The sequence below is a fragment of the Candidatus Phyllobacterium onerii genome, assembly GCF_028331445.1.
GTDB lineage: Bacteria > Pseudomonadota > Alphaproteobacteria > Rhizobiales > Rhizobiaceae > Phyllobacterium > Phyllobacterium onerii.
Window position 1 is genome coordinate 1 of record NZ_JAQMHX010000007.1, and the last position, 57,097, is coordinate 57,097.

General features: G+C 55.5%; 56 protein-coding genes and 1 pseudogene (1 of these 57 cut by a window edge). 29 read left to right on the forward strand and 28 right to left on the reverse strand.

The genetic code is table 11. The features are described from left to right. From PHA01_RS16640 to PHA01_RS16665, 6 genes are all read left to right on the forward strand, one after another. A partial coding sequence (locus PHA01_RS16640; RefSeq protein ID WP_271897418.1) for a type I secretion system permease/ATPase occupies positions 1-1,150 on the forward strand: 1,150 nt, incomplete at its 5' end. Then, positions 1,147-3,819 carry a cadherin-like domain-containing protein gene (locus PHA01_RS16645; protein ID WP_271897420.1) on the forward strand — a complete coding sequence of 891 codons (2,673 nt, stop codon included), beginning with the start codon at positions 1,147-1,149 and terminating at the stop codon, positions 3,817-3,819. The genes PHA01_RS16640 and PHA01_RS16645, both read left to right, overlap by 4 nt. A gap of 36 nt (positions 3,820-3,855) precedes the next feature. Beyond that, the gene (locus PHA01_RS16650; RefSeq protein ID WP_271897422.1) at positions 3,856-5,193 is read left to right on the forward strand and encodes an HlyD family type I secretion periplasmic adaptor subunit; all 1,338 of its coding nucleotides are present in this window, start codon (positions 3,856-3,858) and stop codon (positions 5,191-5,193) included. 105 nt (positions 5,194-5,298) lie between these two features. Next, the gene (locus tag PHA01_RS16655) at positions 5,299-6,225 is read left to right on the forward strand and encodes a Gfo/Idh/MocA family protein (protein ID WP_271897424.1); all 927 of its coding nucleotides are present in this window, start codon (positions 5,299-5,301) and stop codon (positions 6,223-6,225) included. Between the two features lie 224 nt (positions 6,226-6,449). Then, entirely contained in the window at positions 6,450-7,418 is a 969-nt protein-coding gene (locus PHA01_RS16660; RefSeq protein ID WP_271897426.1) for a hypothetical protein, read from the forward strand. Positions 7,419-7,555: 137 nt separating this feature from the next. Then, positions 7,556-7,873 carry a PepSY domain-containing protein gene (locus tag PHA01_RS16665; RefSeq protein ID WP_271897428.1) on the forward strand — a complete coding sequence of 106 codons (318 nt, stop codon included), beginning with the start codon at positions 7,556-7,558 and terminating at the stop codon, positions 7,871-7,873. Between the two features lie 65 nt (positions 7,874-7,938). Here the strand turns inward: PHA01_RS16665 and PHA01_RS16670 are convergent, their stop codons facing one another. Further along, the gene (locus tag PHA01_RS16670) at positions 7,939-8,235 is read right to left on the reverse strand and encodes a DUF6074 family protein (RefSeq protein ID WP_334312032.1); all 297 of its coding nucleotides are present in this window, start codon (positions 8,233-8,235) and stop codon (positions 7,939-7,941) included. Positions 8,236-8,480: 245 nt separating this feature from the next. Between PHA01_RS16670 and PHA01_RS16675 the strand changes: the two genes are divergently transcribed. The 3 genes from PHA01_RS16675 (at position 8,481) to PHA01_RS16685 (ending at position 11,221) form a co-directional block, all read left to right on the forward strand. Next, entirely contained in the window at positions 8,481-8,903 is a 423-nt protein-coding gene (locus PHA01_RS16675; RefSeq protein WP_271897431.1) for a hypothetical protein, read from the forward strand. A gap of 78 nt (positions 8,904-8,981) precedes the next feature. After that, the gene (locus PHA01_RS16680; protein WP_271897433.1) at positions 8,982-9,830 is read left to right on the forward strand and encodes an SDR family NAD(P)-dependent oxidoreductase; all 849 of its coding nucleotides are present in this window, start codon (positions 8,982-8,984) and stop codon (positions 9,828-9,830) included. A gap of 140 nt (positions 9,831-9,970) precedes the next feature. Further along, positions 9,971-11,221, forward strand: coding sequence for an aminopeptidase (locus PHA01_RS16685; RefSeq protein ID WP_271897435.1), 1,251 nt, complete (start codon positions 9,971-9,973; stop codon positions 11,219-11,221). Between the two features lie 87 nt (positions 11,222-11,308). Here the strand turns inward: PHA01_RS16685 and PHA01_RS16690 are convergent. Beyond that, a pseudogene (locus PHA01_RS16690) lies at positions 11,309-12,174 on the reverse strand (LysR family transcriptional regulator). 98 nt (positions 12,175-12,272) lie between these two features. Here PHA01_RS16690 and PHA01_RS16695 point away from each other — a divergent pair. Beyond that, complete coding sequence (locus tag PHA01_RS16695) at positions 12,273-13,262, forward strand: zinc-dependent alcohol dehydrogenase family protein (protein WP_271897437.1); 990 nt, start codon at positions 12,273-12,275, stop codon at positions 13,260-13,262. 154 nt (positions 13,263-13,416) lie between these two features. On the opposite strand, the gene PHA01_RS16700 is transcribed toward PHA01_RS16695, so the two are convergent. Further along, on the reverse strand, positions 13,417-14,520 hold the full coding sequence (locus tag PHA01_RS16700) for a saccharopine dehydrogenase family protein (protein ID WP_271897439.1): 1,104 nt from the start codon (positions 14,518-14,520) through the stop codon (positions 13,417-13,419). Positions 14,521-14,640: 120 nt separating this feature from the next. Between PHA01_RS16700 and PHA01_RS16705 the strand changes: the two genes are divergently transcribed. From PHA01_RS16705 to PHA01_RS16720, 4 genes are all read left to right on the forward strand, one after another. After that, the gene (locus tag PHA01_RS16705; protein WP_271897442.1) at positions 14,641-15,069 is read left to right on the forward strand and encodes an Lrp/AsnC family transcriptional regulator; all 429 of its coding nucleotides are present in this window, start codon (positions 14,641-14,643) and stop codon (positions 15,067-15,069) included. Positions 15,070-15,162: 93 nt separating this feature from the next. Next, positions 15,163-15,948: an ImuA family protein gene (locus tag PHA01_RS16710; RefSeq protein WP_271897444.1), complete on the forward strand. Its 786-nt coding sequence runs from the start codon at positions 15,163-15,165 to the stop codon at positions 15,946-15,948. Between the two features lie 13 nt (positions 15,949-15,961). Continuing rightward, positions 15,962-17,407, forward strand: a complete 1,446-nt coding sequence (locus PHA01_RS16715) for a Y-family DNA polymerase (protein ID WP_271897814.1) — start codon at positions 15,962-15,964, stop codon at positions 17,405-17,407. Beyond that, on the forward strand, positions 17,407-20,652 hold the full coding sequence (locus PHA01_RS16720; protein ID WP_271897446.1) for an error-prone DNA polymerase: 3,246 nt from the start codon (positions 17,407-17,409) through the stop codon (positions 20,650-20,652). The genes PHA01_RS16715 and PHA01_RS16720 overlap by 1 nt, the downstream gene beginning before the upstream one ends. A 4-nt stretch (positions 20,653-20,656) precedes the next feature. Here the strand turns inward: PHA01_RS16720 and PHA01_RS16725 are convergent, their stop codons facing one another. The 4 genes from PHA01_RS16725 to PHA01_RS16740 all read right to left on the reverse strand — a co-directional run bounded on the left by PHA01_RS16725 (position 20,657) and on the right by PHA01_RS16740 (position 24,314). Beyond that, on the reverse strand, positions 20,657-20,899 hold the full coding sequence (locus PHA01_RS16725) for a DUF768 domain-containing protein (RefSeq protein ID WP_271897448.1): 243 nt from the start codon (positions 20,897-20,899) through the stop codon (positions 20,657-20,659). Positions 20,900-20,974: 75 nt separating this feature from the next. Beyond that, positions 20,975-21,781, reverse strand: coding sequence for a transglutaminase-like domain-containing protein (locus tag PHA01_RS16730; RefSeq protein ID WP_271897450.1), 807 nt, complete (start codon positions 21,779-21,781; stop codon positions 20,975-20,977). Positions 21,782-21,900: 119 nt separating this feature from the next. Beyond that, entirely contained in the window at positions 21,901-22,092 is a 192-nt protein-coding gene (locus PHA01_RS16735; protein WP_271897452.1) for a CsbD family protein, read from the reverse strand. Positions 22,093-22,346: 254 nt separating this feature from the next. Continuing rightward, on the reverse strand, positions 22,347-24,314 hold the full coding sequence (locus PHA01_RS16740; RefSeq protein WP_271897454.1) for an AI-2E family transporter: 1,968 nt from the start codon (positions 24,312-24,314) through the stop codon (positions 22,347-22,349). Between the two features lie 182 nt (positions 24,315-24,496). Here PHA01_RS16740 and PHA01_RS16745 point away from each other — a divergent pair, with 182 nt between their 5' ends. The 3 genes from PHA01_RS16745 to PHA01_RS16755 all read left to right on the forward strand — a co-directional run bounded on the left by PHA01_RS16745 (position 24,497) and on the right by PHA01_RS16755 (position 25,729). Next, positions 24,497-24,655 carry a DUF3309 family protein gene (locus PHA01_RS16745; protein WP_112532203.1) on the forward strand — a complete coding sequence of 53 codons (159 nt, stop codon included), beginning with the start codon at positions 24,497-24,499 and terminating at the stop codon, positions 24,653-24,655. 257 nt (positions 24,656-24,912) lie between these two features. Continuing rightward, on the forward strand, positions 24,913-25,251 hold the full coding sequence (locus PHA01_RS16750) for an ElaB/YgaM/YqjD family protein (protein ID WP_271897457.1): 339 nt from the start codon (positions 24,913-24,915) through the stop codon (positions 25,249-25,251). A 58-nt stretch (positions 25,252-25,309) separates the two neighbouring features. After that, positions 25,310-25,729, forward strand: coding sequence for a YwiC-like family protein (locus PHA01_RS16755; protein WP_271897459.1), 420 nt, complete (start codon positions 25,310-25,312; stop codon positions 25,727-25,729). Here the strand turns inward: PHA01_RS16755 and PHA01_RS16760 are convergent. Then, positions 25,706-27,091 carry an HWE histidine kinase domain-containing protein gene (locus PHA01_RS16760; RefSeq protein ID WP_271897461.1) on the reverse strand — a complete coding sequence of 462 codons (1,386 nt, stop codon included), beginning with the start codon at positions 27,089-27,091 and terminating at the stop codon, positions 25,706-25,708. The two genes, PHA01_RS16755 and PHA01_RS16760, sit on opposite strands and share 24 nt — an antisense overlap. Before the next feature lie 283 nt (positions 27,092-27,374). On the opposite strand from PHA01_RS16760, the gene PHA01_RS16765 reads away from it, so the two are divergent. Further along, positions 27,375-27,596, forward strand: coding sequence for a hypothetical protein (locus PHA01_RS16765; protein ID WP_271897464.1), 222 nt, complete (start codon positions 27,375-27,377; stop codon positions 27,594-27,596). Positions 27,597-27,605: 9 nt separating this feature from the next. Here the strand turns inward: PHA01_RS16765 and PHA01_RS16770 are convergent, their stop codons facing one another. Next, on the reverse strand, positions 27,606-28,994 hold the full coding sequence (locus PHA01_RS16770) for a sensor histidine kinase (protein ID WP_271897466.1): 1,389 nt from the start codon (positions 28,992-28,994) through the stop codon (positions 27,606-27,608). A gap of 46 nt (positions 28,995-29,040) precedes the next feature. Next, positions 29,041-29,796 (reverse strand): Crp/Fnr family transcriptional regulator, encoded by a 756-nt coding sequence (locus PHA01_RS16775; RefSeq protein ID WP_271897468.1) that lies wholly within the window; start codon positions 29,794-29,796, stop codon positions 29,041-29,043. Positions 29,797-29,938: 142 nt separating this feature from the next. Here PHA01_RS16775 and PHA01_RS16780 point away from each other — a divergent pair, with 142 nt between their 5' ends. Beyond that, a complete protein-coding gene (locus tag PHA01_RS16780) occupies positions 29,939-30,346 on the forward strand; it encodes a response regulator (RefSeq protein ID WP_271897470.1) in 408 nt (135 codons plus the stop codon). Here the strand turns inward: PHA01_RS16780 and PHA01_RS16785 are convergent. Together PHA01_RS16785 and PHA01_RS16790 are read right to left on the reverse strand one after the other, a co-directional pair. Beyond that, positions 30,329-30,880, reverse strand: coding sequence for an RNA polymerase sigma factor (locus tag PHA01_RS16785; RefSeq protein ID WP_112532195.1), 552 nt, complete (start codon positions 30,878-30,880; stop codon positions 30,329-30,331). The genes PHA01_RS16780 and PHA01_RS16785 overlap by 18 nt on opposite strands. An 11-nt stretch (positions 30,881-30,891) precedes the next feature. Beyond that, positions 30,892-31,095 carry a NepR family anti-sigma factor gene (locus tag PHA01_RS16790; protein WP_271897472.1) on the reverse strand — a complete coding sequence of 68 codons (204 nt, stop codon included), beginning with the start codon at positions 31,093-31,095 and terminating at the stop codon, positions 30,892-30,894. Positions 31,096-31,280: 185 nt separating this feature from the next. Between PHA01_RS16790 and PHA01_RS16795 the strand changes: the two genes are divergently transcribed. The 3 genes from PHA01_RS16795 to PHA01_RS16805 all read left to right on the forward strand — a co-directional run bounded on the left by PHA01_RS16795 (position 31,281) and on the right by PHA01_RS16805 (position 33,933). Then, positions 31,281-32,075, forward strand: a complete 795-nt coding sequence (locus PHA01_RS16795) for a response regulator (protein WP_271897475.1) — start codon at positions 31,281-31,283, stop codon at positions 32,073-32,075. A 76-nt stretch (positions 32,076-32,151) separates the two neighbouring features. Next, the gene (locus tag PHA01_RS16800; RefSeq protein WP_027231091.1) at positions 32,152-32,316 is read left to right on the forward strand and encodes a DUF1328 domain-containing protein; all 165 of its coding nucleotides are present in this window, start codon (positions 32,152-32,154) and stop codon (positions 32,314-32,316) included. Between the two features lie 150 nt (positions 32,317-32,466). After that, on the forward strand, positions 32,467-33,933 hold the full coding sequence (locus PHA01_RS16805) for an ArnT family glycosyltransferase (RefSeq protein WP_271897480.1): 1,467 nt from the start codon (positions 32,467-32,469) through the stop codon (positions 33,931-33,933). Here PHA01_RS16805 and PHA01_RS16810 read toward each other — a convergent pair. Next, positions 33,875-34,594: a glycosyltransferase family 2 protein gene (locus PHA01_RS16810; RefSeq protein WP_271897482.1), complete on the reverse strand. Its 720-nt coding sequence runs from the start codon at positions 34,592-34,594 to the stop codon at positions 33,875-33,877. The two genes, PHA01_RS16805 and PHA01_RS16810, sit on opposite strands and share 59 nt — an antisense overlap. A 299-nt stretch (positions 34,595-34,893) precedes the next feature. Here PHA01_RS16810 and PHA01_RS16815 point away from each other — a divergent pair, with 299 nt between their 5' ends. The 4 genes from PHA01_RS16815 (at position 34,894) to PHA01_RS16830 (ending at position 39,366) form a co-directional block, all read left to right on the forward strand. Further along, complete coding sequence (locus PHA01_RS16815; RefSeq protein WP_271897484.1) at positions 34,894-36,264, forward strand: murein hydrolase activator EnvC family protein; 1,371 nt, start codon at positions 34,894-34,896, stop codon at positions 36,262-36,264. Further along, positions 36,254-37,579: a S41 family peptidase gene (locus PHA01_RS16820; RefSeq protein ID WP_112532191.1), complete on the forward strand. Its 1,326-nt coding sequence runs from the start codon at positions 36,254-36,256 to the stop codon at positions 37,577-37,579. Before PHA01_RS16815 ends, PHA01_RS16820 begins: the two co-directional genes overlap by 11 nt. Before the next feature lie 99 nt (positions 37,580-37,678). Continuing rightward, entirely contained in the window at positions 37,679-38,815 is a 1,137-nt protein-coding gene (locus PHA01_RS16825; protein WP_271897487.1) for a divergent polysaccharide deacetylase family protein, read from the forward strand. Between the two features lie 26 nt (positions 38,816-38,841). Beyond that, the gene (locus PHA01_RS16830) at positions 38,842-39,366 is read left to right on the forward strand and encodes an RNA pyrophosphohydrolase (protein WP_271897489.1); all 525 of its coding nucleotides are present in this window, start codon (positions 38,842-38,844) and stop codon (positions 39,364-39,366) included. Positions 39,367-39,397: 31 nt separating this feature from the next. Here the strand turns inward: PHA01_RS16830 and PHA01_RS16835 are convergent, their stop codons facing one another. From PHA01_RS16835 to PHA01_RS16860, 6 genes are all read right to left on the reverse strand, one after another. After that, positions 39,398-40,258, reverse strand: a complete 861-nt coding sequence (locus PHA01_RS16835; RefSeq protein WP_271897492.1) for an alpha/beta fold hydrolase — start codon at positions 40,256-40,258, stop codon at positions 39,398-39,400. A 37-nt stretch (positions 40,259-40,295) separates the two neighbouring features. Then, a complete protein-coding gene (locus PHA01_RS16840) occupies positions 40,296-41,798 on the reverse strand; it encodes a xylulokinase (protein ID WP_271897493.1) in 1,503 nt (500 codons plus the stop codon). Then, positions 41,788-42,879, reverse strand: a complete 1,092-nt coding sequence (locus PHA01_RS16845; RefSeq protein WP_271897815.1) for an ABC transporter ATP-binding protein — start codon at positions 42,877-42,879, stop codon at positions 41,788-41,790. The genes PHA01_RS16840 and PHA01_RS16845 overlap by 11 nt, the downstream gene beginning before the upstream one ends. A gap of 113 nt (positions 42,880-42,992) precedes the next feature. Next, positions 42,993-44,447 carry an extracellular solute-binding protein gene (locus tag PHA01_RS16850; RefSeq protein WP_271897495.1) on the reverse strand — a complete coding sequence of 485 codons (1,455 nt, stop codon included), beginning with the start codon at positions 44,445-44,447 and terminating at the stop codon, positions 42,993-42,995. 43 nt (positions 44,448-44,490) lie between these two features. Next, the gene (locus PHA01_RS16855; RefSeq protein WP_271897498.1) at positions 44,491-45,519 is read right to left on the reverse strand and encodes a carbohydrate ABC transporter permease; all 1,029 of its coding nucleotides are present in this window, start codon (positions 45,517-45,519) and stop codon (positions 44,491-44,493) included. Further along, positions 45,516-46,391 (reverse strand): carbohydrate ABC transporter permease, encoded by an 876-nt coding sequence (locus PHA01_RS16860; protein WP_271897500.1) that lies wholly within the window; start codon positions 46,389-46,391, stop codon positions 45,516-45,518. The genes PHA01_RS16855 and PHA01_RS16860 overlap by 4 nt, the downstream gene beginning before the upstream one ends. Before the next feature lie 303 nt (positions 46,392-46,694). Here PHA01_RS16860 and PHA01_RS16865 point away from each other — a divergent pair, with 303 nt between their 5' ends. From PHA01_RS16865 to PHA01_RS16875, 3 genes are read left to right on the forward strand one after another with little or no spacing between them, the layout of a single operon-like run. Then, positions 46,695-47,267: a glucose-6-phosphate isomerase family protein gene (locus PHA01_RS16865; protein WP_334312035.1), complete on the forward strand. Its 573-nt coding sequence runs from the start codon at positions 46,695-46,697 to the stop codon at positions 47,265-47,267. A 29-nt stretch (positions 47,268-47,296) separates the two neighbouring features. Next, positions 47,297-48,250 carry a shikimate dehydrogenase family protein gene (locus PHA01_RS16870; protein WP_271897504.1) on the forward strand — a complete coding sequence of 318 codons (954 nt, stop codon included), beginning with the start codon at positions 47,297-47,299 and terminating at the stop codon, positions 48,248-48,250. A gap of 53 nt (positions 48,251-48,303) precedes the next feature. Further along, a complete protein-coding gene (locus PHA01_RS16875) occupies positions 48,304-49,146 on the forward strand; it encodes an SIS domain-containing protein (protein WP_271897506.1) in 843 nt (280 codons plus the stop codon). A gap of 1 nt (position 49,147) precedes the next feature. On the opposite strand, the gene PHA01_RS16880 is transcribed toward PHA01_RS16875, so the two are convergent. From PHA01_RS16880 to PHA01_RS16920, 9 genes are all read right to left on the reverse strand, one after another. Then, positions 49,148-49,900 (reverse strand): GGDEF domain-containing protein, encoded by a 753-nt coding sequence (locus PHA01_RS16880; RefSeq protein WP_271897508.1) that lies wholly within the window; start codon positions 49,898-49,900, stop codon positions 49,148-49,150. A 101-nt stretch (positions 49,901-50,001) separates the two neighbouring features. Then, positions 50,002-50,787 (reverse strand): LssY C-terminal domain-containing protein, encoded by a 786-nt coding sequence (locus PHA01_RS16885; protein WP_271897510.1) that lies wholly within the window; start codon positions 50,785-50,787, stop codon positions 50,002-50,004. Positions 50,788-50,959: 172 nt separating this feature from the next. Next, positions 50,960-51,367, reverse strand: a complete 408-nt coding sequence (locus tag PHA01_RS16890) for a F0F1 ATP synthase subunit epsilon (RefSeq protein WP_112532179.1) — start codon at positions 51,365-51,367, stop codon at positions 50,960-50,962. A 59-nt stretch (positions 51,368-51,426) separates the two neighbouring features. Then, positions 51,427-53,058, reverse strand: coding sequence for a F0F1 ATP synthase subunit beta (atpD, locus tag PHA01_RS16895; RefSeq protein WP_271897513.1), 1,632 nt, complete (start codon positions 53,056-53,058; stop codon positions 51,427-51,429). Between the two features lie 18 nt (positions 53,059-53,076). Further along, complete coding sequence (locus tag PHA01_RS16900; protein ID WP_112532178.1) at positions 53,077-53,955, reverse strand: F0F1 ATP synthase subunit gamma; 879 nt, start codon at positions 53,953-53,955, stop codon at positions 53,077-53,079. Positions 53,956-53,976: 21 nt separating this feature from the next. Further along, positions 53,977-55,506 carry a F0F1 ATP synthase subunit alpha gene (atpA, locus tag PHA01_RS16905; protein WP_271897516.1) on the reverse strand — a complete coding sequence of 510 codons (1,530 nt, stop codon included), beginning with the start codon at positions 55,504-55,506 and terminating at the stop codon, positions 53,977-53,979. Beyond that, positions 55,506-56,066: a F0F1 ATP synthase subunit delta gene (locus tag PHA01_RS16910; RefSeq protein ID WP_114431780.1), complete on the reverse strand. Its 561-nt coding sequence runs from the start codon at positions 56,064-56,066 to the stop codon at positions 55,506-55,508. The genes atpA and PHA01_RS16910 overlap by 1 nt, the downstream gene beginning before the upstream one ends. 245 nt (positions 56,067-56,311) lie before the next feature. Then, entirely contained in the window at positions 56,312-56,701 is a 390-nt protein-coding gene (locus tag PHA01_RS16915; protein ID WP_224507248.1) for an AGROH133_08824 family phage infection protein, read from the reverse strand. A gap of 169 nt (positions 56,702-56,870) precedes the next feature. Beyond that, positions 56,871-57,097 carry the 3' portion of a primosomal protein N' gene (locus tag PHA01_RS16920; protein WP_271897519.1) on the reverse strand. It continues 1,957 nt past the right edge of the window, so 227 of the gene's 2,184 nt are visible here — the last part of the coding sequence; the start codon falls outside the window, past its right edge; the stop codon is at positions 56,871-56,873.

The following is a 57,097-nucleotide window of genomic DNA, read 5'->3' on the forward strand; positions in this document are numbered from 1 at the left end:
CCGCAATGCCGATATTCTGAAGGCGATGGGTTTTGCCGGAAGAGCGGTCGATCGCTTCAATCAAGCCAATCAGGATCACCTCGAACTTCAAACACGCACAAACGACATCAGCGGAACATTTGGAGCGATCTCTCGCGTACTTCGCATGATCCTGCAATCTGCAGTGCTTGGTCTGGGTGCGTGGCTCACGATCCAGGGTGAGTTGTCCGCCGGCGCAATTATCGCCGCATCGGTTGCTTCAGCCCGTGCTCTCGCGCCCGTCGATCTCGCAATTGGTAACTGGAAGAGCGTCGTCGCTGCGCGCACGGCATTTGGTAGACTCAAGGAAACCGTCGTAGCGTTGTCTTCTATTGAGGCACCGATGGATCTGCCAGCTCCTGTTGGATCGTTGAAGGTAGAAAAAATCACGGTAGCCGCGCCAGGGTCCGGCCGAGTGCTTCTGAGCGATGTCAGCTTTGAGATCAATGCGGGTCAGGCGCTCGGCATTATCGGGCCGAGCGGCGGTGGCAAGACGACACTTGCGCGTGCCCTGACCGGCATCTGGCCGACGTTACGCGGTAGCGTGCGACTGGATGATGCAGAACTGACGCAGTGGTCGGACAGCAAGCTCGGCCAATACATGGGCTATCTTCCGCAGGATGTGGCATTGCTGGATGCAACGGTCGAAGAGAATATCTCGCGGCTTGAGCCCAAGGTGGACGCACGGGCGATCGTCGAGGCGGCCCAGATCACCGGGATTCATGAGATGATCGTGCGCATGCCGGATGGCTATCGCACGGCGCTCGGTCCGCAGGGCGCCTCACTTTCCGCTGGCCAACGCCAGCGCATCGGCTTGGCACGTGCCCTTTACCGTAACCCTTTCATCGTCGTGATGGACGAGCCGAATTCCAATCTCGATGGTGAAGGCGAGATGGCACTAACCCAGACGATAAAGGCGATCCGCGAACGCGGCGGTATTGCCATCGTCATCGCTCACCGGCCAAGCGCTTTAGCCGCAGTGGACATGGTCGCCGTCATCCAGAATGGCAAGATGGTGGCTTTCGGACCAAAAGACGAAATTCTCAAATCGTCCGCACCCGCAGAAACAGTCAACCGACCCGCGCCTGCCGCACAAAATGCGCCGCGCGTCACATCGAGGGTTTCAGCATGATGATCGATGTCAAAGGGACCAAAACCACGAAGCCGGAAACGGACGAGTCACATGAACATTATGCCCTGAAGAACCAGGACAAACGCTCCAATGCACCGCTGTTCTTTACGGTGTTTCTCACCGGGCTTGCGCTTTACTTGAAAAGCGCATTCCCGCGGCTGGGCAGTGATGAGCGGCAGGAAGAAGCCAAGTCTCAGGCGCCAGAGCAATCCGGATCGCCGGAAGTCGCTGCAGCTGGCGCTCCCGAAGTGATGACAGAGCTCGGAGAAGCAACAAGGGAGAAGTCCGGCTCGGGTGGCCGCTTGTTCGGTAGCGGAGACTGGCGCTATGAGCTTTCCGATTCCCCGATGATCGAGTTCCAAAAGCTCAACCTTCCAAACTCGGCCCTTTTGAAGAATTTCGGTGGGGTTTCGTTCTCCTTCCATGCGGCAAACGACAATGCCTGGCGCGGTGGAAGGGTATCAAATATTGGCCACGGCGGTGGGGGTGGTATAAACGTTCAGGTTGCGCCCGTGCATGACGTCGATCCTCGCGAGGATACCGATGAAGAGGAGGATGACGATACGGATGAGGAGAAAGCCGTTAATCGTGCGCCACGAGTCAACGGCCCTGTTTATCTGGCCGATGTCTTTGGCTGTGCGGTCGCCCTGATCGGGCTTTCCGATCTCCTGCGCGGTGCATCTGATCCGGACGGCGATGCGCTCCGCATCGAGAACGTTAGCGTATCGTCGGGGACACTGACGCAGACCGCAAGCGGCTGGTATTTCGATGCGGCGATGCTTGGTCCAGTCACCGTTACCTATCAGATCAGCGATGGCAAGGTGTCGATCCTGCAGACGGCCCAGTTCTCCGTGCTGAAGGCACCGCCGATCATTGGCACGCAAGGCGATGATATCCTCGTCGGAACAAGCTGCGCTGACGACATTGACGGTCGCGATGGCAATGACAACATCGACAGCCGGGGCGGCAACGACACGGTCAATGGCGGCAATGGCAATGACCATATCATCACCGGCAGTGGCGATGATCTCATCTTTGCGGGAGCTGGCGACGACATCGTTCTCGCCGGCCTCGGCGACGATCAGGTCTTTGGCGGCAGCGGCAATGACCGTCTGTTCGGCGAGGAAGGTCGCGATACCATCTTCGGCGAAAGCGGCGATGATACAATCAGCGGCGGAGAGGATGACGACCTGCTGTTTGGTGGTGAGGGCAATGATAGCATTGCCGGTGATCTCGGCCGCGATACCATCCATGGCGACGCCGGCAATGACCGCCTGGATGGCGGCGGCGGCAGTGATGTCATTTTCGGCCAGGCCGGTGCCGATGTTCTCGATGGTGGCCTCGGCGATGACTTTCTTAGTGGGGGCAGTGGCAAGGACGATGTGGACGGCGGCGCTGGCAAGGATACCATTGCCGCCGATACTGATCAGGCGGACGATGTTTATGACGGCGGCGCTGACGTCGATACGCTCGATTATACCGCAGTCCTCTATGGCAGCACGATCGATCTCGATCAAGGCACTGCAACCAGTGACGAGATCGGTCACGACGCGATCTCGAACTTCGAGATCCTGCTGGCCGGGGCGGGGCAGGATGACATTCAAGGCAGCGATGCGGCCGAGGAGATCCATGGCAATGGCGGCGATGATGTGATCGATGGCGGGGGTGGCGCTGACATCGTGTCGGGCGGTGAGGGCAACGATCGTCTGGCTGATGGTTCGGGGCAAGACTCTTTAAGCGGCGGAGCCGGTAATGACACGGTCACAGCCGCCCTGGATATAGTCGATGATGCCTATGATGGCGGGGAAGGCATCGACACGCTCGATTATTCGTCCGCCTTGATGACCGTAGTCATCGATGTGGTTGCGGCCAACGCTAGCGGCGTGGAAATCGGTACGGACAGCATTACCAATTTTGAGGTGATCAATGCAGGTGCTGGGGCCGACGAAATCAGCGGCGGTACCGCCGGCGAAAGTATCTTCGGGAACGCAGGCGACGATGTCATTTCCGGAGGAAGCGGCAATGACACTTTATCGGGCGGCGACGGCAATGACGTGATTTCAGATGGCGCAGGAGCAGATTGCGTTTTGGCTGGTACCGGCGACGATATCGTGCTGGCGGCGGCTGATGGCAGCGACGACATTTACTCCGGTCAGGCTGGATCCGACACCCTCGACTATTCGCAGTCGGCGCAAGGCGTGCTTGTCGATTTGAACACGGGCGCAGCGACAGGTTTCGATATCGGGCACGACGTGATTTCCGGCTTCGAACAGGTGGTTGGGAGCACCGGCAACGATCACATGAACATCGGTACGACTGCCATGGTGCTTGAGGGAGGCGGCGGTGCGGACACTTTCGAATTCCATATTCCGGAGGGGAGTTCCAGTGCCGAGGTCATCCACCAGATCCTCGACTTCATGGTTGGTGACCGCATTGAGATGTCGAGGTACGAGATCTTCGAAGATGTCATCGACAGTCTGGAAGATCGGTTCGAGGAGACCTACGGCGACGATGCCGACGCGCAACCGCTGCCGATCCGCGTTCGTCACGAAGGAACGGACGAACTGCAACAGACGCTGATCGAGGTCGATATGGACCGCGATGAACACTACGAAATGACTATCAATCTGACGGGTCATCACATGTTGATGATCGTCGAAAACCCTTGAGTAAAGACGTCGTTGTGACGCGAGTAGGAGTGAAATATGTTCGGGCGACAAAAACAAAAAGACCTGGGCCTAGGACCTCAGATCGATCCGGGAAACAGTTTCCCCGTGGGGCCCCGGGTCATCGCGGGTGTTACGCTTGGACTAATGCTTTTCGTCGGTGCGGGCGGCTGGGCGGCAACCGCACAGCTGACAGGGGCGATCATCGCACCGGGCATGGTCAAGGTCGATCAGAACCTGAAGTCGATCCAGCACCGCGACGGCGGCATCATCAGCGAGATTGCGGTCAGGGAAGGTGACTTTGTCACGAAGGGTCAGGTCATGCTGCGGCTGGATGACGCCGAAACGCGCGCGGAACTTTCGATTGTTCGCACTCAGCTGGTCGAACTGATGGCGAAACAGGCCCGTCTGATGGCCGAGCGCGATAATCTCGATTCCATCATGATGTCGTCGGAGCTCACTTCGCGGATCGAGGATTTCCCGCATGTCTTCTTTGGCGAAAATCGCATGTTCGAGGGCAATCGCCAGAACCGCAAAAGCCAGAAGGAACAGCTGGTCCTTGGGATCGATCAGCTTGGCGAGGAAATCAAGGGGCTTGAGTCGCAGCGCGATGCCAAGATCGACGAGATTGCGCTGGTCAAGACCGAACACGGCAAGATCAAGGGCTTGACGGACAAGCGCCTGATCGAAACCTCTCGCAAATATGTCATAGACCGCGAAATGGCCAAGCTGATGGGAGAGCGCGGAGAGGTCGAAGCCAATATCGCACGGGCCAAGGCCCGCATGGGTGAAATTCGCCTGCAAATCATTGCCATAGACGAGACTGCCCGTACCGAAGCACAGCGGGAACTCTCCTCCATCGAACCCAAACTCTCCGAACTTCGGGAACGGCGAGTAGCCATGGAGGATCGGCTGGCGCGAGCCGATATTCGTGCGCCGCTGTCAGGTACCGTCAACGAACTCGCGGTCCACACCATCGGCGGCGTCATCACGCCAGCCGAGAAGCTGGTGACACTTGTCCCCGCAGATGCCGCGTTGAAGATAGAAGCGAAACTGTCACCGACCGACATCGACCAGGTTTTCGTTGGACAACCGGCAAAATTGCGCTTTTCGGCCTTCAACCAGCGTACCACGCCGGAACTGCATGGCCGTATCGCCTATGTTTCTGCGGCGACCAGCAGCGACCCCTCGACGGGCCAGGTCTATTATCTGGCCGACGTCATCGTGCCATCGGACGAGCTCGAAAAGCTCGGCGACAGCAAGCTTTTGCCGGGTATGCCCGTGGAAGTCTTTGTTTCGACGGAAGAGCGCACAGCGATGTCCTTCCTGTCCAAGCCGCTCGCCGATCAGTTCAGCCGAGCCTTCCGTGAGCAGTAGCGATACTGGGAATATAAGCGGCATTCGCGAGATTCGCTTCACGTCGCGAGTGCCTCTTGTTAAGGGCATATTCGATTGCTAAACCCCTTCAAAAGGGGATTCGCTATGCCACCAATCAACCTAGCAATTGTCGGCGTTGGTAAAATTGCCCGCGACCAGCACCTGCCTTCAATTGCGGGCAATCCAGACTTGCAGCTTGTCGCTGCGGCAAGCCGTAACGGCGCGGTCGAGGGCATTCCGAATTTTTTGACGATAGAGGCGATGCTCGACGCCGTCCCGTTCATTGACGCGGTATCCCTCTGCATGCCTCCTCAGTTCCGCTATGATGCTGCGTACAAAGCGATATGCGCGGGCAAGCATGTCTTTCTTGAGAAGCCACCTGGAGCAACGCTGAGCGAGGTCGCCGACCTTGAAGCTCTTGCTATTGAGAATGGTGTCTCACTTTTCGCCAGCTGGCATTCCCGATATGCTGCTGCGGTTGAAGCTGCAAAGTCGTTTTTGGCATCAACAAATATCCAAAGCGTTCACGTCGTCTGGAAAGAAGATGTTCGCCACTGGCATCCCAATCAGGATTGGATATGGCAAGCCGGCGGTCTCGGTGTCTTCGACCCCGGCATAAATGCGCTATCGATTATAACGCACATCTTGCCGACCAGCATTTTTCTCAGGAATGCGACGCTGGAATTTCCGGAAAATAGACATGCTCCGATTGCAGCCGACCTTAATTTCACGAACAGTGACAATATTTCTGTTCACGCGGAATTCGATTGGCGGCAGATCGGGGAGCAAACGTGGGACATTATCGCCGAAACGTCTGCCGGAAAGATGGTTCTGGCTGAAGGCGGTTCAAAGCTCACCATTGACCACACGGTTGTTCCGGTTTCATCGGAGACGGAATACGCAGCTCTTTACCGTCAATTTGCCAGGCTGATCAAAAATGGGGAATCCGACGTCGATCTAGCGCCGCTACGGCATGTCGCCGACTCTTTCATGCTCGGCAAACGCGTCTTCGTTGCAGCCTTCCACGATTAGTATTAGACGCAATCTGTCCGATACCGCTGGAGCTGATCCTGCAGAAACCGATTTGCGTGTAGGAAATGCGGACGGCTTGGTGTGCCCGGTTAGGTCGCTCATATAGCGCGAACAAAATCAAACCATATTTCAGCGGGATTTTATCATTCAACCCATGAACATTTTCATGGTTAGCGCATTTCAATTCGTACCTGCCGAACAGGCGTCGAGCAAGGATTGCAACCATGAAGAAGTTCGTTACCGCAGCCATCATCTGTGCCGCCTTTTCCAGCGCAGCATATGCCGTTGATGACAAAACGCGGGATGCCATTCAGGCGCTTAAATTTACGAAGGCGAGCGCCTATGCAAAAGCCATCGATCAGTATTGCTTTGCCGATCATCCATTTGCCACTCAATCCCTTGCCGATGCCGCCACGCAAGAAGCGACATTCCGCCAGGAGATGGACGGGAACGAAGAAGCAACGGACATTATCGCAGACGCCGATCGTTCCGCAGCGGAACATTTGAAAGTCGATCAATCGGCCTGCGCGCCGGCCGCTACTTTCGTCGATGGTGTCGCAGCGACGATTGAGGACTCAAAGCAGCACATGGCGGCCATCAAGCGGACGTTCGCCGATGCGAAGGCGGCCGAGGAAAAGGATGCTCAGGCCGAAAAGCGATCCGCTACCTGCCGCGACCTGCAATCGGGCGTCGACTCTGCCGGCCTTGAGGACCTGGTTTCCAAACGCATGGCGCTCCTTGACTGTGCCGACGTGCTTGGTGTCGATAATATTGCCAAGGTTGACGCTCGAATCGAAAAGCTGCGCGCAGACCAAAAAACCGCTGACGATGTAAAGCAAAAGCAAGCCGCCGATGCAAAAGCATCGGCCGCGGCTGCCGATGCAAAGAGAGCCGCCGAAGTTGCAGCGAACATGGAAAAGCCCACCGTCAAGCCGGCGGTCAAACCTGCAGCCGAGATGACTTTCGTCGGCAGGTGGGATCAGATCGACGGTAGCTGCAGAGGCAGACTCTGGGATTTCAACACAAGGACCTATGACGGGACACCGATCAGGAATGTCGAACGAAATGGCAATAGCTACCGGGTAGAATTGAGCGATGGCTATGCTTTCGAGCTCCGGGATGTAACAAAAAGAAACCTGACCTGGTATTCGCTCGAGAGCGGCGACAGCTTCCGCTTGAAACGCTGCAGATAAGTCTGGCTAGCAATCACGCTTCGTATTTTGACTTAGGCGCAATCCAGCATTTTCCCAAAAGTTGGAACCCCGCCCCTTGATGAACGTTAACCTTGTCAAATGGGCGGGATATTTGATTTGAAAGAAGGAAAATTGTTATGTTGAAAAAAATCCTTATCGTCGGAGCAACGGCGTTAATCGCCATAACATCGGCTCCCCAAGCCTTTGCTCAGTCCATTCAGATTGGCCCTGACGGTGTTCGGCTCCAAGAGCCGCGGCCGGAACGGGATTATCGCCGTGTATCGGACATCAGTGAGCGCGAAGCGGTGCGTATCGCCAGAAGCGAGGGCCTTCGCGATGTCGACGACGTAAGGCGCACGAGGTCGAGGTTCGTCGTCGAGGGTATGGATCGCCGCGGCAATGATATGCGCGTCAGTGTGGATCGCCGTACTGGTGACGTCCTTTCCGTGCAATAAGCTCTGAAACTGACGAAAGCCCGTCGCCGCAAGTGGCGGGCTTTTCAACGCCGACAGTCCATAGCTTAGTAGGCTGATGTATCGCCATAGTCTTCGGTGAGATCATATAGACGCGACAGTTCGAGTTCGACGGCAGTGAAGAATGCGCCGACCTGCTCATCCTGCTCGTCCTCTGGAACGCCAATCCGCTCAAGGTGCCGAAATAGCGTATCGGCAATTTGGTTACGATAGGCTTCCGCCTGCCGATCCGTAGCCTTTTCCATGAGTTTCACCGCCACGTCGCGAATCTTCGCCACACGCCTCGTCAGTGGGAACGCAATGATTTGGCATGGGATCGGGGATTCAGCTTCGAACATACTCATACTCTTCCCAGTTCGGCAACGCCGCGCTTACAATTGATTCGCCCAACGATAAGGCGAAGGTTCCTAACAATGTGTTCAGCCATGCCCCGTCATGTCGCGTGGAACGCTATGATTGGTTACGTAACAAGTTATGTAACAAGCCAGCGAACAGATTGTGTGTAACGAAATCACAATGTTGCCCGCTACGGCACGCATGCTTATTCAAGTTCGTGTAAAGTGATTCGCATTCGTTACGGCATTAACCCATGGCACTCAGTAATGCAGAGAGGCAGAGACGGCACCGCGAGCGGCAGAAGCAAAAGCTTGCCGTGGCTGCACCGGATCTCTCTATGCAGTACGAGAATGTCGGTGCTGATCTGCGCGACAAACTATATGCGCTTATCGACGCTGAAAATTCGCGGCGCGAACGTGCAGTAACACTTGTTGGACCGACGGATTTCCGCAGGGTTATTCTCGACATTGCTCTCAACGAAAATCGCTCGGGCATCGCCGATAGCGCGCGAATGGTCCTGCTCAAAGCTCTCAGCATGGGCGAAAGCTCGGAAAAGGAGATTCTCGACGCGCGCCGGCAGAAGGATGCCTTCGCCGAACGAAAGTCTGACTTACACGACTTGAAGGAACAAGTGACACCGCTTGCGCATTATTTGCGTGTTCCGAATTTCGGCTGATCACACTGTTACACTTCTGTTCTCATCTTCCGTTAGCCCGCTGCGACAGCGCTACGTAACGGCATAAGGAGTAGTCCCATGGCACATCCTGCCTTTTCACCTTCCCGTGTGGCCGTAGTCACAGGAGGCGCATCCGGTATCGGTCTTGCAGCTGCAAAACGCCTCACCTCCATGGGTTTAAAGGTCGCTATTGCTGATCTTGCAGGTGAAAAACTCGACCGGGCTTATGCGGCGGTTTCTGAACTCGCCGGCACCGGTGATGATGTCATCGCTGTCGCCACAGACGTGACCAACATCGAAGATCTGCGCAAACTGCAGCAGACGGTCAATGACAGATTTGGCGGCGTTGCCGTTCTCATGAACAATGCAGGCATCCAGCCTGGCAGCAGCGTTTTCGATCCAGATCACTGGGACAGGATCATCGCTGTAAACATGTTCGGCATAATCCGCGGCTGCCAGGTTTTTGGCCCAGACATGATCCGGCGAGGCAAGCCAGGCGTCATCATCAATACCGGCTCCAAGCAGGGCATAACCACTCCGCCTGGCGATCCTGCTTACAATGTCTCGAAATCGGGCGTGAAGACCTTCACTGAAGCCTTGCAGCATGAGTTACGTAACACGAAGGACTGTCACGTAACGGCTCATCTGTTCATTCCTGGTTTTGTCTATACGCCCTTGACTGCAGGAGATCGCACGGAAAAGCCAGCAGGCGCGTGGACGCCGGAACAAACGGTCGATTTTATGCTGGAGCGTGTATCAGCCGGTGATTTTTATATCCTTTGCCCGGACAACGATGTAACCCGCAGCCTCGATGAGCGCCGCATCCTCTGGGCAGCCAACGACATTATCAGGAATCGTCCGCCTTTGTCGCGCTGGCATCCGGAATATCAGAGCGAATTCGCTGATTTCGTTAATCAGGACATCTGACCTGCAAAATTCCGAGACACAATCTCGGACATTGTGAACCAATCAAATTGCGAGAGCGATTTCCGGATCAGTCGCTTGATACCGGGACTGATCCGGTTCTATGCTGAAGAAAGCCCTTCATTGACCAGGTTGGATTCATAATGACCTCATCTCCCCAAATCCCCGCTGTGGATCCCGTCAAGCTTGATCGTCTGGCGGAAGTAGCCATCAAAATTGGCTTGCAGTTGCAGCCTGGACAGGATCTCCTGATCACTGCCCCGCTTGCCGCAGTGCCTCTGGTGCGGCGGATCACAGAACATGCCTACAGGGCAGGAGCGGGCCTCGTGACCTCGCTATACAGCGACGAAGAAGCCACTCTTATGCGCTATCGCAACGCGCCAGACGAAAGTTTCGATCGCGCCACGGGCTGGCTGTTTGAGGGCATGGCGAAAGCCTTTTCCGCCAATACAGCTCGGCTTGCAGTCGCCGGTGACAATCCGATGCTGCTCTCATCGGCGGACCCGGAGAAGGTGTCCCGTGCCAACCGGGCACAATCCCGCGCTTATCAGCCTGCGTTGGAAAAAATCACCAATTTCGAAGTCAACTGGAACATCGTTTCGTATCCGAATCCATCCTGGGCGAAGCAGGTATTTCCCGATCAGGACCCTGAAGTCGCTATAACCATGCTCGCTGATGCAATATTTGCGGCATCGCGTGTTGATCTGAACGATCCTGTCAGCGCTTGGCGCGACCATAACGCCGCCTTGCACAAACGGACAAAATGGCTGAACGAGCGCACTTTCTCGGCTTTGCATTTCAAGGGACCGGGCACCGACCTCACTGTCGGCCTGGCCGATGAACATGAATGGCACGGCGGTGCTTCGGTTGCGAAGAATGGCATTACCTGTAACCCGAATATTCCCACCGAAGAAGTTTTCACGACGCCCCACGCACTGCGGGTCGATGGCCGTGTTTCGAGCACCAAGCCACTTTCCCACCAGGGCACGCTCATCGAAAATATCCAGGTCCGCTTCGAGGGTGGCAGGATTGTCGAAGCCAAGGCGACGCGGGGCGAGGAAGTCTTCAACAAGGTGCTTGGCACTGACGAGGGCGCACGTCGTCTCGGCGAAGTGGCGCTGGTCCCAAATTCCTCGCCAATTTCGGCATCGGGCTTGTTGTTCTTCAACACGCTTTTCGATGAAAACGCTGCGAGCCACATCGCGCTCGGCCAATGCTATTCGAAATGCTTCGTCAATGGCGGCAACCTGACGCCCGAAGAAGTTACGGAGAGAGGTGGCAACAAGAGCCTCATTCACATCGACTGGATGATCGGCTCTGGCGAGATCGACGTGGACGGCATCAACAAGGACGGTTCCCCTGTCCCCGTGATGCGCAAGGGCGAATGGGTCTGATCGTTGAGATCGAATATGAAAATGGCCACAACAACCATGCTCATCCCCGATGGAGGACCTTCTGATCGGCAGGAAGGAGGATCCCTTCTAAGGGGGCAGATCAAATTTGGGCATACTCCCCACGATGAAATCTATCATGGCACGCAACCTTGCGAGCCTGCGAAGATCGCGGTGGTAGCCCAACCATGTGTCACGACCCGGCGGCGGGACAGCAACATCAACTCGGCGCAGGTCTTTGTTTCCGTCGCCCAATAGCCTTGGCATGACAGCCATTCCAACTCCGCCCGCGCACATCCTGGCCTGGACGTCGCGGTTGTTGCTCCTGAAGACGATGCGGGCGTTGGGATAGTGCTCCTTGAGCCAAGCCACGTCGGGCATCCCGCCGAAGGCTTCGTCCATTGTGATGATCCCATGCGAGCGCCCGTCACCCTCGGTCGGATCGGCCGTGGCATGCGACACATATAGCCCGTAGGAGATACGGACCAGCCTTTTGGACACCACTTGCGGATCAACGAATGGCCTGATGCGAAAAGCAAGATCCGCTTCCCTCCGCGCGAGGTTAAGAAGTCTGGAATCGGTGAGCAATTCCACGATGACATTCGGATGCAGCGCGGCAAACTGCGACAACAGCGGGCTGAGCACATGGATCCAAACCAATCGGAACAGGAAATCCGGAGAGGTCCGGAAAGGTCTCCCTCGGACCCGGCGATCCGACGCTCAAGTGCAATGGCTTCCTCTTCCATCCGCTCGGCGTGAAACAAGACGATCTGACCCTCGGAGGTTAAGACGAACCCGTCGCTGGTCCGCTGGAAGAGGCTGTGGCCAACCGCTTCCTCGAAGGCCTTGAGGCGGCGTCCCATGGTGGGTTGGGTAAGTCTCAGGGAGCGCGCGGCCGCGCCCAGTGTCCCGTCACGCGCTATCGCGAGAAACAGTCGAACATCACTCCATTCCATAGCGAACCCATACAAAAACGAATGAACATTATGCGAATTGTATGATTTCCAAACGAAAACCGCCAGCCTACGGTAACTCCACAAATGGAGTGTCGGAAATGAGCACGATGAGAGCATTGCTACTTGAAAACCACGGTGACACATTTCGCCTCGCTGAGATTCCCCGCCCTGCCCCGGCTGAGGGCGAAGTCCTCGTCCGTATCGAGGCAAGCGGCGTCAACCCGCTCGACACGAAGATAAGGTCGGGCGACGCGGCCCACGCGCGGCATCTGCTCCCGGCAGTCCTCGGTATCGATATGGCCGGTGTCGTCGAGGCAGTGGGAGCGGGCGTCAACAACTTGCGCCAGGGCGAGGAAGTCTATGGCATGACGGGTGGCGTTGGTGGCGTCCAGGGTTCCTTGGCGCAGTTTGCATCGGTCGATGCCCGGCTTCTTGCCCGCAAACCCACTCATCTGTCGATGCGGCAAGCGGCGGGACTGCCATTGGCCTTCATCACGGCATGGGAAGGCCTGGTCGATCGCGCTGGCATCTGCGCAGGCCAGAAGGTGCTCGTTCTAGGTGGCGCCGGCGGCGTCGGCCACGTTGCGGTTCAGGTCGCAAAGTCTTTTGACGCCGACGTCTACGCAGTCGATGGAGCCCGCAAGGCCGACTACATCAGGAGCATTGGCGCAACGCCGATCGACTATGCATCCGAGATCGTCGAGGACTATGTCAAAAGCTACACGGACGGGAAGGGCTTCGACCTCGTGTACGACACGATCGGCGGTCCCGGCCTCGACACCGCCTTCAAGGCAGTCAAGCGGTTTGGGCATGTGGTGAGCTGCCTCGGATGGGGCACCCATGCTCTCGCGCCGCTATCTTTCAAGGCGGCAACGTACTCGGGCGTCTTTACGTTGATTCCGCTGCTGACCGGCGAAGGTCGCGAACATCACGGAGAGATCATGGACGAAGCGACCAAACTCGCAAATGCTGGCAAGCTCGCGCCTCGTCTCGATAGCCGCGTCTTTACGCTCGACACGGTGATGGATGCCCACGAACTCGTCCAGCGGGGGAGCGCGGACGGAAAGCTCATCATCGATATCGACTGATGACGTCTGACGCACCGCAAGCGTTTTGCGATGCACCATTATACAACCAGTCTCTGTCGCTTCGGTTCAATCCTTATCGCTCCGGCCGTTTCGTCGGAGCAGAGATCGCCGTCGGTCAGGAATGAAAGCTGGATACTTTTTGTTTCTGGCTGGGTTAGGCAACCAGCCGCCCAGCTGATTCCGCTTGCGCATAGGCCTTGCCGAAACGATTGGCGAGGAACGCGTCAAGCGCAATATCTTCCTGCTTGAGAAAACCCTGCTGTGGCAAGGCGCCGTTCGCGAGCATGTCAAGCACGGCACAAATGGCCGATGCTGTCGTGATTTGGATCCCGCTATAAAGCTGCGATCCGATATGGCCGCTGTAGACCTTGTTGGCATATGTTTCCTGAAGAAGACGGCCCTTCTTGCGGCCGCTGACCGTAACGAAGATCACGACGACATCTTGCAAGGTAGATGGCAAGGCGTTTTCGAGAATATCCTTGAACACATCGCGGCGATCCCGCAGTCCAAGGTCGTTGAGCAGCGCCTTCATGATGGCCGCGTGCCCCGGATAGCGGATGGTGCGATAGTTAAGTGTACGCACCTTGCCGAGGAGCGTTTCGCACAATGTGCCAAGGCCGCCTGACGTATTGAACGCCTCATAGGTCACCCCGTCGAGCGAGAATTCCTCGCGCTCTTCAAGCGGCGGCACCTCCGTCAACTCGCCATCGACGATCGCTTCACAGGGCTCGCAATATTCGTTGATGACCCCGTCCGTGCTCCATGTCAGATTGTAGTTCAGAGCGTTTGACGGATATTGCGGCAGTGCACCGACTCGCATGCGCACGCTTTCCAGCGTATCGAAACGCTTGGCCAGATCATTGGCTACAATTGAGATGAAACCCGGAGCAAGGCCGCATTGGGGAATGAAAGCAGTCATGGCAGTCGCTGCCAGTTGCTTGACGATGCGCGTGCTGGCCACGTCTTCTGTCAGATCGAGATAATGCACGCCTGATTTGGCGGCAGCTTCAGCTATGCGCGTGGTCAGATGGAACGGCGCGGCACTCAGCACGGCGAATTTGCCATTGAGAACGCTTTCAAGCGCCCCGACTTCGGAAATCTCGATGCAGGCGGTTTCAACGAGCGGCGATACGTCCAAAGCATCAAGCTGGGCTTGTGCCCGGTCAACGACCGTTACGCGATAATCTCCGGTACCAGCCAGAAGATTAGCGATGGTCCCGCCGATTTTCCCTGCTCCAACGACAACGATCTCTTTCATGTGTTTCCCCTCGGATATAAAAACTTTATATGAATTTCGCATATTGCTCGGCGAAATGAAGTCTATAAACTGACGAAACAACACCATAATTTTGTCGATATGCCGATAGGATTCGTCATTATGCTGTCAGAAGCCGATCATGCCCTGCTTTCATTGCTACGCGAGAATGCGAGGGCCTCCACAGCCGAGCTTGCCCGCAAGCTGCGCGTATCACGCACCACTGTGCAAAGCCGCATAGAACGGCTGGAAAAGCGCGGTATGATAAGGGGATATAGCGTTCAGCTTTCCCCTGAATATGAACAAAACCTGGTGAGGGCACATGTGCTGGTGACGGCCTTGCCGAAACTGGCAATGAAGGTTGAGACTGCCTTGCGGAAAATCGCCTGGGTCAGAACGCTTCATTCCGTTAGCGGTCAATTCGATATGATCGTTATCGTTGAAGCACCTTCTATACAGGAACTGGATAAATTGCTCGACGAAATCGGCGCTCTTGAAGGTGTCGAACGCACCATGTCGTCGATTATTCTCTCCACCCGTATCGATCGATAATGGCGCCTCCAACAACCTGATACATGCCGCTTGACTCTTGCTGTCATCGGATTCCATAATAGAACATATCATGAACATTGAAAGGCTACTGTAGTGACAACCGTCGATCTTGCGGCGTTGAGACGCGACATTGCATCTCTTGGAGAGAGGAATGCACGTACTGCGCAGGGCTCCGCCTTTGACTTCGGCGACAATGATATCGACCGCGTCTTCCGCGAGGGGATGCAGCGTGGCGCCGTGCATGAAATCTTCGCAGAAGAAGCAGGCGACGCAGGTGCGGCAACCGGTTTCGTCATTGCCCTTGTCCTTCGCGCTTCCCCGGACCAAAGCCCTGTTCTATGGTTGGAAGAAGATTTTGCAGCGCAGGAAAATGGCTTTCCATATGCTCCCGGCTTGCAAAATATCGGGCTTGATCCGCAACGCCTCATCATCGTGCGATGCGCCTCACCGCAGGATGTTTTGAAAGCTGCTTCGGACAGTCTCGGTATTCGTGGCGCGGGCGCCGTCATCATCGCGCCGTGGAGCAACCCGAAGTGTCTGGACCTGACCGCCTCGCGCAAATTGCTGCTGACGGCGCAACAAACCGATGTGCCTGCTTTTCTCCTGCGATTGGGAGCGTATCCCAGCGAGAATGCCGCCGTCACGCGCTGGTTGATCCGAGCCGCACCTTCGCAATCGAGTGGCGCCAATGCACCCGGACATCCAGTTTTCGACGCCACTCTCATACGCAACAGACAGGGAATGACAGGCCATTGGATCCTGCAATGGGAAAGTGATGATCATGTTTTCAGACAGATCGAGCCGTTTTCTGGCACTATGGTTTCCGCACCTTCCTACCGACCGCCTCAAACGCGAAAATCTGGGACGCGCCCATACTGATCTACACCTGATAGTGGTGGACAAAATTGCCAATGCCTTGCGGCTGACTGCTGTCGATGAAAAGGCAGCCAAGGCAGGGCTCTATAAGGGCATGGCTCTGACAGATGCACGTGCGCAATTTGAAAAGCTGGATATTGCTTTCGCCTCACCGCGCAAGGATGCTGTGCTGCTCGAAAAGCTGGCCGATTGGGGTGACCGCTATACACCGCTTGTGGCACTTGATGAGCCTCACGGCCTCATTCTCGACCTGACCGGCTGCATTCATCTTTTTGGCGATGAAAGCCAACTTATTGAAGATATTCATAAACGCCTTCATCGCTATGGCATGATCGCCCGAACTGCGCTTGCAAGCAATCCCGCTGCAGCACGTGCCCTTGCTCGACACTCGCCCGGTGGCATCATCGATTGGAATGACGAGACGCGTAGACTATACGCCTTGCCGCTTATCAGTCTCGATATCGAAGAGAACCATCTCGCCGGTCTCAAGCGGGCAGGATTACGCAGCGTTGGTGATATCGACGTTTTGCCCCGAGCTGCACTCACGGCGCGTTTTGGCACAAATCTTGTTAACCGCCTCGATGCATTGTTCGGCCGTCAGGATGCGCCCATTACCCCTCGCCGTACCGTCCCTGTCTGCATGGTTGAGCGGCGTATGGCAGAACCGCTCATCGCCATGGAATCCGTGGAACACGTTCTTATTTCCTTGAGCGACGAACTTTTCCGTCGCCTGCAACAAAGAGTTGAGGGCGCCCGCGAGATCGAAGCCAGCTTCTATCGCGCCGATGGCAATGTACGTCGCATCAACATTCAGACCGGACGTCCCGTTACCGAAACAAAACCCATGTTTCGACTATTGAAAGAGCGGCTTTCCACACTTAGCGATCCGCTCGATGTCGGTTATGGTTTTGATATCATCCGGCTTGCCGCTATTCGTGTGGAGCAGAGCCAGGCGATCCAGAAAAGCCTCGATGACAGGGCACAAGAGACAGAGGAGATCAATGCGCTTGTCGACCGGCTTTCCATTCGTCTTGGCAATTCCCGTGTGCTGCGCCCGCTGTCTGTCGATACGCATATTCCCGAACGCGCAGTTTCACTGGTACCTGCCGCCTCAGCAAGACAGGATATGGTGTTTGAACGGACGCCAGAACATAATCCGGGCAATCCTCCGGAGCGACCGATCCGATTGTTTCAGCCTCCCGAGCGGATTGATGCAACGTTTGAAGTCCCGGATGCCGCCCCTGCACGATTCACCTGGCGCCGGGTTCAGCATATTATCACCTTGGCAGAGGGACCTGAACGCATCGCCCCCGAGTGGTGGCGCGAACATGCCGGTGCGCTGACGCGGGATTATTACCGCCTTGAAGACAATAGAGGCCGTCGTTTCTGGGTGTTTCGCGAAGGCTTGTACGAGCGCGGCGATCCCACACCGCGCTGGTTTCTGCACGGGATTTTCGCCTGATGCAACCTTACACGGAACTTGCAGTTTCCAGTAATTTTTCCTTTCTTGAAGGCGCCTCGCAACCGCATGAACTGGTGCAGGCTGCAGCCATACTCGGGCTCGATGGTATAGGCATCGCTGACCGCAACACACTCGCGGGTGTGGTGCGGGCCTATAAGGCTCATAATGAGCTTAAGGAAAAAGCGGGAATACGACTGAAGCTCTTTATCGGATGCAGGTTGGTCTTTATTGACGACACGCCAGATCTGATCATCTACCCACGCGACCGTACAGCCTATGGTCAGCTCTGCCGTCTTTTGAGCGAAGGCAAGGATCGGGCGAAAATCAAAGGTGAGTGCCACCTCCTTTTCGAAGATTTTCTTTTTCGAGCAAAAGATTTTCAGATCGCGGTCGTTCCGCCGTTACGGGCAGATAAAATCTTAACTGCGTTTCTGAGAAAACTTGTCATTGCTGCACCGGGCTCTGTCTGGCTTGCCTTGGCAATGCCGCATCAGGGTGCAGACCGGCGGTACTGCGAGAAGCTGGCGCGTATTGCAACTGAGGCCAACGTTCCCTTGCTGGCTATCAACAATGTGCTTTATCACACCGCTGCGCGGCGACCGTTGCAGGATGTGCTGACCTGCATTCGCGAACATGTCACGATCGATACGGCCGGACGCAAGCTGGAAAAGAATGCAGAACGGCATTTGAAATCGCCGGATGAAATGCAGCGACTTTTCCGGCATTTGCCCGCAGCGCTTCAGGAAACACAGCGTTTCGTTGAGCCGATCGGCTTTTGCCTCGATCAGCTGAAGTATGACTATCCCGACGAACCTGTGCCACCGGGTAAGACACCGCAACAATATCTATCCGAGGAAACGTGGAAAGGTGCGGCACAACGCTATCCTGAAGGCATTCCGGAAAAGGTATGTGCGATTTTGCGGAAGGAGCTGGCGATAATCGAAGGGCTTGAATATGCACCCTACTTCCTCACGGTTTATGACATCGTCAAATATGCCCGCTCGCAGAATATTCTTTGCCAGGGCCGCGGCTCCGCTGCCAATTCCGCGGTCTGTTATTGTCTTGCTATCACAGCAGTTGATCCAAAACACACGGATGTCTTGTTCGAACGGTTCCTCTCGGCGGAGCGGAAGGAACCACCGGATATCGATGTCGATTTCGAGCATGAACGCCGCGAAGAAGTGATGCAATGGGTCTATGAGCGTTATGGTCGCAATCGAGCGGCCATCGTGGCCACTGTCATCAGCTACCGCCCGCGCAGCGCTATCCGTGATGTGGGCAAGGCTTTGGGACTGACCGAAGACGTTACTGCTGCGCTGGCCAATATGGTCTGGGGCAGCTGGGGCACAGCGGTTGAGAAGAACGAGGTTCGGCAAGCCGGACTGGATCCCGATAATGTCATGATACGGCGCGCTGTCCGGCTCGCGACCGAATTGATTGGTTTTCCACGCCACCTTTCCCAGCATGTGGGTGGATTTGTACTGACGCAGGAGCGCTTGGACGAAACCGTCCCTGTCGGCCCTGCGGCTATGAAAGACCGTACCTTCATAGAGTGGGATAAGGATGACATCGACGAACTCAACATCATGAAGGTGGATGTGCTGTCACTTGGTATGCTGACCTGCATTCGCAAGGCTTTTGATCTCATTCATCTGCATGGGGGCAACCGTTACGAACTGGCAACGATTCCCCAAGAAGACCCCGCGGTTTACGACATGCTCTGCAATGCCGATTCCCTCGGCGTGTTCCAGGTGGAAAGCCGCGCACAAATGAACATGCTGCCGCGTCTTCGACCAAGAAAATTCTATGATCTGGTGATCGAGGTTGCCATCGTTCGTCCCGGTCCAATCCAGGGCGATATGGTTCATCCCTATCTGCGTCGGCGCAATAAAATAGAGAAAGTCCACTATCCGTCTCCGTCTCCTAAACATGGTGACAAGGACGAACTGAGAAATGTTCTCGGCAGGACCCTTGGTGTACCTCTATTCCAGGAACAAGCCATGCGCATTGCCATCGAGGCAGCAAAATTTACTCCCGACGAAGCCAATAAATTGCGCCGTTCCATGGCCACATTCCGCAATGTCGGCACAATCAACGAAATGGAAGGGAAAATGGTGGAGGGGATGGTCCGCCGTGGTTATGAGCGGAGCTTTGCCGAAAACTGCTTCAACCAGATCAAGGGCTTTGGTGAGTATGGTTTCCCGGAAAGCCACGCGGCGAGTTTTGCAATCCTCGTCTATATTTCCTCCTGGATCAAATGCCATCATCCGGCGACATTCGCGGCGGCACTTTTGAATTCACAACCGATGGGTTTTTATGCCCCTGCCCAAATCATCCGCGATGCACGCGAGCATGGCGTCGAGGTACGTCCTGTAGATATCAACTTCAGCAAATGGGACAACACGCTGGAACGCATCGACAAGAATAATCTTGCCCTGCGTCTAGGTTTTCGACAGGTCGAAGGCTTTTCGGAATCTTGGGCGGACGAAATATGCGCAGAACGAAAGCGCCACTATAGTGACATCGAAGAACTGCGTCGCCTGACGCGGCTGGAAAGACGAGCCTTTATTCTCCTCGCTGATGCCGATGCGTTCCGTTCGCTGGAAATTGATCGCCGCGAAGCACTCTGGGCGGTCCGTCGTTTCCCCAACAATGAAACCCTGCCACTATTCCAGGCTGCTGAAACGAATGAATTGGCAAGGGAAGCCGAGACTAGGCTACCGCAGATGAAAATGTCCGAGCACGTCATTGCCGACTATGAATCGACGCGGCTCTCGCTCAAAGGCCATCCTATGCAGTTCCTGCGTGAAGTGTTGGCGGCTGAAAATATTGTAACCTGCAAGCAGGCAAACAGTCTGAGCAACAATCGACGAGTCAAACTTGCCGGCGTTATTACAGTCCGGCAAAGGCCCGGCAATGGCAAAGTTGTCTTTATGACAATTGAGGATGAAACTGGCATCGCCAATATCGTTGTTTGGGCAAAACTACTGGAAAAATATCGCAAGGAAGTCATGGGATCACGCCTGATCCTGATCGAAGGCATGGTTCAAAGCGCCGACAATGTCGTGCACATTGTTGCCCGAAAACTGTTTGATCGTACCGGAGATCTCAACCGTCTCTCCGAGCAACGGACCATCATACCTTTATCTCATAGCGACGAAGTGATACATCCGGTCCCGGATCGACCACGGGCCAGTCATCCACGCAAGGTGCGTATTTTGCCAAAATCGAGAGATTTTCACTGACCGTTCAAGCCTGCTTGCTCTCCTTGGCCAATGCTGCCCGGTCTATAGCAGTGATCATGCAAATTTCCAGATCACCCAGACCATCCTTGATCTCCGATTCGGAAATACCGGCAGCCTCCGCATCTGCAGCACATTTTGCAGCAAGTTGTTTTGGCCGACGATCATGATGTGCCATATCCGCCGGTTTGTTGGCATCGACATTCATGTCGATCCAATTATTAACGAAGTCGATCGCTCTTTGGCTCATACATTTTCCTCCTTGGCATTGCCAATCTCCGGACAAAACTGCCGGAAGCGCAGAAGGTTGCGAAAAAACACGCGGTCAAACAGCCTCGCTTGCCCAAACCTTGAATTTTGTCAGCACATTAGGCCCGAATATATTCGTCAGGGGTACGTCCGCAGCGTCGCGCCCATGCGCCACCTTAATTCGGCCTATTCGGGGCTGATTGTTACGGGGATCAAAAGCGTGCCACTTCCCCCCAAGGTAAACCTCCATCCACGCACAAAAGTCCATTTCCGCATGTGGCAATGGTATGCCGATATCAGTGATATAACCAGTGCAATAGCGCGTCGGAATGTTCAGACAGCGGGAAAAAGTTACTGCAAGATGCGTGAAGTCACGGCACACTCCACGGCCTTCGAAATATCCCGAAGACGCTGTGCGAGTAGGGTTTGAATGCTCATATCCAAACACAATGTGGTTGTGGACGAAATCACACACCGCCTGAACGCGCTGCCAGCCTTCCGGTACGTGGCCGAACAGGCGCCATGCCTCCTCGCTCAACAAATCGGTCTCGCAATAGCGGCTGCCCATAAGATAGACCAGCGTTTCATCCGGAAGATCCTGCACCCGGTGCTGAACAGCATCGAGAACCACCGAATCCGGCATGCCGCTGTCGTTGACGATGGCATTTGTGGAGCAAAAAAATGCGCCCGGTGCCGCGAGAATGCGATTGCACCAGTTGCCGAACTGGTCGTGATAGCCATCGACACTGGCGCCGAATGTAGTCTGGAAAGTCTCGATGCCTTCCAGATCGGCAAAACGCGAATGATGCACGTTCAAAATGGCAATCAGAGGCGTTTCCTGCGTAAACTCGAACGTCAGTTCACACCCCACATTAATCCTCATTAGTTGTTCCTTTAAAACAAAAAATCTGATTTCGATAAAAAAGACAGCACGACAGACTCTCGCACAAAAAGCAACCGGCCCGACAAGGGACCGGCTGAATTCGGCGGCGTTAAAGGCGATCAGGCTTTATCGACAACCTTTTTCACAGCATCCTTGGCTCTACCCTTGGCTTGCTGTGCTTCGCCCTTCATTTCCTGCATTTTGCCCTTCGCCTGCATTTCTTTCGATCCGGTCGCCTTGCCGGCGGCCTGCCTCAAATTACCAGCCGCCTTGTTGGCTGCGCCGGAAAGTTTGTCGCTGGTACTACCCATCGGGAACTCCTTAAAGCATTCATCTACACCAAATAAACGGTGGGGCTTTGCGTTTGTTCCGTTGGTTCACAAGTTCACAAGCATTTGAAAATTCAGCGTGTTTTTACAAAAGCAGCAAACGACCCGGCGCCCACGGGGGAACAGGCACCGGGTCTCCAGTTACCGATCGAAGCTCGATCAGCTGGGTGGAAACGTAGCCAGCTGGCTCTTGGTTCCGCGAAAATTAAGATCGGTGAAAAATCTCGGGGAGCGGCTCACTCGCAAAGCTCTTGAACCACCGCTTCTAGCGACGATACAAAAAAACAGTTGCGTGTTGATCCAACGATCTTCTCGCCATCAACTTCGCTTCCATCTTCCGCCCAGAACCCGATGATAATCTTTACGCGTGCGTTCCGCCGTCTTATGCGGCGGACAAGATAACGTGCATGAGCGACCGAGGAGGTGTTGAGATAGCAAATGCAGATGGCACTCACGCCAGTAAGATCAAGCTTGCCGATATTGACCGCTTCTAGCTCGTCATGAGAAATATCGCGAACGTCAAAATCCTTGCGCTCTAGGATATCACCAAAAACAACGGCTGCGGCATCGTCGAGATCACCGCGTCCGCCTGCGGACGCGATTGTTCTCGGCTTCTCTGGTTTTACCTTCTCTTTACCGGCAACAGCTTTCTTGGAGCCCCCTTCAGGTTCGGCTCCCTCTTCTTCTTCGTCTTCAATGTCGTGATATTCCGACAGGTTCTCGATGAGAAGGATCATGCTTTGCGCCACACGATTGCGCCTAGGCTCGTCAAGCACGCCCCGGCCTCTGTCGTGTTCGGCGAGCAGCAATGCGGGAATAGCCACCGAAGCGTAATAATCCATGATGGTTGCCGATTGCAGATACTCCTCGGCCTTTTCTGTTGCTTCGTCCGGATCGCCGGATAACAGCCGTTGATATAGCTGCTGCGGCGGAAGGAGCACCGGCTCATTGCCAAGAAGAACATCTAAAAATTCGAACTTTGGCACGTGTCTTCCGAGAACGACCAAGCACACGGTGAGCGGTGTTGAAAGGATCAATCCAATCGGCCCCCAAATCCAGGTCCAGACAATGGCAGCCATTAGAATCGCAACGGGGGACAACCCGGTCTTGGAACCGTAGAGAAGCGGCTCCATAATATTGCTACTGATGAGTTCGAGCACGATGAACAGAGCAGCCGTCCAGACGAGCACCATCCAACCCGGATCGACTGCCAGCGACAGAATGAGCGGAAACGCAGCTGCAATAATTGGTCCGATATAGGGCACAAAACGGAGAACGATCGCCAGCATTCCCCACAGCATCGGATTGGGAATACCAATGAACCATAGCCCGATCCCGATAGGCACGCCGAAGCTGATATTGATGATCAACTGCATCAGCAAATATTGGCCGACGCGCTTGCCGGCATCATGCAGGGCAGTCGTCGTTCGGTGAATATCGCTGGCTCCCACCAGCTTTATGAAACGGTCGCGCAAATCTTCACGCCGCATCAGCATGAAAATTACCACCACGATGACAATGCCGATTGTCGCCAGGGGCTGGATCAACGGTCCGGCAAAGGTCTGCAGCAAACTTAAGGGGTCTAGCGGTGGATTGCGGATTTCCACGGGTACGGGTTTGTTGGGATCTGTTCCGCGCAAGGGTGGTAGAGGGGCAGGCGGTGCAACATTTTGGGGAGGTTGTCGCGCCGGCTCTGGTTTGGTCGCTGGTCGGTTGTCGCTTTCAAAGCGTTCCACTTCGTCCGACCGACCAATTTCCTCGCTAAAGCGTTTGAACATGCGCGCGCCACGATCAAAAATGCTGTTCCCCGACTGCGCATCCTTGATCGCGCGGATCTTCGTTTCGATATTGTACTGATAGCTTGGCAGATTCTGCGCCAACACAGTAAGCTGGCTCGCGACAATGCTGACGAAAATGAAGATCACAAGAAAGGCCGTTGTCACAACACTTAGTACGGCAATGCCTTTCGGGACACCCGAGCGGTGCAAGCGGGTGACCAACGGCGACAGCGCGAAGGTCAAAAGCAGAGCCAGCGCCAATGGCACGAAAACTTCGCGGGCGAAATAAAGCGCCGCTACTACGGCTATCGCGACAATTATTGGTGGGAACTGGTTCGCCGCATTGGCCGAAACAGGCGTATAGATCGATCGTTGGGTTACCCGTTCGACGGCACGCGACGCCCTTCCGGCTTCCTCAGAAGGCATGAAAACCTACCGGCATGACAACCATAAAAACCCATCTCCATTGAAACCCCGCGACAGGAACGAAGTCGGCTCAATTTGGTTGCATTTCACTTCTGGCACTTGGCTCGAGCCTGTTGCGTGGGAACCAAATCCTGGTTCGGGTGTTTCCGAGCTGTAAAGTTTCCCAGGAGAGGGAGGAACGAATGCCACTAACGACAATTCTCATCATCATTCTCATCTTGGCGCTTATCGGGGTGTTTCCAACTTGGCCTCACGCCAGGAATTGGGGCTATGGCCCCTCTGGACTCGTGGGAATAATCTTGGTCGTTCTGTTGATTTTGCTTCTGATGGGCAGAATTTAACGCGCTTCTTAGACCTTTATTACGAACGATCATCTGACATAGCTGAAAGGAATTTTGAAATGTTACGAGGTGTTTTGCTTTGGCTCATCGGTCTGCCGCTTCCGATCATTCTCATTTTGTGGTTGATGGGCTATCTTTCATAAGCTTTGGGAACGGAAGGCCGCTAGTAGACTTGCAGCGGCCCCCAATGCGTGGAACAAATACTGCAGACCAAACGTTCTGGACCGATATCCACCTGTTTTCTCAAGGAGTTTTCTATGGCTACGGTTTCTTCAAAAATTCGCAAAGCGGTTGACGACGCGACCGATAGCAATCCTGATTTGCAAGCCCAGGTCGCAGCACTAAAGGACGACATCGCGAATATTGCAGCAACCCTTGCCAAGATAGGAAAGAGTTCTGCCAAGGACGCCACACGCAACGCAGCAAGTTCCTATGAAACCGCAAAAGTCCGCGGTGAGGAAACGTTGGACGATCTTCGCCTGCAGGCTCGTGAGCTTGAAGACCAGCTCACTGAAACTGTTCGCGAACACCCCTTGACCACGATTGCCGTCGCCGCCGGTGTCGGTTTTCTTCTTGCCCTGATTGCCCGCCGCTGACATGCTCAAACTGTTAGCTCCACTTTTAACCAGCGTCGCCGCGGGTGAAGTTGGCCTCGTGATAAACAGATTGAAGCGCAGCGCGGTCTTCGCTGGCATCATCGCTGTGCTAGCAATTATCGGCGTGATTTTCCTGGTTGTGGCTGCCTATATCGCCCTTGCCGAGCGCTACGGCGAAATGCATGCGTCGTTGATCCTTGCCGGTAGCGCGTTCGGCTTGGCTATCATCACTTACATAGTCATGAATATCGTCGAACGCGCCGCGCGAAATCGCCAGCGCGAACGTACAAAGGTTGATACATCCGCTCTTCTTACAGTTGCAGCTCTTGCTGCAGCACCGGTTGTCCTGCGATCACGTGCACTCATGATGCTTGCAGTTCCTCTCGTGGCTTTTGGAGGCCTTTCGCTCCTGACAAAACCAAAGAGGAAGAAACGGCGGCGTCCTGAAGACACCTCATCTATGGGCCAGGATATTTGAGTGATCGCGGATGGGCATGGAAATCAAAGCCTCCATACCTGTTTCCGGATAACTCAATCTGACACTGCTTGACAGAACCTTGTCCAGGCTGCGCTCGATCAATCTTTCACCGAGCCCTCGCGCTTCCGGCGGCAGCACCTTCGGACCGTTGGATTCTACCCAGTGGATGGTAACGCGGGATTCATCGAGGCCGGGTTCTATTTGCCATGACACCCGCACGCGACCGCCGGCGACGGACAGGGCGCCATGTCTAGCTGCATTGGTAGCGAGCTCGTGCAGCGCAATGCCAAGCCCGAGTGCGTGATCCGGCGGTAAAACCATGTCCTCCCCTGCGAGCTCGATCTGCCGAGGATCAAAACCCGCATAGGGCTCCACTTGTTTTGCAATCAAATCGATCAGGCTGATGCCGCTCCATTCTCGATCGGAAAGCAATGTATGTGCCTCCGAAATGGCCCGAAGACGTCCTGAAAACGCCTCCATGAACTCCGCTGGATCGGATGTTCGATTGAGCGTCTGCCGTGCCAGTGATTGCAACATCGCCAAGGTGTTTTTGACGCGGTGATTGAGCTCACGCAGCAGGAGCCGCGTTTTTTCGGCAGCTTTCTTTGTGTCCGTAATATCAATATTGACACCAACCGCCACCACGGGCCTCCCCTGGGCATCGCGTTCGAAAATACGACCGCGTCCTAGAAGCCATTGACCCGATGACGCAGCGCGGAATTCTCCGACATAATCCTGATTGCTGACCAGCGCACGTGTGAAGGCTGATTTCATGATTGGAAAATCGTCGGGGTGCATTGCCCGGAAGACGTCTTCGCCGCTGACAGGTTGATCGGGACTAAGACCAAGCATGGAATAGGCCATCCTGTTGCCACTGAACTTGCCCGTGCGCAGATCCCATACCCAGCTGCCGACATTGCCGACCTCAAGTGCCATGGAATTACGATCTTCATCCTGACGCAACTTCGCCATAGCGTCGGTTTCCGTGCGGGATTCACGTTTGAGCGAGATAAACGAACCGGCAAGTCTTGCCAGAAGCATGAGTTGCTTCTGCTGGATTAAAGCGAATTCCGTTCGGGGCTCGTCGGACAGGACGCTGAGAGCTCCAATACACTCGTTTGAGACGCAGATCGGTGCAACGGCCAGGAACCGCAGATTCGGCCCATGGGTCACCGCATCGATTTCGGAATAGCGAACATCCTCCGCGGCGTTCAGAATGATCAGGCAACTCTTGTCAGGTGCCGCCAGTGAACTGGCTTCAATAGCCCAGATATTGGCTATCCCAAGACGGCCTGCATGGGACAAGATACGGCTTCGTTTCTCATCCACAAGCGTGATCTGTGCGCCGCTGCTGTTGGACATCGCCAATGCGAGTTCCGCCAAACAATGGAATTCGTTGTCATGCTCGCGAATTTCAAGCGTCTTCAAACTCGAAAGAACATCACGACGCGACGACCCCGACAGAAATTCTAACGTGCTTTCTGAAATGTTTTCCGATCTCATATCCAAATGATGGCTCGCATCGCCACCCTACTCATACCATCGATACAGCTCCCTCAAGAACGCAACCCTTTGTGCTTTGTTCCTTAATGGGAACATTTATCCAGCACCTTCGTTTTCGTTAGACTACCGAAGGAGGCCGAAAATGCTTGAAGCGAATGACATTCTTTCTGACGAAAGCCTGAGCAGGGTCCAGAAGATTGCCAAACTGGAAGAACTGTTGAGCGAAGCTCGGGGACTACAGCGAGCGGCCACAGAAAGTGGTATGGATCCTGATGATGGTGTAACACGAAATTTGCGGGACATCGAACTTGCCCTTGGTCATCTGAACGCCGAAAAACCGGAAACAGGTGCGGCGACGCTGTGAGGAAAGCGATCATTCATCCTTTTCAGTGGCCTGCTCTGACTGTATCTCCATGAGGCCAGGCAACGCCACCTTCACTGAGGTGCCCCCACCCGGACTGGCAGAGTAGACAACGGATCCATCGAATTGCTGGCAAAGCTGATTGACGATGAGCGACCCAAGTCCAGAGGAGCGTTTCTTCGATGTCTTCTGCATGCCGACGCCGGTATCGGCAATCTCCAGTCTCAGAACATCACCTTCACCGCGCGCGAGATCGATTCTTATCTCTCCCGGCTTGTTGTCCGGAAAAGCGTGTTTTATGGCGTTCATCGTCAACTCGCCGATGATTATTCCGAGCGTCGTCGCATCGCGGGAGCTCAGGTTTATCGGGGCAAGCTCTGCGACAATCCTGATATCTCGGTCATGGGCAGTCGACTGCTTGATATCAGCGATAACGTCCGGCAAATATTCATCCGCACGAACAGTCTCATGATCCTTTCCAAGCCGCAGACGTCTGTGGGCCGACGAAATGGTTTGAATTCTGTCGCGGGCTGCCCCGAGTGCGGCGCGTATTTCCTCCGACGATACGTCCCGCATCTGAATACCGAGTAGCGACGAGACTGTCGCAAGCGAATTTCCTATGCGATGGTCGGAATCCTGCAGCAGCGTTTCCACGCGAGCCCGCTCCCGTTTTGCCAAGAGCATGGCTTTTTCAAGTTCCGCCGTCCTGTTTTGGACCATACTTTCCAGAATTGTTTTTTCTGAAAGAAGCAATGTTTGTCCCTCTGTCAGCTTGCGTACATAACGTCTGGTTCGGTTCGCAAGAATGACTGCCAGAATGAGAGCACCCCCGAGGGAAGAGAGCGCGGCTATTGTTAGCCAGCTTCTCATTTGATCCACAGCAATGTTTCGTTCAATCAGCCTTCGATCCTCTTCTGCGAGAAAGCCGTCGACCGTCTTATTGATTTCATCGAGTTGACCAACGCCGAAATTTGGTCCGAGGGACTCACGCGCTTCCGTACTCATCCCCGCAACCGCCTGGGCAATCGCCGCATCCACGTTTCTCTGTTTTGCTTTCGCCAGATCGCGGATTCGCGTTGCCGTAGCCTGCTGCCGCGGATTTCCCTTGGTCATTTCCGTAAGCGTATTGAGGCTCTCGTCGAGCCGGGCTGTCACGTTCCGATAATGATCAAGTAACGGGGTACTGTTCGTCAAGATGAACCCGCGCTGACTGTTGTGAGCCTCGGTCATCAATGACAGCGAACCATACGCCTGTTCACGCACCTTATATGTGGCGAGGATATCGTCGATCTGATTGTTGACGCTGCGCGCAAGGATAATCGTGGAGCCGGCTGAACCAATAATCATGCCGAGCGAAAGTACGATCGCCAAGCCTCTTAGCGGCCTCCGTGAAAAGCTCATGACAATTCTGCGCCACCACAACAAATGATGTGCCCTCCATGGAATTCTAGATATATGGTCGAAGCGTGCCCGGCAAACCCTGCCAACCCGATATGTCCAGGAGCACGTCCTCCTCAAGGATCTCGCACCCGCGATCAAGCCAACGAAGGGCGTTACGAGCAGCGAGCTTCTTCAACGTCTTGTTAGTGTGAACAATCGATAGGCCTAGCGTATCAGCCACATGTTGCTGCGTCAGCGGCACCATCAGCTTGTTGCTCCTGACCATCCCTACTGATTTGGCACGCTGGAACACGAAGGCAAAAAGATAGGCTGCCCTCTCCAAGGCAGTGCGCCGTCCCACGCTTAGCAGGATTTCGTCGAGCATTTGTTCCTCGCGGGAAGCAATCCAGGTTATGTCATAGGCAAGTTCGGGATAATTGCGGAAGAGGTTTGCAAGTTTATCGCGCTGAAATACACAAAGTATCATCGGCGACAAAGCCTCGATCGAATGCTGCATCTCGTGCATCACAGACCCTTGCAGACCGATCAAATCACCGGGAAGTACATAGTTCAGGATCTGCCGACGACCGTCTTCCAATGTTTTGTAGCGGAAGCCCCAACCAGAGAGCACGGTGAAGAGGTGCGCACTATTGGCACCTTCCACAAGGACAGTCGTACCGGCATCGGCAACCAGCTCGCCCGTTTTGAAGTTCGTGAGAAACGATATTTCTTCTTTGGTATGCCGTTGAAAATGCGGAAATTCCTGCAATGGACATTTGTCACAGGGATATTGCCTGGCAGCCGAAGCTTTAATGGTTCTCATTGTGGCCGTTCAGTTGATGTCGGGTTACAAGTTATCATGCCCTCTGTGAATTGCTTAACATTTCTTCGCAATCCGCATGTCTTAGTTAAATGACATTGCGATTCCGTCCTGTGCATAAGAAGTCCCCACAGGAGCATCTTAAATGGAATTGAAAGGCATGCGACTTCTGGTCCTCGAAGATGAATATCTGATTGGACTAGAGCTGGCGCGCATCGCGGAAGAGTGCCAGGTGCAATCCGTCGATCTGGTTTCGAATGTTAATGAACTACTTGCCTGGATCGAAAGCGACGCCGAATGCGACATTGCAATCATCGAGGTCGAAGCGCACGGTGTTTCTTCATTGCAGGCGGCCACCCTATTGCAATCGCGAGGCGTGCCGCTGGTTTTCACCACTGCGTATGATGTGGAAGCAGGTGGCATAGATGGCTTTGTAGGAGTTACCGTTGTCGGCAAACCCTACGGCAAAAGCCAAATTATCAAAGCTGTCGCCGCCTTATCTCCGTCGAAAAAGCGATTCAACGAAACCGGCTCCTCAGGCGAACTTGTTTGACGTGACCTGCGTTGCGATTGAATCAGGGCCGTAGTCTACCTCCCCCTGAATCTCGAGCAATTCCTGCAGACGTGTTCTGGCACGGCTCACACGGCTTTTGATCGTTCCAACGGCGCACTCGCAGATTTCAGCAGCCTCTTCATAAGAAAAGCCCGACGCGCCGACAAGTATGATCGCTTCACGCTGATCGTCGGGCAGCTTTTCGAGCGCTTTGCGAAAATCCTGCAAATCCAGCGAGCCATATTGTGCCGGATGAACGGACAACTGCTCGGTGAATATCCCATCGGAATCCTGAACCTCGCGCCCGCGCTTGCGCATCTGGCTGTAGAATTCGTTGCGCAAGATCGTAAACAGCCAAGCCTTGATATTGGTGCCGGGCTCGAACGAATCCTGTTTGGCCCACGCCTTCATGATCGTATCCTGCACAAGGTCATCTGCCCTGTCCGGATTACCGATCAGCGACACTGCAAATGCTCGCAGTTTCGGCAAGGCAGCAATCAAATCTCTCTTGAAGTCGGCAGATTCATGTACCATTCAACAGCCTGTTATTTGGTTGATTGCGTATGATTGCGTTCAGCCTCATCAAGCTTTTCAAGAAGATCGAGAAAACGAGCTGGTATTTCTTCCTCCTGCACCGATGCGTAAAGCGCGCGTAACTTCAGACCAATTTCCGTTTCAGCGTTCTTAATGTCGCGGCGGCGAACTCGCACCTTTTCAGGAGCGTCAATAGAATTCTTTTTGGCGTTCATTGTCTGATCTTTGCTGGTGGTTCGTCGCTGTAGTATGAATAGAGCCTGTACCCAAGGCACATTAATGATGATAATTCCTGACAAAGAAGAAAGTTCCGTTACAGGGAACTTTTTTTTTGCGAAAGTGTTTCAGGAAGGAACTCACCACGCCTCAGTACCCCACCCGAAACAGGGAAATCACTATAATGTCATTGTCCACCCGGATAGCCCCTCATCTTCCATATCTTCGCCGTTTCGCTCGCGCTATCACCGGCTCGCAATCTTCCGGCGATGCCTACGTTGCGGCGACGCTTGAAATTCTCATCACCGACGTTTCCCTTTTCCCTCAAGCAGGATCCGATCGTGCAAGCCTCTACAAGCTGCTGATCAAACATTTCAACTCCGTCAATGTCCGCCCTCTCGAACTGAAATCCGAGTTCGGCTGGGAGAGACATGCAGCGGCCAACCTCACTGCAATCGCGCCGAAAGCCCGTCAGGCCTTCCTGCTGATCAGCCTTGAAGGTTTCAGCCAGGCTGAGACGATGGAAATTCTCGAAGTCACGGAAGGCGAACTTTACGGGCTGTTGGACGAGGCATCCGTCGGCATTTCGAAACAGATCGCAACCGACATTCTGATTATTGAGGACGAACCTTTGATCGCCATGGATATTGAGCACATGGTCCAAACCCTCGGGCACCGCGTGGTTGGCATTGCACGCACGCGCGACGAGGCGCTCAAGATTTACTCCGCCACCCATCCGAGCATGATACTGGCAGATATCCAGCTTGCGGACGGAAGCTCCGGTATCGACGCAGTGAACAACATTCTCAGTCAGGATGCGGTTCCTGTTATTTTCATCACCGCCTTTCCCGAAAGATTGCTGACAGGAGAACGGCCGGAACCGACCTTCCTCGTTACCAAACCGTTCAATCCCGATATGGTCAAGGCATTAATCACCCAGGCCCTGTTCTTTAAAGAGAGCAGCAAAGCCAAGGCGTAGAGCGCTTTGCCCTCCTGCCTCGGGAACAAAACAGCGTCTTGCTCGTTTTGAATCCGACAAGACAGGGAGATGATAAATGCTTTATTATGCTGTAATTTTTCTGATCATAGCACTTGTGGCAGGCGCGTTAGGATTTGGTGGTATTGCCGGTGCCTCGGCGGGTATCGCCCAGATCATTTTCTACGTGTTCCTGGCGCTGCTGCTGATCTCATTGATCGCCAGCATCATACGTCGCGCTTAACCGCAGCAAATCACAAAAACCGCCGGTCTCGTACCGGCGGTTTTTGTGTATCTTTAAGAAGTCCTGTCCGGGATTGCGGCAAACTCAATTTTTGTAGTAGTCACGCTGAATGAAGCGTGGGAGCCAAAGGTGTTCTGGCGAAAATTCAGCATGGCCTCACTTGATGGCCCACCAATCAATTGGTCAAAACTTGCACGCCTCGCCCCGCGTGCAATCGTTCTGTACATCCTTGCCATCTTAGTACTGCGCCTCTTTCTTTCGCGGTTTATGGAAATCGATGAGGCGCAATTCGTTGGCGAAGTTGCATTCGCTTGGAACTATGGCAACTCGCATCCGCCAATGTACAATTGGCTGGTGCGACTCGCGCTTGAACTGACTGGTTGGAACTGGGTTCTTGCTGTCGCTCTGGTGCGCCTTTCCCTGCTTGGGCTCTATCACTGGCTTAGTTTCGATACTGCGCGCCGACTGGGTGGTGACCGCGCAGGCGTACTAGCGTTAACTGCGTCGGCGTTTCTGCCGCAGATAGTCTGGATGTCCATCCAGACTACAGCACATACTATTCTCGTTATTTCCGCATCAATCGGCATCGTTCATGCCTTTGCGCTGTTGCGTGAGGGGAAGGGTACGCGTGCATACATCTGGTTTGGCATCTGGGCGGCAATCGGGGCCTTGGCCAAATATAACTTCTTCATTTTTCTGGTCAGCTTCCTCATCGCTGCGGTGATAACGCCAACCATTCGCCGTCAATTGTTCCAGCGGCGGATCTGGATCTCGATTGCTATTTTCATTGCTGCTTTTACACCCGTCATTGTCGCCTCCCTCAATGCACCCTTGGCGGCGACAGCCGGCAGAATGCATAAGCTTGCGCAGGCGATCGGCTATCTGGAATCATTCGATCTTCCGCGGGTAGGGATCGACGGGCTAGCCAGTCTCCTGATTTCAACCTTCCTGTGGGCCGGCCCTGCCCTCATAATCTTCTGGATTGGTCGGACTCGAGATCATCCACGCCCCCCGCCGGATGGCGCCGAGGATGTCCGCAAGCTCCTGCTTCGCACAATACTGATCGGCCTTGGCGCCTTCGCCGTATTGGTTTTCATTGCCGATTACCATTCCGTCGCAGAGCGCTATATGGCCCCGATCCTGGCACCGACTGCGATCCTTTTGGCGCTCTCTTTGCCGCAGGTACTCGGCGCGCGCAATGTGCTCGTCATCTCAGGCGCCATGTACATCCTTGCCCCGCTGGCAGTCGCAATGATTGCGCTGTTTGGCACCCCTCGATTCAATTTTCCCTTCGACGGCGTAGCCGATGCGATCCGCGCACAGAATCCCACGCCTGCGAGAATCGCGTCAAACCGTCAGGATGATGCGGGCAATGTAGCAGCGCTCTTGCATTGGCCACCTGAACGGGGCGAAGCCTCGGATATTGTTCTGGTCTGGCAGGGCAATGACGACCCTGGCGAAGAAGCATTAGCGCGGTTACCGGTTGACGCACAGCCCATCGGACCGGTTACACGGGTGACCGCGCGAGTGCGAAACTTCAATGGGGAACTGCGAACCTTTAGCTTCCAGCGTTATTCATCTCGGTTACCGATGCCGGATCAGAATAGCGGCGGATGAGCCAGAAAACACCGACCGTATCAAGAAATGCCACCGCGGCACGGTCAAAAAAACCATACTTCGATACGCCGGCCAGTCTTGGCCGGTCCTCGACGTCGACCTCGATTACTGGCAGCCCGGCCCTTCGCGACAAAGCCGGAATAAACCGATGCATGTTGTCGAAATAGGGCAGACTTTGCGCTACTACAGCCGGAAGAATCTTGAAACCGCAGCCCGCATCCCGGCAATCATCCTTCAGCAGCCGTTTACGCACGAAATTGGCGGATCTTGAAGTTAACAGTTTGACGATACCATCGTTACGCCGTTTCCTTACACCCGCGAAAAGCGCTGGAGATGCGCGCTCAAGGCGAGGCCACAATCGCGCAATATCCATCGGGTCATTCTGGCCATCGCCATCCAGCGTCGCAATCCACCGGCCTTGGGCCGCCCGAAAGCCGCTGATCAAGGCGCGTGATTTGCCAGTGCGTTTTTTGTGGCGCAGCACACGGGTGTGGTCGCCGGCGGCTGCGGCTTCCTCCGCCGATCCATCAGCGGACCCATCATCGACCACAATGATCTCATAGGATGGGCCGGATAAGAGCGCTGTATTGATTTCCCTCACCAGGTTTCCGATGTTGCCGGACTCGTTGTAACATGGGATTACGATCGTCAAATCGGTCATATTGAGAACCATTGGTGAAGGGGATGCCACATCCGGATGCCCAAGATCACTGAGTGATTTTGCAGATGCAGCCATCACCTAAATATAGACATGTTGGAGCGAATTCCATCCCCCTGGACGGTATCCGCGTCAAGAAGCATCGACCAAAGTTCAATGCGGTGATCGGAGCGCCGCAATTCCGCCACGTCAATCAATGCTAAATCATCAGACTTTCGACGTGGCTGGTTTATGGTTAATACTTCATTAATCGAAGTCTCCCTAAAGTCGGGATCAAACCATCTCTCTAGTCCGGTCCGGCAATGAAATTTGAGGCACTAAAGGCAACACTGAAAGGCAAACGCACATTCTCACATGTCGTTTTCCTGATGATAGCCTTGGCCGGCATGTCAGCCTTTCCATCGTTCGTTCAAGCGCAAGAACCGAGCTTGCAACCGGCTCCGGAACCTTTGGATACAAAGCGCGCACAAACTGCCAAGGAACTTGAAGACCTGACCGGGCAGATATCGATGTCCTCGGAACGTGTCACGGCGCTGGACAATGAAATCGCGTCGCTGAAAAAGGATCAAACCACGATAACCGCCGCACTCATCCAGTCGGCCAAGACCGAGAAAAAGTTGAGTGAAGATATCACCGGCTTTAGCGACAAGCTCGCCGGTCTGCGTGAGCGAGAAGACAGTATAAAGGCGTCGCTGAAATCCCGGCGTGGAGCGCTCGCCGAAGTGCTTGCGGCCTTGCAGCGCATGGGCCTCAACCCACCGCCGGCAATTCTCGTTCGTCCTGATGATGCCCTCGCATCCGTGCGAAGCGCGGTTCTTCTCGGCGCTGTTGTTCCCGAAATGCGTCAGCAAACCGAAACCCTGATCGCAGATCTCAAGGATCTGACCCGCGTCAAGACCTCGATTGCCGAGGAACGGAGCCGCCTGACCGCTGCACTTTCAGGGCAGGCGGAGGAGAAGGCTCGGCTCGACCTGCTGCTTGCCGAGAAGCAAAAAATGCAGACCACCTCTGAAGAAACGCGCCTCGCTGAGCAACAGCGCGCCGAGGACCTCGCCAAGCGAGCCACGTCGCTGCGCGATCTGATTGCCTCCATGGAAAAGGATATGCAGGAGGTCAAGAAGGCCGCCGATGCTGCAAGCGCGCAGGAGCAACAGAAGATGGCCGCAAGCCAGCAACGTGCCGATGATTTCGCGTCCAACCAGAGCCGTCTTTCGGCACAGGTTAATTTTGCGTCGCTGAAAGGCCATCTTTCCATGCCAGCAGCAGGTAAGCTTGTGAAGCATTTCGGCGACGATGATGGCGTAGGCGGCACGGTTCAGGGCGATACGCTCACGACTGCCCCTGGCGCCACGATTACTTCACCGGTCGACGCGGTAGTCCTTTATGCGGGCGCATTCAGGTCATACGGTCAACTCTTGATACTTGACGCGGGCAATGGATATCATGTTGTCTTGGCGGGAATGAATAAAATCAACGTCTCCCAGAACCAGTTTGTGCTGGCTGGAGAACCGGTCGGTGTGATGAACAAGCAACTTATCGCGAGTACCGCACCTGTTCCGATGGGAAATGGAGCTCCAATGCTTTACATTGAGTTCCGGAAGGATACAAAACCTGTTAATCCCGCTCCCTGGTGGGCGGAAAGGCTTGCTGGAAGGACCGCAAATGATACGTAGGCTAACGCTTCTCATGGCCGGAGCCCTGTTGGGTGCGACGGCAATGGTCGTTGTGCAGGGAGCTCTGCCCACAACCGCTGCAGAAGCTGCGGGCACCGATACCTATAAACAGCTATCAATTTTTGGTGATATATTCGAGCGCGTCCGCGCCCAATATGTTACGCCACCCGACGACAAAAAGCTGGTCGAGAGCGCCATCAACGGCATGCTGACTTCGCTCGACCCACACTCATCCTACATGAATGCCGAACAGGCGCAGGACATGCGAGTTCAGACCAAGGGTGAGTTCGGCGGCCTCGGTATCGAAGTCACCATGGAAAACGAACTTGTGAAGGTTATCGCTCCGATCGAAGACACGCCGGCCTCGAAGGCTGGCGTTTTGGCGGGCGACTATATTTCGCAAATCGATGGCACGGAGGTGCGTGGCATGACGCTGACCGATGCCGTCGACAAGATGCGCGGCGAGGTGAACACGCCCATCGAACTGACGCTCATTCGTCAGGGTGCCGACAAGCCGATCAAGCTCACCATTGTCCGCGATGTGGTCAAGGTCAAAGCTGTCCGCTCACGGGTTGATAACGATGTTGGTTATGTCCGCGTCATTTCTTTCACCGAACAGACCTTCGAGGACCTGCAGAAGGCAATCAAGGATATCCAGAGCAAGGTTCCGGACGACAAGCTCAAGGGCTTTGTGCTCGATCTGCGCTTGAATCCCGGTGGTCTGCTGGATCAGGCCGTCGCCGTCTCCGATGCTTTCCTCGACAAGGGCGAGGTTGTCTCGACACGTGGCCGCGATCCGCAGGATATCACCCGGTTTGACGCAAGGCCCGGCGATCTGACCAACGGCAAGCCGCTGATCGTCCTGATCAACGGCGGCTCGGCCAGTGCTTCGGAAATCGTCGCCGGTGCGTTGCAGGACCATCGCCGCGGAACGATCCTCGGAACGCGCTCGTTCGGCAAAGGTTCGGTACAGACAATCATACCGCTCGGTGAAAGCGGCGCATTGCGTCTGACGACGGCGCTTTACTACACACCTGCTGGAAAATCCATCCAGGGCAAGGGTATTGTCCCGGACATCGCTGTCGACCAGCCGCTTCCCGCCGACCTTCAGGGCAAGGCAGAGCCAATGAGTGAATCCAGCCTGAAGGGTCACATCAAAGGCGTGCAAGAAGATGCTGAGGGTTCCGGATCGATCGCCTATGTGCCGCCAGATCCGAAAGACGACCTCCAGCTCATCCAGGCGCTGAAGCTTCTGCGCGGCGAACAGGCCAATGCAGCCTTTCCGGCCGATCCCAAGAAGGGCGTGCCTAACTGACATGAAAATGGGGACCGGACTTCTCTGCTATAGTCTGGTCCCCATGGTTCATTTTCCCAACCATGTTTCCTTCCCTGATATCTGCTGCGGCCAAAACGCGTGAACTCCGATCTCGACCGGCCGCTGGGACAAAACGGCAAACGGCCAGACCCAAAATCTGACAAGACACCCGCCATCCGCTGGCTATTGCCATCGGCTGCGATTGTCTGTGTCCTTGGTCTTGCCTCGCTCGTCACTTATACCAGCCATCAAGGCTTCCGCAGGCCAGTCCCTGAACCGCCAAAGCCGCAGATTGCGGAAACCCCGACCGCTATCCCGCCACCAGTTCCAGCACATGACAATAAAAGCCAGCCAGGCAACATCGTCACAGCGCCTGAAGGCGGCCCCAAGGTAATCGTTGTTGGCGATCCTACGCGGCGCGCCCAGGACCCCCGCACTGCCCATATCCCCGAACCCGATATGCTGGAGCAAAGCCCGCAGGGGCCATTGCCCATAATTGCGCCCGATGGCCGTCGCCCGCTTGATATCTATGCTCGGCCATGGTCAGGCGCGCGCGGTGCTCGCGTCGCCATTGTCATCGGGGGATTGGGCCTGTCGCAAACCGGGTCGCAACAGGCAATCCAGACGCTGCCTCCCGAAGTGACACTGGCCTTCTCGCCGGAAGGCAACAGCCTCCTCCGCTGGATGCAGGCAGCACGTCAGGATGGCCATGAAGTCCTGATGCAGATCCCGCTCGAACCCTATGACTATCCGCGAGTCAACCCGGGACGCAACACATTGACCGTGGATGCATCGCCCGCGGGAACTTTGGAAAACCTGCACCGAACAATGGGCCGTATCACTAACTACACAGGCGTCATGAACTATATGGGTGCCCGCTTCACCGCTGAACCCGAGGCAATGACCACTTTTATCCAGGATATCGCCAAGCGTGGTCTGCTCTACCTGGACGATGGCACATCGGCGCGCAGCAAGGCCGATAGCGTTGCCGCGCAACAGGGCGCGCCTTTCGCCGCAGCCGACCTGTTGATTGACGCTTCGCAGGATCGCGGCGCGATTCTGAAGAAGCTTGATGAACTGGAGCGCATTGCCCGTGCCAAGGGTACCGCCATCGCCACTGGCTCCGCCTTCGACGTGACAGTGGAGGCGGTCACATCATGGGCCAATGAGGCTAAGGCGCGCGGCATAGAGATCGTTCCTGTCTCCGCCCTTGTCCGCGATCCGCAAAAAGGTTAGCAACCCGGTGACCCGGAGTATTTTGCATGAGCAAGAACAAGAAACCTGTCGATCCCGAATCCCTGCCCTACCGGCCATGCGTTGGTATCATGGTGCTCAACCGGCAAGGTCTGGTCTGGGCCGGGCACCGCATTGTCACTGCCAATGACGAAATGGATGGTGCAACGCAGCTCTGGCAAATGCCGCAAGGCGGCATCGATCCGGGAGAGGACCCCGAACCGGCAGCCTTGCGCGAACTCTACGAGGAGACAGGTATGAAATCCGTATCGCTCCTCGCCGAAGCACCCAATTGGATCAACTACGATTTGCCTCCTCATCTTGTTGGCGTTGCCCTGAAAGGCAAGTATCGCGGCCAGACGCAAAAATGGTTCGCCTATCGCTTCGAGGGCAACGAAACCGAAATTGCGATCAATCCTCCTCCCGGCGGTCACACGGCCGAATTCGATGAATGGGCTTGGAAGCCTCTGACCCAATTGCCCGACCTCATCGTTCCCTTCAAGCGCAAGGTCTATGAAGAAGTGGTCGCAGCGTTCAGGCATTTAGTGGACTAAATTTAATCTCGTACCTGCCGGATCTTACCGATTAGCGCGTATTCTTTTTACTCGTTGTGTGCCCGACCAACGCCTCGAGCATTGTGTTCCAGTCCTTGGGATGCAGTTCATGACCGCCTCCGTCAACCTCGACCAACTTCGACCCCGGAACGATCTTGATGAATTCGCGACCATGCTCGATAGGAAAGATGGGATCAGACGTGCCGTGGATAACAAGCAGCGGTGCTTGAAGGCGAGGGAGTTTACCCTTCCATTGATCTCCGCTGGAAAGCACGAAATGGTTGGTTGCGCTTTCAAAACGTTGCGCCCGGTCGTAATCCGTTTCGATGAAGTCTCGCGCATGTTGCTCGTCGAACGGGCGTCTCGTACTGGAAATCGCGCGGACGTCAGCAAACATGAACTCGACGACCTGCATGCGATCTGACCAATCGAGATCGGCGTAGCTGGCGGAATGCTCTGTGTAGGCGGTAGTCATTCCTGGCAGATGAGCGGTATCAACGCCGACAGGTGACGTGCTTATCAGTGTCAGCGTTCGCGATCGCTCCGGATATTTCAATGCCACAAGTTGTGCGATCATGCCGCCCATGGACATCCCAACAATATGCGCCGACGAAATACCGTAGCCATCGAGCACACGAATTGCATCATCGGCCATGTCGTCGAAGGTGTATTCAGGTTTGCCAACCGGATAGTTTGTCGAAAGCCCCGTATCACGATTGTCGTAGCGGATTACGTAGCGGCCATTGTCTGCAAGACGCTGGCAGAACTCTTTCGGCCACCACAGCATCGAGGCCATGGCGCCCATGATCAGCAGGATTGCCGGATCATTCGGATTACCGAACGCTTCGCTGGCCAGCTCGACTCCGCCTGTCTTGACTAGTTTCGTTTGCATGCCGTCACCTTGCCTCTCCGCATTCACCCGGTAAACGTCACTGGGGCAAGCGGTCCAAGTCGTCGTAAAGCGCTTGACTGTGTTTATAAAGTTTCTCAAAGAATACCTGCATCGGCGCGTACGTTTCCGACCAACGCGGGTCCGGCATTATTTCATCGACATAGGAAACATGGTCGTCCACGGCCGCTACCAAATTGGCAAAGCGCCCGGTCGCGGTTGCAGCCATGATTGCGCAGCCGACAGTGCCGCATTCAGCTTCAGCGGGCACCAGAATCGGTATGTTGTAGACGCTGGCCTTGATCCTCATCCAGAGCTTCGTCTTCGCGCCGCCACCCGAAGCGATTATCCGTTCAAGGGGTACTCCGGAAATGGCATCGAGAACATTGATGTGACGCTTCACCGCGAAGGCAACACCTTCAAGAATTGCACGGTGCATGTGCGCAAGGCCATGCGATGCGCCTATCCCGAAATATTGCGCACGCGCATTGCGATATTCGCCAAGCCGTTCGCCTGCAAGATACGGCATGAAGAACAGCCTTTCCGATCCTGGCGGGGCTTCTTCAGCCTTTCCGACAATATCGGAATATGACAGCTGCTTTTCGTGAAAGGCCCGGCGCGCCCACCGCATCGCGTCTCCGCCCGATTCCAGCAGCATGAAGGCGCCCCAATTGCCTTCCACCGTTCCGACATTGCAGACGGCTGCGTCAAGCAGCGGCTGTTCCGCGACGGCAGTTATGATCGCGGAAGTACCCATGACTTCCGATCCGACGCTCGGACGGCATACGCCCGATCCAAGGAGCGCAGCCGGATAGTCCCCCGCCCCGACAAGGACCGGCGTCCCCTCGCGCAACCCGGTTTCGATCGCTGCTTTCGCCGTAACGTGACCAAGAATCTCTACCGGAGTTCGCAATGGTGCCAGCTTGGCCCTGTCGAGGCCGAGAAGCTCGATCATCGTTTCCGACCATTCCCTGGTCCTCGGATCCATGAGGAAGCTCGCACCGCCATCGGTGCGATCCATGGCGATCTCTCCGGTCAGCCGCAGATTGATATAGTCCTTTGGCATAAGGACTGCCGCTGTCCGTTGGTAGGCATCAGGGTCATTGTCGCGCAACCACTGCAGCTTGAAACCCGGCCAGGCGGGCGTCGCCGGATTGGCAGAGTCAGCGAGATAGCTTTCTGGCCGATGCAACTTTTCGAAAGCCGCGACGTAGCCGACTGTGCGTTTGTCGTTCCACAGCGGCACGGTATCGCGTACCAGTTTGCCGGCATCGTCCACGAGCACGGTACCGTGCATCTGGCCACAAGCAGCAATGGCATCGATATTGGAGCGCGCCTGTGGAACCTTGTCGAGCACCTCACGGATTGTCGCGACAACGCCCTGCCACCAATCGTCGGGCCGCTGCTCCGACCAGCCGAATTGCGGCACGATCTGCTCGTGTTCCCGCGCGGCGATCACAAGGATCTTGCCCTTGGAATCCACCAGCGCGCTTCGCACGCTTCCCGTGCCTACATCGATTGCAAGCGTGAGCTTACCTGCCAAGTGCTTCGCCTGTACTCTTCAAGAACAGATGCATCCTTTCGACATCGATCGGAATGTTGACGATGTCATCGGGACGGATCGGCGAGCCCGCGGCAACCTGTGCCGTGAATGGCGCAGTTCCTGTCTTGCCAATGGCAAGCGTGTGTGGTCCGAGCGGCTCGATATCCGCCACCTTCAGCGGCACCGTTGGAAACGATCCCGTCGCAATCATGGTGTGTTCAGGCCGGATGCCGAGCACGACCTCTTCGCCGGCCGCGCTCGTCAGCGCTTGCGTTCGCTTAGCCGGTATTGGCACCCTCACATCATTTCCCGCCCGAAAGCTGAGACCGCCGTTATCCCGCTCTAGCCGGCCTTCGATGAAGTTCATGCTCGGAGCCCCGATGAAAGCGGCGACGAACAGATTCTTCGGCGACTCATAAAGTGTGATCGGGTCCGCCGCCTGTTCGATACGTCCCTGGTTCATCACAACCACGCGATCAGCCATCGTCATCGCCTCTACCTGATCGTGAGTCACATAGACGATGGTGGTTTTCAGGCGGCGGTGCAGAAGCTTGATCTCGGTTCGCATTTCAATACGCAGCTTGGCATCGAGATTGGAAAGAGGCTCGTCGAACAGGAAAACTTCCGGCTGGCGCACAATGGCGCGGCCAATGGCGACGCGCTGGCGTTGTCCACCCGAGAGCGCGCTCGGTTTGCGTTGCAGATAAGCGCCGAGGTTGAGAATGCGCGCCGCATTTGCGACCGAGGTTTCAATATCGGCCTTGGATGTGCCGCGCACTTTCATGCCATAGCCAATATTCTCGGCGACCGTCATGTGGGGGTAAAGCGCATAGTTCTGGAACACCATCGAACAGTTGCGCAAACCAGGGCGGAGATTGGTGACATCGCGGTCACCAATGCGGATTTCTCCGGACGTCGCCTGCTCCAGGCCGGCGATCATGCGCAGGGTTGTCGTCTTCCCGCAACCGGAAGGCCCGACAAGCACAACGAATTCCTTATCAGCGATCACCAGATCGAGTGGTGGAATAACCTCGACCTTGCCGAACGATTTGGTGACCTGTTGCAAACGCACTAGGGACATGCTGTGCCTTTTCATACGAACTCCGTCGCGCTGTTACAGCGGCGACGGACGCTTCATTTCCCGTCTCGAACTATCCCGCCCGCACTTGCGGCGGGCGGGATAGTGACTTGTCATTATTTTGCCGGCAGGCCCATTGACGAACGATAGGCCGCAAGCTGCTTGTCTCGGCCAAAATCGTCGGTCAGCTTGTTCCATCCCTGCGCCACCGTATCAAGCGCCTGCTGGGGCGTCACCTCGCCAGCCAATGCTTTCGACAGCTCGATCTCCAGGATTTCCGTGTAGGAGAAATAACCCGGCAAGCGCATGTCGAGCGCGGTGTTCTTGGCAGTTACGGCATCCTTCTGGGCACCGAGATATTCCTTGGCCTCACGTGGCGAGAATATCTTCGACCAAAGATCGGCGTTGGTCGTATGCGAGATGCGATACGGGTTGACACCGGTACCACCGGTGATCGCCGCCTGTCCTGACACAGCGGGACTGGTCAGGAACTTGATATAATCCCAAGCCGCATCCTGATTTTTGGATGAAGCGGGAACCGCCGCCTGCCACCCGCCGAACGCCATGAACGATGTCTGGATAACGTGGTCGAACTTGTCCCACTTCTTGGTCTTGTAGTTCCAGATTTCGTCCGATCCAGGCAGCGACGCCGAGCCGACATTGCCCGCAACCTTGGATTGCTTGGGATCGGCGCCAATAACACCGGTATCACCCCAGCCGATCGACTCTGCGACCTGACCGCCGGCAAACGCTGCATTCACTTCGCCGAACGAGAAATTCAGCGCATTTGGCGGTGCGACCTTCGACGCCTTTATATATTCTTCCAGCCCGCGGACCCAGCCAGGATTATTAACCTGGGCATCCATCGTGTCGGGATCAAAGAACATGGCGCCCGGATTGTCCGGATGGCTTGTATATCCGGCAACATGGCTGAAGAGGAACCAGAATTGCTGTCCGCCGCGGCGGAAAGCCTCTGCCGTACCCCACAGTCCGTTCGCCGGCTGCTGGAAGAATTCAGCGATATCGAGATACTGTTTCCAGGTTTTTGGCGGCGCCAGATCGTAGCCATATTTGGCCTTGAATGCCGTCTGGTTTTCCGGCTTCTCAAACAGATCGATACGGTAGGTGTAGGTGTGCGCATCGCCGTCCATCGTCTGCGACAGAACCCTGCCATTCCAGACCATCAGCTGTTCACGATAGACGGGAGCGATATCCTCCCAGTCTGGGCCGGACTGCATAGCCTTGGGCATTTCCGACAGATAGTCCGTAAAATCCGGCGCCCAGGCCGGCGCGAAGGCAATCACGTCGAATGTGTCTTCGCCCGATGTCAGCGATGTTACGATCTTTGGATAGAGCTCTGACCACGGAAATTCGACGACATTCACCTTGCCGCAGGTTTTCTCCGTCCAGCCCTTGGCGGCCAGCTGCAGCGCGGAAGCGATATATGGTCCGGTCTGCGTCGTCGCAGTCAGGGTAATGCCGGTATAGTCGGGATCGCAGGCAAGCGCCGATGACGCGCCCGCCATAGCCAGCAGACCTGCAGCCGTAGTACTCAATAGCAATCTTCTCATGTTTTCCTCCCTGGAATTTACGATGATCGGTTATTGTAAATGCTTATTTTATTGCGCCCAGAAGCAGGCCGGATCGCATCAGCCTGCTTAGAATTCCAGCCATGATAACCATGGGTATGATGGCAACCAAGGCGGCCGCAGAAATCGACCACCATTCGTCACCGCGCTGACTGTTTTGACCCGCGACGAGAATTGGAAGCGTCTGCCATCTGGAGTTCGTTAGAAACAGCGCAAACAAAAATTCGTTCCAGACGAACGCCAACGTGATCATGAACGTCGCTATCAATCCTGGCTTCGACATTGGCACCACGATGCCAAAGAATATTCTCCACGAGGGAACATTATCCACCATCGCCGCTTCCTCCACTTCGATGGGCAATGCGGCAAAGAAATCGCGCATGAGCCAGATCACGATCGGTAGTGAAAAAGCCACATAGGCGAAGGTCAGGCCGGTATAGGTATCAACGAGCTTGAATCCGAGCTTTCCCATTTCTGTATACATCAGAAACAACGCGAATGCCGCGACGATCGGCGGAAACATGCGCTGGCTGACGAACCAGAAGACAATGTCGTCATTGCCCAAAATGGGACCAGGAAGCCGTATCCAGCTGGAGCCAATCGCGAGCGCGAGAGCCGCGATGAAGGCATAAATGAGCGACGTTGCTTGTCCGAAACCCGCAACGTGTCGTCCGAGCAAATATCCACCGAAAGCCACTACGACAAATATTAAACCCGTCAGAAGTTTGACCTCGAAAGTGAACCTCACGAGGGCATAGGCTGCCATCGAACCGACCGCTGTGGCGATGACCGAAGCCGAAAGCCCGATAATCGTCGATGCCATGAAGGTGTTGTAGAACTGTCCGCGCTGGCCCGACAAAAGTTCGCGCCAGGCGGTCAGTGTCGGTTCAAAATCGACAAACGGCAGGTATGTCGGCCCGCCGACAACGCCCAATGGCGACTTGAACGACGTTATTGCCACCCAATAGAGCGGGAAGAAGGTAAACGCCAGCCAAAGCAGGCAGCCCGCAAGCGCCCACCAGCGTCCATTTCCCTTCAGATTCCTCACACTCATTTGTGCTTCTCCAGATAGGGCTTCAGGATCGCGAGATAGACGAGGCCAATGACTGTGATGACAATCAGGAACAGGAAGGACAGCGCCGACGTGTAACCAAGATTGAACTTCTTGAAACCTTCCTGGTAGGCGAACAGCGTCAGGGTTTCGGTTGAAATCCCCGGACCTCCACCGGTCATGACAAACACTGTATCGATGATCTTGTAGCTCTCGATCAGCCGGATAAACACCACCGCCACCGAAATTGGCAGCATCATTGGGAAGGTGATCCCCCAGAACTGCTGCCATGAGCTGGCATTCTCCAGCGCTGCCGCTTCATAGACATCATCTGGCAAGGTCTGCAGCCCTGCAAGCAACATCAGCACGACGAAGGGCGTCCACTGCCAAACCTCAACGGAAATGATCGCCCCGATAGCCCATCTCGTCTGTGTCAGGAAAGGCAGGTTGGGAAAGCCGAAGAATGTCATCAGTTCATTGAGCGGACCCATGGTCGGGTTGAGGATCTGCCGCGCGATCAAAGCAACCGCGACCGGCGCAACGAGCATCGGCAGCAAGAAACTGACGCGGAACAGACCCTCGCCCGGAACATTTCGGTTGAGCGCGAGCGCTACGGAAAAACCGATGACATATTGCAGAGCCACGGAGATGAAGGAGATAATCGTCGTTGTCCATGCGACGTGCCAGAACCGTGGATTCTGCAGGAGTTCAGCATAATTGCCGAATCCAACGAATCGTGGCGGAATTGGCGGAACGAGCCGTAAGCTCATGAAGCTGGTCGTCAGAGAATAGATCAGCGGAAATATGGAAATCACCAGGACGATGAGCAGCGCCGGCCAGATAAAGAAATGCTTGACCGGATCATTTCGAGTCATGCCGCACCGCTGACGCAACAAACTGCGATCCGGAAGCAGGACACCTTAAAAGCCGACATAGATCTCCTCCCACCAAGGACCTGACCTCGATGAATTCCCCCATTTCCGTTGGTAGCGTAATTACGCAATTTTTTTCAGTCAACACAATTCTACCCCGAATGATGGCAAACGAGTGCTTCGCTCGCATTGCAAATATTCGCTTGCGCGCGCACTTTTGTGGTTTTATGTAATTTTACTACAAAACGGAGATCGACTATTGTGCGCGAACCAGTCGCCAACCTTGTAGACCCTTATGCCGGCGGGATGAGCGGACACACCGGTCGTTATGAAAAGCGCTTGAGCGACCTCGCCGGGGTCTATGAGAACGCAGATGCACATGCGGCGCTCGTCAAAAGCCTGAATGATCCGGTCGTCTACAGTGTCGAAGATTTTCGACCCGGGGCGCATGCCGGTGATCTTAATTACGGCGTCACCCGCATGAATCCGGGGTGTGTCGACAGGGAGTTTTTCCTCACGCGCGGCCACATTCATGCGAAGGCAGATCGACCCGAGATCTACTATGGTCAAAGCGGGCATGGTCTCATGCAATTGGAATCGCCGGAGGGCGAGACACGGATTGTCGAAATCACCGCGCAGACTATCTGCTATGTTCCGCCATACTGGATCCACCGTTCCATCAACATCGGTGAAACGGACCTTGTGATGGTCTTCGCTTACCCTTCCGATAGCGGGCAGGACTACAGCCTCATCGAGAAATCAAACGGCATGCGCCATCGTGTGATGAGCAGTGGCAACGGGTGGGAATTGGTGGACAACGCCTGTTACAATCCGCGAACAGGCGAACAGGTCGCTGCACTCATGAAAAATAATCCTTGATTAGAAGCCCCTCATCTGGAGAATTGTAAGTGATTTCTTACACACCTGCGACGCTGCCCACACTTTACTTCATCGGTGTCACAACCGGCAAAAGCTCCATCATGAAGGTGTTTCCCGCATGGGCCAAGTATCTCGGGCTTGAAACCGCTGTCATCAACGGCATCGATTTTAAACTCCATGACGATCCTGCCGCCTATCGCGAAGCTGTGGCGTTCATCCGGGACGATCCCCTTTCTCTCGGCGCACTGGTGACGACTCACAAGATTGATCTCTTTCACGCTTGCCGCGGTATGTTGGACACTATCGATCCGCTCGCACAATTGATGGGTGAAACCAGCTGCATTTCCAAACGCGACGGCAAGCTGATCTGTCATGCGAAGGATCCCATTTCGTCCGGCCTTGCCATAGATGGTTTTCTCGGCGAGCAGTATTTTTCCGGTCGTGAAGCTGACCTCTTCTGCATGGGCGCAGGCGGCTCTACGATTGCAATCACTTGGCACCTGATGCGCCGCTCGCGCGGCGAGGACGTCCCCGGGAGGATACTCGTGTCTGATCGCAGCCAGGAACGGCTGGATGAAATCCGTCGCATTCATGGGCAGATCGAAAGCGTCGTCCCCATAGAGTACGTCCTGACCCCTGGGACTGGAGCCAACGACGACGTGTTGCGCACTCTCAAGCCGGGCTCTCTCGTCATCAATGCCACGGGCCTCGGCAAAGATGCACCTGGCTCGCCCTTGTCCAACGCCTGCCAGTTTCCCGAGCGTTCTGTGGTATGGGATCTGAACTATCGAGGCGATCTGATTTTTCTCGACCAGGCACGCAACCAGCAGCGGAGCCGCAATCTGCAGGTTGTGGATGGCTGGACCTACTTCCTGCACGGCTGGACGCAGGTAATCGCCGAAGTCTTCAATATTGAAATCCCTGTGGCGGGGCCGTCATTCGATCGGATTTCCGCAATCGCTCTCGAAGCATCGGAGCGATAGCGATGCACGGAGAAGCGGACGATAACGAAAGGGAGACACGCTCAGGTCGGAACATGATAGAAATTATCCGCACAATGCGGGCCGAGCTGCGCAAATCGGATCGTAAGGTCGCGGATGTGGTTCTGAAGGACCCCCAGCGAATCCTGAACGCGACAGTGGGTGAGACAGCGACGCTTGCCGAGGTCAGTCAGCCTACGGTTCTGCGTTTTGCCATGGCAATCGGGTGCAGAGGTTTCCAGGATTTCAAGATACGGCTCGCGCAAAGCCTGGCTTTCGGTACACCGGCGACCCATTCAGTCCTGCTCGACACCGATGATCCGGAGACCGTGGCTGAGAAGATCTTCGAGTACACCATGACCAGTCTCGATTGGGCGAGATCACACCTTGATAGGGCCGCGCTGCGCAAAGCCATCGACATTCTCGCGCAAGCGCGGACCATCGAATTCTTTGGCTTTGGCGCGTCGGGCATTGTTGCGCGAGACGCCCAGCAGAAATTTCCACTCTTTGGTGTTCCTTGCGGTGCACAGCTCGATTCACATCAGCAAATCATGATCGCTTCGATGATGAAGCAGGGCGATGTTGCCTTTGTGATTTCCAATACCGGAACAACGCGCTCCATCATCGAGATTGCCCGTGTTGCTCGCGCCAACGGCGCCGCCGTTATTTGTCTGACGGGTTCGGACTCGCCACTCGCCAGTTACTCAGACGTGGCATTGATCGTCGAGACTCTCGAGAACACCAATATGTATACGCCGACGATCTCGCGCATCGCCGCGCTCGTCGTGATCGATATTCTGTCGACCAGCGTCGCGATGCGCCGTCCCCTCGAAGATCAAGCGCGGATTCACAATATGAAGCGGCAACTGAGTGATATACGCAAAGTCCAACCGATTTGAGCTACGAGGCCAATTCGTAGACGATGCGATCACGCCCCTGGTTCTTGGCCCGGTAGAGGCATTCATCCGCGGCATTGACCAGTTGTTCTAGTGTTTGCCCGGGCTCATGAAACGCAACACCGATGCTGACCGTCAATGACAATTCGCTCCGGGCGACCTTCCTCGATATGCCTCGAACATCGAGCAATATTCCATGCGCCACCCACGATGCCTTGCCATAGTCCGCATCAGCGAGGAAAACTGCAAATTCTTCGCCCCCAAAGCGCGCGCCGACATCGCGTCGGCCTAACCGCTTTCCAATGAGGGTTCCTATCTCTTGCAGGGCATCATCTCCAGCAGCGTGGCCAAACCGATCGTTGACCGACTTGAAGTGATCGGCATCTATATAGAGCACGGCCCCGGCACTGAGAGCAGGATTGTTGCCAAGGATCATCTGCTCGACCCGTAAATAAAACTCATGACGCGTTGACAGTCCTGTCATCCCGTCTTTGCGGAACGCGATGTCGAGCTCGTGCGCCATGACCTTCAGGCGATAGTTCAATCCGACCAGAAATGCTCCAAGCGGCCCTCCGACAACGATAACGATCAGTGTTGTCACAAGGATCGTCTTGTCGAGACTATCGTAACCACCGAGCTTGAAGAAGAGGGCGGCCAGGACATTTGCGAGGACACCGCCGAGACCGAGCACCAGCAATATCTGCCTGACGGGCGACAACGCCTCGAACATCGTCATCCAACGATTGAAAGTGTTCATCGATGCCTTCCAGAGATGCGGTCGTCTTCTTATAGGCTCGAAAAATGAAAGATGCGGTAAAGACAGCGCACTACCCCGTATCAGACCCAATCGTAGCCGGCCTAATTGCCCAACGCATCCTTGATTGTCATCCAGGCATTGTCCTTGGCTTGAATGAGCGGCGGAGAGGCCAGTATTTCGGGGGGCTGGCTCCGGCGTTGCCCGTCATGGACCAAGGTCAGCATGCGAATTTCGCCATCGGTAAAATACGGGCTGCCCTCGCCATTGCGGCCATTCAGCGTCGGCCCGACACCCGAGACCTGATAGATCGTCTCCACCATGCCCGCCTGCGTAAGACTATTGGCAAAATAGTCACGCTCGGCATCGATATCCGGTGCGATGTCATGCGTTACTTGACCGGTATACTCGCTGAATCCCACGCGTTGATCGAAGGTTGCGGAACCGAGCCACACGGGCCGTTGTTCTACGCCCGTGTCGAGCACCTTCCACAAACGAACATGATGTCGCTGCTTTGCGCTGCTACCAACGGGCATTTCGTAAGCGAGGTCCTCGCGGCGGCCGTCATAAAACAGCGGGCTGACCGGAGCCTTGTCGTAAGGCCGGTCGAGTATCACGCTTCCAATGATATCGATGCTGGAACGCAAGGTGACAGGATCGGCAGGATACCAGGCACCGGCATGCATGGCACGGATGATGTCCTGACGATCGCCTATAAGTCCGACATTGAGCGGGTCACCCGGAATACCGCGTGCAGTCTTCGTCACCATGGGATGATTAGCGAGGCCTGGCTGTCGTTCATAGTGAGTCCAGACTGTAGGAAGGGCCACATATGCCAGTAACAGGTAGACGGCAACGATGATTACAGCACCGACAAACAGACGCCTCATTTTTCTCTCTGCCCCCGCCTATACTCTCGCCAACGAGCTTACCGCGATAACGTGGGAAAGAATATAATCCGTTCGACCGGACTTAACGGTCGATGCGGCCATTGCAGGGAGCCTGCCGTAAACAAAAACGGGCCGAAGCCCGCTTGATTTATCATCGATCGGTTTGGCCCAATCACGCAGCCTTGATGGCTTCCTCGAGTGTCTTCAGTTGGCCGAGAAGGTCTTCAGCCTTGGCCCGATCTTCGCGGGTTGTCGCGTCTTCGAAGTCTTCCTGAGCGTCCTTTATGCGGTTCTGCAACTCATCAGCCCTTATATCGGCGACGTGTACCGCCGATTCAGCAAGGAGCGTGCAGCCGTCAGGCGTAATGTCAACGAAGCCGCCGAAAACAACATAGCTGTCCAGCTTACCGTCCGGTGTCTTCACGGCGACCACGCCCGGCTTCACTGTTGCCATCAATGGCGCATGGTGCGCCATGACCGTCATGTAGCCCTCTGTACCTGGAACGACGACCTCAATGATCTGCTCCGAAAGAAGCAGACGCTCTGGTGAGACGAGTTCGAACTGAAAGGCTTCTGCCATGATATTCACTCAAATCCTGTGGGCGAAAAGGCGGGCCGCGGCCCGCCATCAGTCATGCGTTAAGCTGCTTCCGCAGCCAGACGCTGTGCCTTCTCGATCGCCTCGTCGATCGAGCCGACCATGTAGAACGCTGCTTCTGGCAAGTGATCATAGTCACCATTGCAAAGACCCTTGAAGCCCTTGATGGTGTCCGCCAGATCCACCAGCTTGCCCGGCGAGCCGGTGAAGATTTCAGCAACGAAGAATGGCTGTGACAGGAAGCGTTCGATCTTGCGGGCACGGGCCACAGCAATCTTGTCTTCTTCCGAAAGTTCGTCCATGCCAAGGATGGCGATGATGTCCTGAAGCGACTTGTAGCGCTGCAGGATCGACTGAACCTGGCGGGCTGTCTGGTAGTGCTCGTCACCGACGATCAGCGGATCGAGCATGCGCGATGTCGAGTCCAGCGGATCCACAGCCGGGTAAATACCCTTCTCGGAGATCGCGCGGTTGAGAACCGTCGTCGCATCAAGGTGCGCGAACGAAGTCGCAGGCGCAGGATCGGTCAAATCGTCGGCGGGGACGTAGATGGCCTGAACCGATGTGATAGAACCCTTGTGCGTCGTGGTGATGCGCTCCTGCATCTGGCCCATATCGGTCGCGAGCGTCGGCTGATAGCCCACGGCGGACGGGATACGGCCAAGCAAAGCGGACACTTCGGAACCGGCCTGCGTAAAGCGGAAGATGTTGTCCACGAAGAACAGAACGTCCTGGCCCTGGTCGCGGAAATGCTCGGCAACGGTCAGACCCGACAGAGCAACACGGGCACGCGCCCCTGGTGGCTCGTTCATCTGGCCGTAGACGAGTGCGGCCTTGGAGCCTTCGCCGCCGCCTTCCTTGTTAACGCCGGACTCGATCATCTCGTGATAAAGATCGTTACCCTCGCGTGTGCGTTCACCCACACCGGCGAATACCGAATAACCGCCATGCGCCTTGGCAACGTTGTTGATCAGTTCCATGATGAGAACTGTCTTGCCGACGCCTGCACCGCCGAAGAGACCGATCTTGCCGCCGCGTGCATAAGGCGCGAGCAGGTCGACCACCTTGATGCCAGTGACAAGGATCTCGGCTTCCGTAGACTGCTCGACATATGCAGGAGCTGGCTGGTGGATGGCGCGGGAAAGCTTGGTCTTGATCGGGCCTGCTTCGTCGACCGGCTCGCCGATGACGTTCATGATGCGGCCGAGCGTTTCCTCGCCGACCGGCACCATGATAGGCGAACCGGTGTCGTAAACAACCTGGCCGCGGATCAGGCCTTCGGTCGAGTCCATTGCGATCGTGCGCACAGTGTTCTCACCGAGATGCTGCGCAACTTCGAGAACGAGGCGGTTGCCGAGATTGTCGGTTTCCAGAGCGTTCAGGATTTGCGGCAGAACACCACCATCGAAGGCCACGTCGACAACAGCGCCGATAACCTGGCTGACGCGACCGGCAACGCCGGTTGCCTTGAGAGCAGTCTTGGGTGTCGCTGACTTTGTTGCCTTTGCCGGAGCTGCGGCTTTGGCAGCTGGAGCAGCCTTCGCAGCTGCTTTCGCAACCGGCTTCACGGCCTCGGCAGTTGCCTTTGCTGCAGGTGTCTTTGCTGCAGCTGTCTTTGCTGCCGGGGCAGCCTTGGCGGCTGCGGGTGTTTTCGGGGTCGCTGCTTTAGCCATCGATCCTTACCTTCGCGATTAGAGCGCTTCTGCGCCCGAAATAATTTCAATCAGTTCTTTGGTGATCTGGGCTTGACGCTGGCGGTTGTACGACATTGTCAGCTTGTTGATCATGTCACCGGCATTGCGGGTTGCATTGTCCATGGCGGACATACGTGCACCCTGCTCCGATGCCGCGTTTTCAAGAAGAGCGCGGAAAACCTGGACGGAAATATTACGCGGGATCAGATCGCCGAGAATGGCGGCCGGATCCGGCTCATATTCATAAACTGCATCGCCTGCGCTCTCCGGCTCGACATCGCCGATGGCACTGGCTGGAATCAACTGCTGGGCAGTCGGTATCTGTGCGATCACCGATTTGAATTCCGAATAGAACAGCGTGGCAACGTCGAACGCGCCCTCATTGAAGAGCGTGATGATCTTGTGACCGATTTCGTCAGCGTTGACAAAACCAAGCGTTTTGACTTCGCGCAGATTGACGTGATCGATAATGTTCTTGCCGAGATCACGGCGCAGGATATCTGCGCCTTTCTTGCCAACAGTAATGATCTTGACCGTCTTGCCATCGGCGAGAAGCCGGCGGGTGTGGTCACGGGCCAGGCGCGCGATTTGCGCGTTGAAACCGCCGCAAAGGCCACGTTCGGACGTGCAGACGACAAGCAGATGCACATCGTCCTTGCCTGTCCCGCTCATTAGCACGGGCGCATCATCGCCATCGACATTGGAAGCGATGTTCGCCAGCACAGCAGCCATGCGCTGCGAATAGGGGCGAGCGGCTTCCGCAGCCTCCTGCGCACGACGCAGCTTCGCCGCGGCGACCATTTGCATCGCCTTGGTGATTTTCTGCGTCGCCTTGACCGAGGCGATCCGGTTTCTCAGATCCTTTAACGAAGGCATCCGTTCATCCCGTCCGTAATGTTAAGCGAAGGACTTGGCAAAGCCGTCAACAGCGGCCTTGAGCTTGCCTTTGGTCTCGTCGCTGATCTGCTTTTCCTTGGCAATCGTCGCAAGAACATCCTTGTGTTCCGTACGAAGCCATGTGAGCAGACCTTGCTCGAAATCATTGACCTGACTGACGGCAAGCTTGTCGAGATAGCCATTGACACCGGCGTAGATCACTGCAACCTGCTCTTCCGTCTTCAGCGGCGAGAACTGTGGCTGCTTCAAAAGCTCGGTCAGGCGCGCGCCGCGGTTGAGCAGGCGTTGTGTCGAGGCGTCGAGATCGGAACCGAACTGGGCAAAGGCCGCCATTTCGCGGTACTGAGCCAGCTCACCTTTAATCGAACCGGCAACCTGCTTCATCGCCTTGATCTGCGCGGAAGAACCAACGCGGGAAACCGACAGACCGACGTTCACGGCCGGACGGATACCCTGGTAGAACAGGTTGGTTTCAAGGAATATCTGACCGTCGGTGATCGAGATCACGTTGGTCGGAATATAGGCCGACACGTCGTTCGCCTGGGTCTCGATGACAGGCAATGCGGTCAGCGAACCGGCGCCGTTGTCGTCATTGAGCTTTGCAGAGCGCTCGAGCAGACGGGAGTGCAGATAGAAAACGTCACCCGGATAAGCTTCGCGGCCCGGAGGACGGCGCAACAGCAAGGACATCTGGCGATAAGCCACGGCCTGCTTGGACAGATCGTCATAGCCGATCAGCGCGTGCATGCCGTTGTCACGGAAGTATTCGCCCATGGTGCAACCGGCAAACGGCGCTAGATACTGCATCGGCGCAGGATCGGAAGCTGTGGCAGCAACGATGATCGAATATTCAAGCGCACCGCGCTCTTCGAGAATCTTGACGAACTGCGCAACCGTCGAACGCTTCTGGCCGATAGCGACGTAGACGCAATACAACTTTTCGCTCTCATTGCCTGCATCGTGAGCCGGCTTCTGATTAAGGAAAGTATCGAGAATAATCGCCGTCTTGCCGGTCTGGCGATCGCCGATGATCAGCTCGCGCTGGCCGCGGCCGACCGGGATCAGCGCATCGATAGCTTTGAGGCCCGTCGACATCGGCTCATGCACGGACTTGCGCGGGATGATGCCCGGCGCCTTGACGTCAACACGCATACGTTGTGTTGCCTTGATCGGCCCCTTGCCGTCGATCGGATTACCGAGTGCATCGACAACGCGGCCAAGCAATTCCTTGCCGACGGGAACGTCAACGATGGCGCCGGTCCGCTTGACGGTGTCGCCTTCCTTGATGTCACGGTCCGAACCAAAAATAACGACGCCGACATTGTCGCTTTCGAGGTTCAGGGCCATGCCGCGGGTACCGTCCGGGAACTCGACCATTTCACCGGCCTGGACATTGTCCAGACCATATACACGAGCAATACCGTCACCGACGGACAGAACCTGACCGACCTCGGAGACTTCTGCCTCCTGACCGAAATTCTTGATTTGCTCTTTCAGGATTGCGGAAATTTCCGCGGCGCGGATGTCCATCAGCCGACCTCTTTCAGTGCAAGCTTAAGCGAAGAAAGTTTTGTGCGAAGTGAAGTGTCGATCTGGCGGGACCCCAACTTGACGATGAGACCTCCAAGGATCGACGGATCAACAGTGACATTGATTGTCACGTCCTTGCCGGCGACGCTTTTCAGCGTGGCCTTCAATTCTGTTTGCTGCGCCGCCGTCAAAGCATGCGCCGAAGTAACGTCCGCCGAGACCTCGCCGCGCTGCGCGCTGGCGATCTGGCGAAATGACTGGATCATGGCCGGCACCGCGAACAGGCGCCGGTTCTGCGCGACGACACGCAGGAAATTGCCGACGAGGCCGCCGATCTTGGCCTTTGCGAGGATGGCGGAAATCGCCTTGACCTGATCGCCCGATGAGAAGACCGGGCTCAGAACCAGTCGCTTCAGATCGGCACTACCATTGATGAGAGCCTCGAACTCGCCGAGATTCTTCTCCACCTCGGCAACGGATTTCGTCTCCAACGCGAGGTCGAACAACGAACCCGCGTAACGCTGGGCAACACCGGTAATGAGCGACGAAGTTTCTGCCACGAACGACAAGCTCTCTGCGTTGGAGCCAAAAATCTGGAAACCGGAAAGGATTTTCGGTCAAATCTTTGGCATTATTGATTTTTTTACCGCCGAAGGCACAACCCGAGAGCCGTATCCGACGAGATTTGAATGCCGTCTAGCATAGGAACTCAGGACTCGCAACACGCGAATCCCCTAAAAAGGCCGTCCCAATCGCCGCAGCTCTGGATAATTATGAGCAACTGATTCAACTAATGCTGTCATGTTTATGCAATGAAGCCGAAGGCGAAGAGCAAGGGGCCCGTTGCCAACGCAATTTCGACAAGCACCGATATCCAGTTGTAAACCGTATTGCCTCGATCCGACATCATGGAGATCAGGCGGCCAAAGACCGTAAAGCCCCACGAAACGCCAAGCGCGATCCAGAGAAAGGGCTGGGAGAAAACCAGGGCGCTTAGCCCAAGTCCGAGATAAAATCCGGCAAACGTGGCGCGCACTTCAGATATGGCTTCAGGCCGCTCGGGTTTGGTCTGCAGGCGCATGATTTTCAGTGCGACGCGAGGAGCAAAAAACAAGATCAATCCGAAGATGACTGTGATTGCCGCTGACAGCCAAGCCAGCCATTCGCCTGTAGTCGCCGGCCAATAAAGTTCCATTTCTTATCCCTTCCCCAAACTACCTGTATTCCTGCTTTCATAGCGCCGACCCAAACTCGTCATGGAGTGGCGAAAATGGTGATTTTCGAGCACCGGAGCGGAGCGTACTTTTCGGTACGTGAGCACCGGAGCAAAGAAAAGCGCCATTTGCAGCCCGCCGTGGCGAGTTTTATAAGAAGCTTTGCGGATCAATATCAACCTGCACGCGCACCGATCCCCGTTCTTTTGGCCCTGCCGCCAGCATGGCGCGGATAAAGCCCTGAATATCCGCCTTGCGGGTGCCATGGATCAGGAGCCGGAAGCGGTGGCGGCCCCGAACAAGCGCGAGTGGCGCTTCCGCCGGACCGAGCACGCTGATCTGCGGTGAGGCAGGCGCTGCACGCCGTAAAGCCCGGG

Bases quoted from the DNA above. Each gene is read 5' to 3' on its own strand.
- PHA01_RS16645 (WP_271897420.1), top strand. From the start codon at position 1,147: ATGATGATCGATGTCAAAGGGACCAAAACCACGAAGCCGGAAACGGAC.
- PHA01_RS16650 (WP_271897422.1), top strand. From the start codon at position 3,856: ATGTTCGGGCGACAAAAACAAAAAGACCTGGGCCTAGGACCTCAGATC.
- PHA01_RS16655 (WP_271897424.1), top strand. From the start codon at position 5,299: ATGCCACCAATCAACCTAGCAATTGTCGGCGTTGGTAAAATTGCCCGC.
- PHA01_RS16660 (WP_271897426.1), top strand. From the start codon at position 6,450: ATGAAGAAGTTCGTTACCGCAGCCATCATCTGTGCCGCCTTTTCCAGC.
- PHA01_RS16665 (WP_271897428.1), top strand. From the start codon at position 7,556: ATGTTGAAAAAAATCCTTATCGTCGGAGCAACGGCGTTAATCGCCATA.
- PHA01_RS16670 (WP_334312032.1), bottom strand. From the start codon at position 8,235: ATGAGTATGTTCGAAGCTGAATCCCCGATCCCATGCCAAATCATTGCG.
- PHA01_RS16675 (WP_271897431.1), top strand. From the start codon at position 8,481: ATGGCACTCAGTAATGCAGAGAGGCAGAGACGGCACCGCGAGCGGCAG.
- PHA01_RS16680 (WP_271897433.1), top strand. From the start codon at position 8,982: ATGGCACATCCTGCCTTTTCACCTTCCCGTGTGGCCGTAGTCACAGGA.
- PHA01_RS16685 (WP_271897435.1), top strand. From the start codon at position 9,971: ATGACCTCATCTCCCCAAATCCCCGCTGTGGATCCCGTCAAGCTTGAT.
- PHA01_RS16695 (WP_271897437.1), top strand. From the start codon at position 12,273: ATGAGCACGATGAGAGCATTGCTACTTGAAAACCACGGTGACACATTT.
- PHA01_RS16700 (WP_271897439.1), bottom strand. From the start codon at position 14,520: ATGAAAGAGATCGTTGTCGTTGGAGCAGGGAAAATCGGCGGGACCATC.
- PHA01_RS16705 (WP_271897442.1), top strand. From the start codon at position 14,641: ATGCTGTCAGAAGCCGATCATGCCCTGCTTTCATTGCTACGCGAGAAT.
- PHA01_RS16720 (WP_271897446.1), top strand. From the start codon at position 17,407: ATGCAACCTTACACGGAACTTGCAGTTTCCAGTAATTTTTCCTTTCTT.
- PHA01_RS16725 (WP_271897448.1), bottom strand. From the start codon at position 20,899: ATGAGCCAAAGAGCGATCGACTTCGTTAATAATTGGATCGACATGAAT.
- PHA01_RS16730 (WP_271897450.1), bottom strand. From the start codon at position 21,781: ATGAGGATTAATGTGGGGTGTGAACTGACGTTCGAGTTTACGCAGGAA.
- PHA01_RS16735 (WP_271897452.1), bottom strand. From the start codon at position 22,092: ATGGGTAGTACCAGCGACAAACTTTCCGGCGCAGCCAACAAGGCGGCT.
- PHA01_RS16740 (WP_271897454.1), bottom strand. From the start codon at position 24,314: ATGCCTTCTGAGGAAGCCGGAAGGGCGTCGCGTGCCGTCGAACGGGTA.
- PHA01_RS16745 (WP_112532203.1), top strand. From the start codon at position 24,497: ATGCCACTAACGACAATTCTCATCATCATTCTCATCTTGGCGCTTATC.
- PHA01_RS16750 (WP_271897457.1), top strand. From the start codon at position 24,913: ATGGCTACGGTTTCTTCAAAAATTCGCAAAGCGGTTGACGACGCGACC.
- PHA01_RS16760 (WP_271897461.1), bottom strand. From the start codon at position 27,091: ATGTCCAACAGCAGCGGCGCACAGATCACGCTTGTGGATGAGAAACGA.
- PHA01_RS16765 (WP_271897464.1), top strand. From the start codon at position 27,375: ATGCTTGAAGCGAATGACATTCTTTCTGACGAAAGCCTGAGCAGGGTC.
- PHA01_RS16770 (WP_271897466.1), bottom strand. From the start codon at position 28,994: ATGAGCTTTTCACGGAGGCCGCTAAGAGGCTTGGCGATCGTACTTTCG.
- PHA01_RS16775 (WP_271897468.1), bottom strand. From the start codon at position 29,796: ATGAGAACCATTAAAGCTTCGGCTGCCAGGCAATATCCCTGTGACAAA.
- PHA01_RS16780 (WP_271897470.1), top strand. From the start codon at position 29,939: ATGGAATTGAAAGGCATGCGACTTCTGGTCCTCGAAGATGAATATCTG.
- PHA01_RS16785 (WP_112532195.1), bottom strand. From the start codon at position 30,880: ATGGTACATGAATCTGCCGACTTCAAGAGAGATTTGATTGCTGCCTTG.
- PHA01_RS16790 (WP_271897472.1), bottom strand. From the start codon at position 31,095: ATGAACGCCAAAAAGAATTCTATTGACGCTCCTGAAAAGGTGCGAGTT.
- PHA01_RS16795 (WP_271897475.1), top strand. From the start codon at position 31,281: ATGTCATTGTCCACCCGGATAGCCCCTCATCTTCCATATCTTCGCCGT.
- PHA01_RS16800 (WP_027231091.1), top strand. From the start codon at position 32,152: ATGCTTTATTATGCTGTAATTTTTCTGATCATAGCACTTGTGGCAGGC.
- PHA01_RS16805 (WP_271897480.1), top strand. From the start codon at position 32,467: ATGGCCTCACTTGATGGCCCACCAATCAATTGGTCAAAACTTGCACGC.
- PHA01_RS16810 (WP_271897482.1), bottom strand. From the start codon at position 34,594: ATGACCGATTTGACGATCGTAATCCCATGTTACAACGAGTCCGGCAAC.
- PHA01_RS16815 (WP_271897484.1), top strand. From the start codon at position 34,894: ATGAAATTTGAGGCACTAAAGGCAACACTGAAAGGCAAACGCACATTC.
- PHA01_RS16820 (WP_112532191.1), top strand. From the start codon at position 36,254: ATGATACGTAGGCTAACGCTTCTCATGGCCGGAGCCCTGTTGGGTGCG.
- PHA01_RS16830 (WP_271897489.1), top strand. From the start codon at position 38,842: ATGAGCAAGAACAAGAAACCTGTCGATCCCGAATCCCTGCCCTACCGG.
- PHA01_RS16835 (WP_271897492.1), bottom strand. From the start codon at position 40,258: ATGCAAACGAAACTAGTCAAGACAGGCGGAGTCGAGCTGGCCAGCGAA.
- PHA01_RS16845 (WP_271897815.1), bottom strand. From the start codon at position 42,879: ATGTCCCTAGTGCGTTTGCAACAGGTCACCAAATCGTTCGGCAAGGTC.
- PHA01_RS16850 (WP_271897495.1), bottom strand. From the start codon at position 44,447: ATGAGAAGATTGCTATTGAGTACTACGGCTGCAGGTCTGCTGGCTATG.
- PHA01_RS16855 (WP_271897498.1), bottom strand. From the start codon at position 45,519: ATGAGTGTGAGGAATCTGAAGGGAAATGGACGCTGGTGGGCGCTTGCG.
- PHA01_RS16860 (WP_271897500.1), bottom strand. From the start codon at position 46,391: ATGACTCGAAATGATCCGGTCAAGCATTTCTTTATCTGGCCGGCGCTG.
- PHA01_RS16865 (WP_334312035.1), top strand. From the start codon at position 46,695: ATGAGCGGACACACCGGTCGTTATGAAAAGCGCTTGAGCGACCTCGCC.
- PHA01_RS16875 (WP_271897506.1), top strand. From the start codon at position 48,304: ATGATAGAAATTATCCGCACAATGCGGGCCGAGCTGCGCAAATCGGAT.
- PHA01_RS16880 (WP_271897508.1), bottom strand. From the start codon at position 49,900: ATGAACACTTTCAATCGTTGGATGACGATGTTCGAGGCGTTGTCGCCC.
- PHA01_RS16885 (WP_271897510.1), bottom strand. From the start codon at position 50,787: ATGAGGCGTCTGTTTGTCGGTGCTGTAATCATCGTTGCCGTCTACCTG.
- PHA01_RS16890 (WP_112532179.1), bottom strand. From the start codon at position 51,367: ATGGCAGAAGCCTTTCAGTTCGAACTCGTCTCACCAGAGCGTCTGCTT.
- atpD (WP_271897513.1), bottom strand. From the start codon at position 53,058: ATGGCTAAAGCAGCGACCCCGAAAACACCCGCAGCCGCCAAGGCTGCC.
- PHA01_RS16900 (WP_112532178.1), bottom strand. From the start codon at position 53,955: ATGCCTTCGTTAAAGGATCTGAGAAACCGGATCGCCTCGGTCAAGGCG.
- atpA (WP_271897516.1), bottom strand. From the start codon at position 55,506: ATGGACATCCGCGCCGCGGAAATTTCCGCAATCCTGAAAGAGCAAATC.
- PHA01_RS16915 (WP_224507248.1), bottom strand. From the start codon at position 56,701: ATGGAACTTTATTGGCCGGCGACTACAGGCGAATGGCTGGCTTGGCTG.